The 56,649-nt window shown below is 71.8% G+C and carries 51 protein-coding genes, 1 tRNA gene and 1 pseudogene (1 of these 53 only partly in view); 22 read left to right on the top strand and 31 right to left on the bottom strand.

Going from position 1 to position 56,649, the window contains the following annotated elements; translation table 11 throughout:
- Positions 1–144: 144 nt before the first annotated feature.
- Positions 145–1,290, bottom strand: a complete 1,146-nt coding sequence (locus ACFUUZ_RS19375; protein ID WP_378698019.1) for an acyl-CoA dehydrogenase family protein — start codon at positions 1,288–1,290, stop codon at positions 145–147.
- A 151-nt stretch (positions 1,291–1,441) separates the two neighbouring features.
- On the opposite strand from ACFUUZ_RS19375, the gene ACFUUZ_RS19380 reads away from it, so the two are divergent.
- Positions 1,442–2,872, top strand: coding sequence for an SDR family NAD(P)-dependent oxidoreductase (locus ACFUUZ_RS19380; protein ID WP_378698140.1), 1,431 nt, complete (start codon positions 1,442–1,444; stop codon positions 2,870–2,872).
- Positions 2,873–3,209: 337 nt separating this feature from the next.
- Here the strand turns inward: ACFUUZ_RS19380 and ACFUUZ_RS19385 are convergent, their stop codons facing one another.
- Positions 3,210–3,371, bottom strand: coding sequence for a hypothetical protein (locus tag ACFUUZ_RS19385; protein ID WP_378698021.1), 162 nt, complete (start codon positions 3,369–3,371; stop codon positions 3,210–3,212).
- Between the two features lie 125 nt (positions 3,372–3,496).
- On the opposite strand from ACFUUZ_RS19385, the gene ACFUUZ_RS19390 reads away from it, so the two are divergent.
- Entirely contained in the window at positions 3,497–3,943 is a 447-nt protein-coding gene (locus ACFUUZ_RS19390) for an NUDIX domain-containing protein (RefSeq protein ID WP_378698023.1), read from the top strand.
- 50 nt (positions 3,944–3,993) lie between these two features.
- On the opposite strand, the gene ACFUUZ_RS19395 is transcribed toward ACFUUZ_RS19390, so the two are convergent.
- The 3 genes from ACFUUZ_RS19395 to ACFUUZ_RS19405 all read right to left on the bottom strand — a co-directional run bounded on the left by ACFUUZ_RS19395 (position 3,994) and on the right by ACFUUZ_RS19405 (position 6,467).
- Complete coding sequence (locus ACFUUZ_RS19395) at positions 3,994–4,647, bottom strand: hypothetical protein (protein ID WP_378698025.1); 654 nt, start codon at positions 4,645–4,647, stop codon at positions 3,994–3,996.
- Between the two features lie 153 nt (positions 4,648–4,800).
- The gene (locus ACFUUZ_RS19400; RefSeq protein ID WP_378698027.1) at positions 4,801–5,787 is read right to left on the bottom strand and encodes a radical SAM protein; all 987 of its coding nucleotides are present in this window, start codon (positions 5,785–5,787) and stop codon (positions 4,801–4,803) included.
- Entirely contained in the window at positions 5,784–6,467 is a 684-nt protein-coding gene (locus ACFUUZ_RS19405; protein ID WP_378698029.1) for a hypothetical protein, read from the bottom strand. The genes ACFUUZ_RS19400 and ACFUUZ_RS19405 overlap by 4 nt, the downstream gene beginning before the upstream one ends.
- Before the next feature lie 218 nt (positions 6,468–6,685).
- Here ACFUUZ_RS19405 and ACFUUZ_RS19410 point away from each other — a divergent pair, with 218 nt between their 5' ends.
- From ACFUUZ_RS19410 to ACFUUZ_RS19420, 3 genes are read left to right on the top strand one after another with little or no spacing between them, the layout of a single operon-like run.
- Entirely contained in the window at positions 6,686–7,417 is a 732-nt protein-coding gene (locus tag ACFUUZ_RS19410; RefSeq protein ID WP_378698031.1) for a helix-turn-helix domain-containing protein, read from the top strand.
- Positions 7,360–8,031, top strand: coding sequence for a hypothetical protein (locus tag ACFUUZ_RS19415; protein WP_378698033.1), 672 nt, complete (start codon positions 7,360–7,362; stop codon positions 8,029–8,031). The genes ACFUUZ_RS19410 and ACFUUZ_RS19415 overlap by 58 nt, the downstream gene beginning before the upstream one ends.
- Positions 8,028–8,912 carry a phosphotransferase enzyme family protein gene (locus tag ACFUUZ_RS19420; protein ID WP_378698035.1) on the top strand — a complete coding sequence of 295 codons (885 nt, stop codon included), beginning with the start codon at positions 8,028–8,030 and terminating at the stop codon, positions 8,910–8,912. Before ACFUUZ_RS19415 ends, ACFUUZ_RS19420 begins: the two co-directional genes overlap by 4 nt.
- 25 nt (positions 8,913–8,937) lie before the next feature.
- On the opposite strand, the gene ACFUUZ_RS19425 is transcribed toward ACFUUZ_RS19420, so the two are convergent.
- Entirely contained in the window at positions 8,938–10,500 is a 1,563-nt protein-coding gene (locus ACFUUZ_RS19425) for an alkyl/aryl-sulfatase (protein WP_378698142.1), read from the bottom strand.
- Positions 10,501–10,781: 281 nt separating this feature from the next.
- The gene (locus tag ACFUUZ_RS19430; RefSeq protein ID WP_378698037.1) at positions 10,782–11,156 is read right to left on the bottom strand and encodes an SHOCT domain-containing protein; all 375 of its coding nucleotides are present in this window, start codon (positions 11,154–11,156) and stop codon (positions 10,782–10,784) included.
- Positions 11,157–11,306: 150 nt separating this feature from the next.
- Here ACFUUZ_RS19430 and ACFUUZ_RS19435 point away from each other — a divergent pair, with 150 nt between their 5' ends.
- From ACFUUZ_RS19435 to ACFUUZ_RS19445, 3 genes are all read left to right on the top strand, one after another.
- Positions 11,307–12,263, top strand: a complete 957-nt coding sequence (locus tag ACFUUZ_RS19435; protein ID WP_378698039.1) for a DUF389 domain-containing protein — start codon at positions 11,307–11,309, stop codon at positions 12,261–12,263.
- Between the two features lie 51 nt (positions 12,264–12,314).
- A complete protein-coding gene (locus ACFUUZ_RS19440) occupies positions 12,315–12,686 on the top strand; it encodes a DUF2784 domain-containing protein (RefSeq protein WP_378698041.1) in 372 nt (123 codons plus the stop codon).
- Positions 12,687–12,775: 89 nt separating this feature from the next.
- Positions 12,776–13,513, top strand: coding sequence for a sulfite exporter TauE/SafE family protein (locus tag ACFUUZ_RS19445; RefSeq protein WP_378698043.1), 738 nt, complete (start codon positions 12,776–12,778; stop codon positions 13,511–13,513).
- Positions 13,514–13,553: 40 nt separating this feature from the next.
- Here the strand turns inward: ACFUUZ_RS19445 and ACFUUZ_RS19450 are convergent, their stop codons facing one another.
- Positions 13,554–14,303: a thioesterase II family protein gene (locus tag ACFUUZ_RS19450; protein ID WP_378698045.1), complete on the bottom strand. Its 750-nt coding sequence runs from the start codon at positions 14,301–14,303 to the stop codon at positions 13,554–13,556.
- 195 nt (positions 14,304–14,498) lie between these two features.
- On the opposite strand from ACFUUZ_RS19450, the gene ACFUUZ_RS19455 reads away from it, so the two are divergent.
- From ACFUUZ_RS19455 to ACFUUZ_RS19480, 6 genes are all read left to right on the top strand, one after another.
- On the top strand, positions 14,499–15,266 hold the full coding sequence (locus tag ACFUUZ_RS19455) for an SDR family NAD(P)-dependent oxidoreductase (protein WP_378698047.1): 768 nt from the start codon (positions 14,499–14,501) through the stop codon (positions 15,264–15,266).
- Positions 15,267–15,397: 131 nt separating this feature from the next.
- The gene (locus ACFUUZ_RS19460) at positions 15,398–16,744 is read left to right on the top strand and encodes a CoA transferase (protein WP_378698144.1); all 1,347 of its coding nucleotides are present in this window, start codon (positions 15,398–15,400) and stop codon (positions 16,742–16,744) included.
- Positions 16,745–16,802: 58 nt separating this feature from the next.
- The gene (locus ACFUUZ_RS19465) at positions 16,803–17,828 is read left to right on the top strand and encodes a nucleoside hydrolase (RefSeq protein ID WP_378698049.1); all 1,026 of its coding nucleotides are present in this window, start codon (positions 16,803–16,805) and stop codon (positions 17,826–17,828) included.
- A complete protein-coding gene (locus ACFUUZ_RS19470; RefSeq protein ID WP_378698052.1) occupies positions 17,825–18,706 on the top strand; it encodes an amidohydrolase family protein in 882 nt (293 codons plus the stop codon). The genes ACFUUZ_RS19465 and ACFUUZ_RS19470 overlap by 4 nt, the downstream gene beginning before the upstream one ends.
- 4 nt (positions 18,707–18,710) lie before the next feature.
- Positions 18,711–19,397, top strand: coding sequence for a hypothetical protein (locus tag ACFUUZ_RS19475; protein ID WP_378698054.1), 687 nt, complete (start codon positions 18,711–18,713; stop codon positions 19,395–19,397).
- A gap of 262 nt (positions 19,398–19,659) precedes the next feature.
- Positions 19,660–20,070, top strand: a complete 411-nt coding sequence (locus tag ACFUUZ_RS19480) for a winged helix-turn-helix transcriptional regulator (RefSeq protein WP_378698057.1) — start codon at positions 19,660–19,662, stop codon at positions 20,068–20,070.
- Between the two features lie 127 nt (positions 20,071–20,197).
- On the opposite strand, the gene meaB is transcribed toward ACFUUZ_RS19480, so the two are convergent.
- From meaB to ACFUUZ_RS19495, 3 genes are read right to left on the bottom strand one after another with little or no spacing between them, the layout of a single operon-like run.
- Positions 20,198–21,193 carry a methylmalonyl Co-A mutase-associated GTPase MeaB gene (gene meaB / locus ACFUUZ_RS19485; protein ID WP_378698059.1) on the bottom strand — a complete coding sequence of 332 codons (996 nt, stop codon included), beginning with the start codon at positions 21,191–21,193 and terminating at the stop codon, positions 20,198–20,200.
- Positions 21,190–23,454, bottom strand: coding sequence for a methylmalonyl-CoA mutase (gene scpA / locus ACFUUZ_RS19490; RefSeq protein WP_378698061.1), 2,265 nt, complete (start codon positions 23,452–23,454; stop codon positions 21,190–21,192). The genes meaB and scpA overlap by 4 nt, the downstream gene beginning before the upstream one ends.
- Positions 23,451–25,304, bottom strand: coding sequence for a methylmalonyl-CoA mutase family protein (locus ACFUUZ_RS19495; RefSeq protein WP_378698063.1), 1,854 nt, complete (start codon positions 25,302–25,304; stop codon positions 23,451–23,453). Before ACFUUZ_RS19495 ends, scpA begins: the two co-directional genes overlap by 4 nt.
- A gap of 182 nt (positions 25,305–25,486) precedes the next feature.
- Here ACFUUZ_RS19495 and ACFUUZ_RS19500 point away from each other — a divergent pair, with 182 nt between their 5' ends.
- Positions 25,487–26,215, top strand: a complete 729-nt coding sequence (locus ACFUUZ_RS19500; protein ID WP_378698065.1) for a TVP38/TMEM64 family protein — start codon at positions 25,487–25,489, stop codon at positions 26,213–26,215.
- Here ACFUUZ_RS19500 and ACFUUZ_RS19505 read toward each other — a convergent pair.
- Both ACFUUZ_RS19505 and ACFUUZ_RS19510 read right to left on the bottom strand, forming a co-directional pair.
- On the bottom strand, positions 26,160–26,969 hold the full coding sequence (locus ACFUUZ_RS19505; RefSeq protein ID WP_378698067.1) for an ABC transporter permease: 810 nt from the start codon (positions 26,967–26,969) through the stop codon (positions 26,160–26,162). The two genes, ACFUUZ_RS19500 and ACFUUZ_RS19505, sit on opposite strands and share 56 nt — an antisense overlap.
- Positions 26,966–27,886 (bottom strand): ATP-binding cassette domain-containing protein, encoded by a 921-nt coding sequence (locus tag ACFUUZ_RS19510; protein WP_378698069.1) that lies wholly within the window; start codon positions 27,884–27,886, stop codon positions 26,966–26,968. The genes ACFUUZ_RS19505 and ACFUUZ_RS19510 overlap by 4 nt, the downstream gene beginning before the upstream one ends.
- Positions 27,887–27,977: 91 nt before the next feature.
- On the opposite strand from ACFUUZ_RS19510, the gene ACFUUZ_RS19515 reads away from it, so the two are divergent.
- Positions 27,978–28,652, top strand: a complete 675-nt coding sequence (locus ACFUUZ_RS19515) for a TetR/AcrR family transcriptional regulator (protein WP_378698071.1) — start codon at positions 27,978–27,980, stop codon at positions 28,650–28,652.
- Positions 28,653–28,675: 23 nt separating this feature from the next.
- On the opposite strand, the gene ACFUUZ_RS19520 is transcribed toward ACFUUZ_RS19515, so the two are convergent.
- The 5 genes from ACFUUZ_RS19520 to ACFUUZ_RS19540 form a co-directional block, all read right to left on the bottom strand.
- A complete protein-coding gene (locus tag ACFUUZ_RS19520; RefSeq protein ID WP_378698073.1) occupies positions 28,676–30,064 on the bottom strand; it encodes a PLP-dependent cysteine synthase family protein in 1,389 nt (462 codons plus the stop codon).
- A 186-nt stretch (positions 30,065–30,250) separates the two neighbouring features.
- Entirely contained in the window at positions 30,251–31,210 is a 960-nt protein-coding gene (locus ACFUUZ_RS19525) for a S1C family serine protease (RefSeq protein ID WP_378698075.1), read from the bottom strand.
- Positions 31,211–31,419: 209 nt separating this feature from the next.
- Positions 31,420–32,346: a CorA family divalent cation transporter gene (locus ACFUUZ_RS19530; protein ID WP_378698077.1), complete on the bottom strand. Its 927-nt coding sequence runs from the start codon at positions 32,344–32,346 to the stop codon at positions 31,420–31,422.
- A gap of 289 nt (positions 32,347–32,635) precedes the next feature.
- Positions 32,636–33,919, bottom strand: coding sequence for an SPFH domain-containing protein (locus tag ACFUUZ_RS19535; protein ID WP_378698079.1), 1,284 nt, complete (start codon positions 33,917–33,919; stop codon positions 32,636–32,638).
- Entirely contained in the window at positions 33,919–34,350 is a 432-nt protein-coding gene (locus tag ACFUUZ_RS19540; RefSeq protein ID WP_378698081.1) for an NfeD family protein, read from the bottom strand. Before ACFUUZ_RS19540 ends, ACFUUZ_RS19535 begins: the two co-directional genes overlap by 1 nt.
- Positions 34,351–34,439: 89 nt before the next feature.
- Between ACFUUZ_RS19540 and ACFUUZ_RS19545 the strand changes: the two genes are divergently transcribed.
- Together ACFUUZ_RS19545 and ACFUUZ_RS19550 are read left to right on the top strand one after the other, a co-directional pair.
- On the top strand, positions 34,440–35,267 hold the full coding sequence (locus ACFUUZ_RS19545) for a DUF3097 domain-containing protein (protein ID WP_378698083.1): 828 nt from the start codon (positions 34,440–34,442) through the stop codon (positions 35,265–35,267).
- Positions 35,268–35,344: 77 nt separating this feature from the next.
- Positions 35,345–36,157, top strand: coding sequence for a hypothetical protein (locus tag ACFUUZ_RS19550; protein WP_378698086.1), 813 nt, complete (start codon positions 35,345–35,347; stop codon positions 36,155–36,157).
- Positions 36,158–36,164: 7 nt separating this feature from the next.
- Here ACFUUZ_RS19550 and ACFUUZ_RS19555 read toward each other — a convergent pair whose 3' ends face one another.
- On the bottom strand, positions 36,165–36,788 hold the full coding sequence (locus ACFUUZ_RS19555) for a trimeric intracellular cation channel family protein (protein WP_378698088.1): 624 nt from the start codon (positions 36,786–36,788) through the stop codon (positions 36,165–36,167).
- 67 nt (positions 36,789–36,855) lie between these two features.
- Between ACFUUZ_RS19555 and ACFUUZ_RS19560 the strand changes: the two genes are divergently transcribed.
- Positions 36,856–36,932, top strand: a tRNA-Met gene (locus tag ACFUUZ_RS19560).
- A gap of 40 nt (positions 36,933–36,972) precedes the next feature.
- On the opposite strand, the gene ACFUUZ_RS19565 is transcribed toward ACFUUZ_RS19560, so the two are convergent.
- From ACFUUZ_RS19565 to ACFUUZ_RS19605, 9 genes are all read right to left on the bottom strand, one after another.
- Positions 36,973–37,620 (bottom strand): hypothetical protein, encoded by a 648-nt coding sequence (locus tag ACFUUZ_RS19565; protein ID WP_378698091.1) that lies wholly within the window; start codon positions 37,618–37,620, stop codon positions 36,973–36,975.
- Positions 37,621–37,667: 47 nt separating this feature from the next.
- On the bottom strand, positions 37,668–38,726 hold the full coding sequence (locus tag ACFUUZ_RS19570; protein ID WP_378698093.1) for a ferrochelatase: 1,059 nt from the start codon (positions 38,724–38,726) through the stop codon (positions 37,668–37,670).
- A 20-nt stretch (positions 38,727–38,746) separates the two neighbouring features.
- Complete coding sequence (inhA, locus tag ACFUUZ_RS19575) at positions 38,747–39,577, bottom strand: NADH-dependent enoyl-ACP reductase InhA (RefSeq protein WP_378698095.1); 831 nt, start codon at positions 39,575–39,577, stop codon at positions 38,747–38,749.
- Between the two features lie 47 nt (positions 39,578–39,624).
- Positions 39,625–40,341, bottom strand: a complete 717-nt coding sequence (gene fabG1, locus ACFUUZ_RS19580; protein ID WP_067649735.1) for a 3-oxoacyl-ACP reductase FabG1 — start codon at positions 40,339–40,341, stop codon at positions 39,625–39,627.
- A gap of 108 nt (positions 40,342–40,449) precedes the next feature.
- Entirely contained in the window at positions 40,450–41,451 is a 1,002-nt protein-coding gene (locus tag ACFUUZ_RS19585) for a VWA domain-containing protein (RefSeq protein WP_378698097.1), read from the bottom strand.
- Positions 41,448–42,404 carry a DUF58 domain-containing protein gene (locus tag ACFUUZ_RS19590; protein WP_378698099.1) on the bottom strand — a complete coding sequence of 319 codons (957 nt, stop codon included), beginning with the start codon at positions 42,402–42,404 and terminating at the stop codon, positions 41,448–41,450. The genes ACFUUZ_RS19585 and ACFUUZ_RS19590 overlap by 4 nt, the downstream gene beginning before the upstream one ends.
- Before the next feature lie 26 nt (positions 42,405–42,430).
- A complete protein-coding gene (locus ACFUUZ_RS19595) occupies positions 42,431–43,612 on the bottom strand; it encodes an AAA family ATPase (RefSeq protein ID WP_378698101.1) in 1,182 nt (393 codons plus the stop codon).
- A 98-nt stretch (positions 43,613–43,710) separates the two neighbouring features.
- Positions 43,711–45,117, bottom strand: coding sequence for an NlpC/P60 family protein (locus ACFUUZ_RS19600; protein ID WP_378698104.1), 1,407 nt, complete (start codon positions 45,115–45,117; stop codon positions 43,711–43,713).
- Positions 45,118–45,452: 335 nt separating this feature from the next.
- Positions 45,453–45,974: a DUF6676 family protein gene (locus ACFUUZ_RS19605; RefSeq protein WP_378698106.1), complete on the bottom strand. Its 522-nt coding sequence runs from the start codon at positions 45,972–45,974 to the stop codon at positions 45,453–45,455.
- Positions 45,975–46,289: 315 nt separating this feature from the next.
- Between ACFUUZ_RS19605 and ACFUUZ_RS19610 the strand changes: the two genes are divergently transcribed.
- From ACFUUZ_RS19610 to ACFUUZ_RS19620, 3 genes are all read left to right on the top strand, one after another.
- Positions 46,290–49,112 (top strand): aconitate hydratase, encoded by a 2,823-nt coding sequence (locus ACFUUZ_RS19610; RefSeq protein WP_378698108.1) that lies wholly within the window; start codon positions 46,290–46,292, stop codon positions 49,110–49,112.
- 75 nt (positions 49,113–49,187) lie between these two features.
- Positions 49,188–49,754, top strand: coding sequence for a TetR/AcrR family transcriptional regulator (locus tag ACFUUZ_RS19615; RefSeq protein WP_378698110.1), 567 nt, complete (start codon positions 49,188–49,190; stop codon positions 49,752–49,754).
- 473 nt (positions 49,755–50,227) lie between these two features.
- Complete coding sequence (locus ACFUUZ_RS19620; RefSeq protein ID WP_378698112.1) at positions 50,228–51,157, top strand: hypothetical protein; 930 nt, start codon at positions 50,228–50,230, stop codon at positions 51,155–51,157.
- Positions 51,158–51,239: 82 nt separating this feature from the next.
- On the opposite strand, the pseudogene ACFUUZ_RS19625 reads toward ACFUUZ_RS19620, so the two are convergent.
- The 3 genes and pseudogenes from ACFUUZ_RS19625 to ACFUUZ_RS19635 all read right to left on the bottom strand — a co-directional run.
- Positions 51,240–51,443: pseudogene (locus ACFUUZ_RS19625) on the bottom strand (helix-turn-helix domain-containing protein); the annotation flags it as partial.
- 190 nt (positions 51,444–51,633) lie between these two features.
- A complete protein-coding gene (locus tag ACFUUZ_RS19630) occupies positions 51,634–53,265 on the bottom strand; it encodes an ABC-F family ATP-binding cassette domain-containing protein (protein WP_378698114.1) in 1,632 nt (543 codons plus the stop codon).
- Positions 53,266–53,457: 192 nt separating this feature from the next.
- Positions 53,458–56,649, bottom strand: partial view of an MMPL family transporter gene (locus ACFUUZ_RS19635; protein WP_378698116.1) — the 3' portion only. Its footprint extends 951 nt past the window's final position; only the last 3,192 of its 4,143 coding nucleotides appear in the window; the start codon falls outside the window, past its right edge; the stop codon is at positions 53,458–53,460.

A 56,649-nucleotide genomic window follows, 5' to 3' on the forward strand; every position in this document is an offset into this window, starting at 1 on the left:
ACCCCGGCGCGCTGCGCCTGCTGGGGGGTGGAGCCGGCCGCGTCCGGCCGCACCCCGAACTTGTCGATCGCGCACGCCTGGATCTGCGCGCGCCGCTCGCCCGGCTCGCGCCGGCGGCGGCGCGGCGCCTCCTCGGTGCCGGTCTCAGAGCGAGCGGGCAACGAGATCCTTCATCACCTCGTTGCTGCCCGCGAGGATGCGCAGCACGCGGGCGCCGGTGTAGAGCTGGGAAATCGGATACTCCGTCATGTAGCCGTAGCCGCCGAACAATTGCAGGCAGCGGTCGACCACGATACCGAGCTGATCGGTGAGCCAGTACTTCGACATGGCAGCGGTCGGGATATCGAGTTCCCCGGCCAGGTGCTTGGCGATGCAGTCGTCCAGGAAGATCCGGCTCACCTTCGCCAGCGTCGCGCACTCGGCGAGCTCGAACTTGGTGTTCTGCAGCGCGAAGAGCGGCTTGCCGAAGGCTTCGCGGCCCTTGGTGTACTCGACGGTGAGCTGCACCGCCTGCTCCATCATGGCGACCGCGATGATCGCGGTGACCAGCCGCTCCTGCGCCAGCAGCTGCATCATCTGGTAGAAGCCCTGGCCCTCGGCCTCGCCGAGCAGGTTGGCGGCGGGCACCCGCAGGCCGTCGAAGAAGAGCTCCGCGGTGTCCTGCGACTTGCCGCCCATCTTGTCCAGGATGCGGCCCCGCTTGAAGCCGGGGGTGTCGTCGCTCACCTCGGCGAAGATCAGCGAGACGCCGGCCGCGCCCTTGGTGGGGTCGGTCTTGGCGGCGATGATGATGCCGTCGCAGAGCCAGCCGTTGGTGATGAAGATCTTCGAGCCGGTGATCACGTACTCGTCGCCCTCGCGCACCGCGCGGGTCTTGATGTTCTGCAGGTCGGAGCCGGTGCCCGGCTCGGTCATGCCGATGGAGAGCACCATCTCGCCGCTGGCGGCCTTCGGCAGCACCCGCTGCTTGAGCTCCTCGGAGCCGAAGTGGTGCAGGTAGGGGGCGATGATCGAGGTGTGCACCGGCATGCCGAGCGAGCCGTCGCCCGCCCGCGTCTGCTCCTCGATGAGCGCCGCTTCGTGCGCGAAGGTGCCCCCGCCGCCGCCGTACTCGGTGGGGATGCCGGTGCAGAGCAGCCCCAGCTCACCGGCGCGGTTGTACAGCGCGCGGTCCGGGTGGCCCTGCTTCACGAACTTCTCCGTGTGCGGCACGACCTCCTTCTCGAAGAACGTCCGGGCCAGCTCCCGGACCGCCTCGACCTCGTCGTCACTCCACACGGCGCGTGCCATCTCTTCTCCTCGCTCGGGGTGGTTGCCCACCAGATTCCAGCACTATTGGCGCTCTGTCAACAAGGGGCGTGGGGTGGGCAGGGCCACGTCGCGGCGTTTGGGAGAATGGGCAGGTCGTTGTCCCGCTCGAAGAAAGACGCCGCCCGCCGCGATGGCCGAAACCACGATCGATCCCACCGACCTCGCGACCTGTCTCCGCGTTCTGGAACAGGCCGGTCGGCTGGACAAGAACCACCCGGACTCGCTGGTCGTGCAGCGGGCCGTCGGTCACATGTTCAAGAAGCTCAAGCAGGCGCGGCGGGACGCTGTTCGCGAAGCCGTCGCCTCCGCCGACAAGGCCGTCGTCGCCGCCACCGCGACCGGGTCGCCGAATCGGATCGATGACGAGACCGCGGGGATTCGGCTGACCTCCACCGCCGCCGGGGCCAGCGCGGGCACCCTGCTGCGGCCGCGGCCCTGCTACATCTGCAAGCAGCGGTACACGCGGGTGGACGCCTTCTACCACCAGCTCTGCCCGGAGTGCGCTGCTCGCAGCCATGCCAAGCGGGACGCGGGGACCGATCTGAGCGGGCGGCGGGCGCTGCTCACCGGCGGGCGCGCCAAGATCGGGATGTACATCGCGCTGCGGCTGCTGCGCGACGGTGCGCACACGACCATCACCACGCGGTTTCCGAACGATGCCGTGCGGCGGTTCAGCGCCATGGAGGACAGTGCGGACTGGCTGCACCGGCTGCGGATCGTCGGGATCGATCTGCGTGATCCGGGGCAGGTAATCGCGCTGGCCGATGATGTGGCGGCGCAGGGACCGCTCGACATTCTGATCAACAACGCCGCGCAGACCGTGCGGCGCACCACCGGCGCCTACAGCGCGCTGGTCGAGGCCGAAGCGGCGCCGCTGCCCTCCGGGCCGCGCCCCGATGTGATGACGCTGAGTTCCGGCGTGCAGCAGCACCCGACCGCGCTCACCGCCGCGCTCGCGCCCGAATTGACCGCCGCTGATGTCGCCGAGCTCGCGCTGGTGGCGGGGTCGGCTACGCCCGAGCGGATCGCGCGGGGAGTTGCCATTGACGCAGGTGGGCTGGTTCCCGACATCACGCACACCAACAGCTGGGTGCAGACGGTCGCCGAAGTGGAGACCACCGAACTGCTCGAGGTCCAGCTCTGCAATTCGGTCGCGCCGTTCATTTTGGTTTCCCGGCTGCGCCCGGCCATGGCAGCGGCCGCTGCGCGGCGGAAGTACGTGGTGAACGTGTCGGCCATGGAGGGCCAGTTCAGCCGCGGGTACAAGGGGCCGGGGCATCCGCATACGAATATGGCGAAAGCGGCGCTGAACATGCTGACGCGCACCAGCGCTCGGGAGATGTTCGAGACCGACCGGATTCTGATGACCGCGGTCGATACCGGGTGGATTACCGACGAAAGGCCGCATCACACCAAGATCCGGCTCGCCGAGGAGGGGTTTCACGCGCCGCTCGACCTGGTCGATGGGGCTGCCCGGGTCTACGACCCGATCGTGCGTGGAGAATCGGGGGACGATCTCTTCGGCTGCTTCCTCAAGGACTACGAACCGTCTCCCTGGTGAAGCGAAAATTCCGCCCGAATTACAGATTGGTTCTCGACTCCCGGACACGGGGTACCGGAACATAGCCGTATTGCGGTTCGAAACTCGGCGGACCACGACCAGGCTCGCTGCCCTGATCAGGGCTCGAGGAAAAGCCTCTCGTTCGGCAGACGATCGGTATGGGGAGCGCCGCAGTCACTCACCCGGACAGTGTCGGCGAGGCGGTGATGTTGCAGGTCGCAGATGAACACCAGTGCCGCTGTGAGGCAGGCGACGAATCGAAACTCGAAGCCACCGATAGTGAGTACCAACCACACATCCGGCTCGTCGGGTCGAGCAGTGGACTCCTGACGCGCATTCACCAAGCGAATGCGGAGGTGGTGTCGGTCAGCTCCGGCCACGCTTCGCGCATCGCCGCCGCCGTGTGTAGCAGCAATTCCTCGGAAGCCTTCTCGATGGGTGACCACGGCGGTGGGTAGCAGTGCTTGGTCGCGTCAGGGCGGCAGGGCAGATTCTTCATGTGTCTCCCAATCAGGGGTGGTTCCGGTGGTATGCGCCGGACGCATACGAGGGCGATGGCAGCAGGCTTACGGTGTGCTCGCGTCGCCCACGCTGGGCGCGGATACGACGGATAGGGGCTGAACGATGGCGGTGGCCGGTGTGGAGCGGCACAAGGTGATCGGGGACGTGCATCTTCTGCTCACCGACGATGAGGGGCGCGTGCTGTTCGGTCGGCGCGCGAACACCGGGTACGAGGACGAGGCGTATCACGTACCGTCCGGCCATCTGGAGACCGGTGAGTCAGTGGTGGATGCCCTGGCACGGGAGGCGGAAGAGGAGATCGGAGTGACGGTGGATACGTCGGTCGCCGAGTTCGCTCACGTTATGCACAATTCGTCCTCGGGTGGACGGGTGGCGTTCTTCTTCCGTGTGCGGTTGGTTGAGCAGCAGCCGTTCAACCGGGAGCCGAACAAGTGCGACGAGTTGGCGTGGTTCGCGCTCGACGCGTTGCCTGAGCGGATGATCCCGTACTGCCGGGAAGCGTTGCAGCACATCGCTGCCGAGCGCCACTTCTCGGTCTACGGCTGGTAGCAGCCCCAAAGGGCGCCGCCGCTGTTGACGGCGCCCGCAGATCGTCTCGCTCAGATGATCTTCCACTCCGTGAGGAAGTCGATCAGCTCGCGGAACCGGTCGCCGGACATGCGCTTGGCGCGGGCGATCTCGGGCGTCTCCTTGGCCGAGCCGTACTGCCACCAGGCCTGTCCGGTCCTGTTGTCCATGACCAGGAATCGATCGGTCATGGCTGGCCCGCGCACGACGAGCGAAACGGTTCCGGGTTCGGCGACGACAGCGTGGATGGCGCTGTGGTGCAGGGTGTAGCTCAGTCCGGGCTGTTCCTGGCGGACCATCACGGCGTCGAGGCCGGCCGGGTCGAGCCCATCGTGCAGATCGGCGGGCCGGTAGATGCGGTGGCGGTATTCGCCGCGCAGAATGTGGCTGGAGTAGGTCCAGCGGTGGTTGTGCGGGCGGTCGTGGTAGCCGGGGCCGAAGATGTGGAGCCGGACGCGGATACCGGTGTCGGGGTCGTCGAAGAGGACGAGTTTGTCGAGGATGTCGTAGTGCTCGCAGAGCGCCATCAGGCGCGGGGTCTCGCGGATCGCGGTCAGTCCGCGTCGGACGAGGTAGGTGCCGGTGGTGAAGTGGGCGAAGATCTTGCGGGTGGCGGCGTCGACGGCTTCGATGTCGTCCCAGTCGAGGTGGCGCAGCGAGTCGAGCAGGTTTTCGTAAGTGATCACGGGGTCTCCTATTCGGGTTTGGCGCTGGACTTCCAGAGGCGGCAGACGGGGACGATGTCGGGGTACTGCGAGCAGGAGCTGGCGCCCATGACGATTTCCTCGGCGGGGCAGCCGCCGAAGCAGGCCGAGGATGTGCAACCACCGCACGCGCTGTCAACCAAGGGAAGGGTGAACAGGTCGAACTCGTTGGTTCCGGTTTCGCGGTTGAGGACGACCTGGTTGCCGTTCATGCGGGCGAAGTAGCTGTCGGTAGGAGCAGACGTAGGCGCGGCCGTCGGGGAAGATGCTGATTCGGTCGAGGGTGCGGCCGATACAGCCCTGGTAGCCCTCGGCGGCGTAGCGGTCCATGCCGTCGCGGTGAGCGTAGGTCGGCTGGAACCACACCCGGGTTCGGTGTTCAGGGGCGACGGTCTCGAGGCGGTTGCAGAAGCTGACCCACTCCGGTGGGGTCATCGCCATGTCGGGATTGCCGTGGCCGGTGCCGATGGTGCTGAAGACGTGGAACTTGACCAGCGAGGCCCCGATCTCGTCGGCGATGGTGAGCAAGTTCAGCACGTCGGCTTCGTTGGCCTTGTTGACCGTGCAGATGATGCGGGTGTCGAAACCGCGGGCGCAGAGCTCGGCGGTGGTGTCCATCGCGATGTCGAAGGTGCCAGGCCCGCGCACGGCGTCGTGTGTGACTGGGCTTCCCCCGTCGAGGCTGACCTGGACGTAGGCGAAGTCCGGTGGTTCGAGTTTCGCGAACTTCTTGCGGGCGGGCTGCTGGGCGTTGGTCGTGGTGATGACGTGGCCGTAGCCGATCCCGGCCGCAGCCTTGATGGAGTCGACGTAGAAGGGGTGCAGGGTGGGTTCGCCGCCCAGGACGGTCAGCTTGTCCCCGCCCATCCTGCGCCACACGGTGAGGGTGTCGATGATCTGCTGGGGAGTCATCTTGAGTGCCCGGTCGAGGCGTTCGCCCATGTAGCAGTGCTCGCAGCGCAGCTGGCAGGCCTCGGTGATGTAGAGGTAGACGTTGCGGAACCGGCCGTAAGCGACGCGGTCGACGCGGTCGGGTTGGGGTAGTGAGGCGCCCCGCGGCATGCGTGCGTGGCCGTAGCTGTCGGGTTTCGTGGTCGGGGTGGGCAGCGGCACAGTGGTCATGCGATGTGGCTCCTGCTGATCAGCATCGGCTCGACGCACGCAGCCAGAACGGTGGGCTCCTGATCAGCACCGACGGTGGTTACGAGGTGTCCGGTGCGGTTGAATGCCTTGCGGATCGCGGCGGTGGCGTCGCGGTGTCGGCGGCTGCGGGCAGCGAACAGCGACGGTGCGTCGCTGCGCCGGGGATGCAGCAGCCCACCGCAGCGCGCGCAGGTCCACGGTCGCGAGGCGACTGGGTCCGCGGGCATGCGAGGGTCCGCGATCGGGTCCTGTTCGCAGTGGTGGCAGACGCGCCGCCGCCTGGCCCGGCGGGTCCGCGCCCGTTCGGCGAGTTCCAGCTCGACCGGCTCGAGCGCACATTCCGGCGCGATGTCAGCGAGGACGGTGACCAGCATCCATACCTGCTCCGGGGTGCCCGGGAAGTTGTCGAGCAGGACGGTGTCGACCAGATCGTTGTCCGCGGCGCGTTCGAGGAAACCGCGCAGCGCCGGTTCGACGATGCTGTCGCGGAGCCAGCCGAGCCGGTCGGCAGCGGATGTCGTGGCCGCGAGATCTGCGATCGGCACATGCTCGCGCAGGCGGAAGATGCGGCGCCGCGGATCGGCTCCGAGGCGCAGGGTGAGGGTGGTCTTGCCGACGGCCGGCGGCCCGAGGACCGGCACAACTATCGCTAAAGTCATTTCGCCCCTTCTACATTCGTTACCTGGACACCGATGACCATCGGCGCTCGAGGGGGCTATCGGAGAACAGCGGAATGCATCCGAGCTATGCGCGAGACACATACCGGGTGCTTCCCGCGGTGCTAGCGTCGAATGAATCTGAGGGGGCTCACGTCGTTGGAGCGGGGGAGATGACGCGGATGAGCGGGGATCGGTGTTGCGTCGAGTGCGGTGGCCGGTTGAGCCGCTACAACTCGGCGCAGTGGTGCGCGGCCTGCGCACCGGTAACCGTCGATGAACCCGTGGACATGCCCGCGCAGTTCTGGTGGAGCGAACATATGCTCGCCGCGCTGTCGACCTGGCACCTGGGCCGCGTCATCTACGCCTACCGAACCCACCCGTTCCACGGTCCGCAGCCGCTGTCGCAGAAGCGGGTCGCGACCTGGCTCGATGTCACCCAAGCTCAGCTCAGCCGGATCGAAACCGGCCCCGCCCCCGAGATCATGACCAAGCTGATGCGCTGGGCACAGATCCTGCGCATTCCCGCCGAACTGCTGTGGTTCAAGCTGCCGAGCACGTCTACCCTCGGCGAAGTGAACCGCAACGATTTCCTGCGGACCGCCACCGCTGTCACCGCCACGGCAGCCGCATCGCCACACGGCCTGCTGCAACTCCTCAACGACACCACCCCCGTCGATCTGCCCACTCGCGTCGGAAGCGCTGAGATCGAGCAGCTGCGCGCCGCCTCGGCATTGTTCGCGAGTTGGGATGCCCGCTACGGCGGCGGGCTGGTGCGCGAAGTGGTCGCGACCCAGCTCCGCGTCGCGGTGTCCTACCTCCGCGCCGGGTGCGCACCGAAGTACCGCAATGACCTCTCGCCGCCGTCGGGTCCCTTGCGCATACCGCAGGATTCATGGCCTTCGACGCTTGCGTGCACCGCGACGCCACCGACATGTTCGCGTTGGCAATGAAATGCGCGGAGGAGGCCGACGCGTGGCAGCTCCGCGCGAAGGTCCTCTCCTCCTCCGCTCGTCAAGCGATCTGGAGCGGCAAGCCGAAAGAGGGCCTTCGCTTCGTCCAGCAGGCGTTTCTCTACTCCGATCGGCTCACCGCCACCGAGAGGGCAATGCTCTACACCACCGAGGCACGAGCCCAGGCCAAGATCAGCGCAGTCGAAGAGGTCATCAAGGCGGTCGGGCATGCCGATGAACAGTTCAGCCGAGCCGACCCCGCTGAGAATCCCAGCTGGATGAACTACTACGACGCTGCCCAGCATGCCGGCGACACCGGCCATGCTCTTTTCGACCTCGCGATCCACGGCCGATTCGGCGGCGAGGCCCGCCGACGGTTGCAGACCGCCGTCGAGGGGCACGCCGGTGACGCCGAGCGGTCCCGGACGATCTCGATGATCAAGCTAGCGTCGTTGACGATGGTGACGGGCGACCTCGATGAAGCTGCCGGCATCGGGTCCACCGCCGTACAACGGGCGTCATCGCTGCGGTCGATGCGTGCCGCCGAGGATGTCCACGAGTTGCGGACCTTCGCCCGCCGCACGAGGGTGGATCTCGCGGAGGGCGCCGAATGAAGCACGAGGACCTCGAAGCAGTTGCTAGAGCCGCATGCTCGGCTGTGGGATTGATTACCTCCGACCTCGAGCCGATCAAAGTCGCGGAGAACGCAATCTATCGGCTGCCGTCCTCCGCGATCGTGGTCCGTCTCGCGAACCCCGGCCAGGAAGCCGCTGCGGAACGCGAACTCCTGATCGCCGGCTGGTTGCACCGATCCGGAGTTCCGGCTGTTGAACCGGCAAATCTCGCAACTACCTTCGTCATCCAGCGCAATCACCCGGTGAGCTTCTGGAAAGAGCTACCCGAACACCGCGGGGCAACCGCGCCCGAGATCGCTCGCGCGCTGCGCGCACTGCACCGGCTCGAGCCGGCGGAGTTCTTGCCCGCGATAGACCCCTTCGTCCGGCTCGATCAGCGAATCGACGCCGCGTCCGCGACGAGTCCCGCGGACCGTCGGTGGCTTCGCGACCACCTCGCGGAGCTGCGGGAACGGTGGGCCGATCGAACAGACGGCATGCCGTGGGGGCCGATTCACGGCGACGCGTGGGAGGGCAATGTCGTCACGACCATCGACGGACCCACGTTGTTCCTCGATCTGGAACGCACCTCGATAGGCCCCCCGGAGTGGGACCTGACTTCCACCGCCATCAAACGCAGCTCATTCGGTTGGATTACCCGGAAGCAGTACGTCGGCTTCGCGGAGGCGTACGGCCGCGATGTCGAGACCTGGTCCGGCTTCCCGCTGCTCCGAGATATTCGGGAGATGCGCATGACCTGCATGGCGGTGCAGGCTGCGGGACGGGACAGCAGGCGGGCAGCCCAGGCTCAGCTGCGCGTGGACTCCCTGCGCGGCCGTCGCGGTCCGCGTCCGTGGAGCGGCTGGGAAGCAATGCCCTGAACGCGACCCGCCGGGCCGGCCGCTTTCACGGGGTGACGATGGGGAACCGGGGGTCGGGGGTGTCGAGCAGTCCGGCGAGGGTGGTGAGCAGCTGCGGGTCGCCGTCGACCTCGACTCCGTCGAGCCCGAAGCCGCCGAGCGCGGCGAGTAGCTGGGGCTTGGTGAGCGTGAGGGTGACATCGGCTTTGCCGGGCAGCGGCGTCTCGGGAGCGTCGGTGCGCTGGGTGAGGGCGCCGCGGGAGAGCGTGAGCCGGACGGTGCGGTCCAGGTCGGTGAGGCGCCAGTCCATGGTGAATTCGGTGTCGGCGGCGCGCAGCCCGTCGATGCGGACGGCCATGGCGTCGATGATCATGTCGATCGGCAGGGCGAGCATCATCTGCGGGTCGGCGGTGTCGATGTCCAGCTCGGTGATGCCCGAGCGGAGTTCGCGGGCGCCGACGAGGAAGAAGTTGCGCCAGGTGCCGTTCTCGGAGCCGTGGCCGAGCCGGTCGTAGACCTCGGCCAGTGCTTCGCGGGCGCCGTCGTGGCGGGGCTCGGCGAAGACCGCGTGGTTGAGCAGGGTCGCGGCGAAGCGGAGGTCGCCGTGCTCGGCGTACTCGCGGCCCTTGGCCACCAGCGCGTCCACCCCGCCGTAGTCGGCGGCGTAGCGGCGCGCGGTCTCGACCGGCGGGTGCTCCCACAGGTGCGCGGGGTTGCCGTCGTACCAGCCCATGTAGCGCTGGTAGATCGCCTTGACGTTGTGCGAGAGCGAGCCGTAGTAGCCGCGGTTGGCCCAGAGCCGCTCCAGGGCGGGCGGGAGGCGCAGCTCCTCGGCGATCTCCGGGCCGCTCAGGCCGCGGTTGAGCAACCGAAGGGTCTGGTCGTGCAGGTAGGCGTACATGTCGCGCTGGCCGGTGAGCCAGCCGATCCAGTTCGGCGCGCCCCAGGTGGGCCAGTGGTGCGAGGCGAAGGCGACGTCGGCCCGCTCGCCGAAGAGCGCGACGGCGTCGTCGAGGTAGCGGGCCCAGATCCGGCTGTCGCGCACCAGCGCGCCGCGCAGCGTGAGGACGTTGTGCATGTTGTGGGTGGCGTTCTCGGCCATGCACAGCGCGCGCCGCTGCGGGAACAGGAAGTTCATCTCGGCCGGGGCCTCGGTGCCCGGGGTGAGCTGGAAGACGATCTGCACCCCGTCGATCGTCTCCGTCTGGCCGGTGGCGGTGATGTCCACCGTCGGCGGGATCAGCGTGACGGTGCCGGTGGAGGTGGTCATGCCGAGCCCGCAGCCGACCTGCCCGGCCGGGCCGCGCTCGAGCCCGGTGCCGTACATGAAGACCGCGCGGCGGGTCATGGCGTTCCCGGCGTAGACGTTCTCGCTGACGGCGTGTTCCAGGAACCCGGCGGGGGCCAGCACCGGCACCTGCGCGGCGCCGTCGGGCAGCACGCCGCGGGCACCGCCGAAGTGGTCGACGTGCGAGTGGGTGTAGATCAGCCCGGTCACCGGCCGGTCGCCGCGGTGGGCGCGGTAGAGCTCGAGCGCGGCCGCGGCTGTCTCGGCGGAGATGAGCGGGTCGATGACGATCACCCCGCGCTCGCCCTCGACCAGGGTCATGTTCGACAGGTCCAGGTTGCGGACCTGGTAGATACCGTCGCACACCTCGAACAGCCCCTGCAGGTTGCAGAGCTGCCCCTGCCGCCACAGGCTCGGGTGCACGGTGTCCGGGCAGGCGCCGGTGAGGAAGTCGTAGGCGGTGCCGTCCCAGACCGGGCGGCCGTCGGCGGCGGTGATCACCGCGGGGTTCAGCGCGCCCAGGTAGCCGCGGGTGGCGTTGTCGAAATCGGTGGTGTCCTCGAAGTCCAACTGCTCGGTCACGGCTACCTCCACGATCGGTGTCAGGCCAGGGCTTTGGTCTTGAGCTGCTGGAACTCCTCGGCGCTGATGGTGCCCTCGTCGAGCAGCCGCTTGGCATCGGCGATCTGGGCGGCCGAACTGGTGCCCGCGGTCTCGCGGATGTAGGCGGTCTGGGCGTCGTGCGCCTGGCGGGCCGCCTCGGCCGAGCGCTCGGCCATGCCGCGGCCGTGCACGATCAGGTACACCAGCGAGGTCAGCAGCGGCAGGATGAACAGGAAGACCACCCACACCGCCTTCACCCAGCCGGAGTTCTCCCGATTCCGGAACAGGTCACCGATGATGAAGAACAGCAGCAGCAGATAGGCCACGAAGGCGAAGCTCACCAGAACCAGCCACAGGGCTTCCCACACCGACATCTCCGGGCTCCCTCCGACACCGCGCGGGCGGCGGTGACCGGGCCGACGCTATCCGCGGGCCGGGGCGCGGGTATCACCCGAATCGGGTGATATCGAGCGGCGGCCACCGGGTTTACGGTGTGGCCCTGCCGCCCGGAAGGACACCCTGCCATGCAGCATCTCGTGCCCGCCGGACAGCGCCGCTCGACCGAGGAGCTGCTCGACCGGCTGGATCTGTCGGTCGGCGATCGGCAGGCGAAGCGCTCGGCCTTCTGGATCATGCTCACGCTCTCCGGGGTCATCGCGGTCTCCGGGGTCGCCGGGGACTCCACCGCGACCGTGATCGGCGCGATGATCGTGGCGCCGCTGTCGGTGCCGATCCTCGGTGTCGGGCTCGGTATCGCCACCGGCAGCGGGGCGCTGATCCGGCGCAGCCTGATCCTGGTGAGCGTGGGCGCCGTGCTGGTGGTGGCGCTCGGGTTCCTCGTCGCGCAGGTGCTGCCGAATCCGGTGGACGTACTCGCCAACTCCCAGGTGCTCGGCCGCACCTCGCCCAAGCTGATGGACCTCACCGCCGCGCTGGCCACCGGACTCGTCGCCGCCGTCGCGATCACCCGCCGCGATGTCGGCGACGTGCTGCCGGGGGTGGCGATCGCGATCTCACTGGTGCCCCCGCTCGGCGTGGTCGGGGTGTGCCTCGGCTCCGACGCGCCCGGGCTCGCGCTGGGGGCGTTCGTGCTGTTCGTCTCGAACGTGCTCGCCCTGGTCGTCACCAGCACCGTGGTGCTGGTGCTGGCCGGATACGCGGAACGAACCGGAGCCCGGCGCGGGCGCGCCTACCTCGTGCTGGCCGCGGCGCTGCTCGTGGTCGCGATCCCGCTGGTGATCAACTCGCTGTCCACGCTGTGGGCGGGCCAGATCGCCGACGCGGCCGACGCGTGGCTCGACGGCATCCGCGGCGCCCAGGTCACCGATGTCACCGTGCACGGCCACACCGCCACCGTCTCCGTCCTCGGGCCCGAGCAGCTGCCCGACACCGCCGAACTGCGCCGCGCCGTCGCCGAATTGGTGCCGTGGGATCCGCAGGTGGTCATCGTGCACACGGTGGGCTCGCGGACCACGCCGTGACCCGGTAGAAATGCTCATGGCAGACGGGACGGCCGCGCGTAGGCTCGTTTCATGCTGTTTCGCCTGCTCGCCGATAGCACGATGGTCGTGCACTACGCCTTCGTGGGGTACGTGGTGGCCGGTGGATTCCTCGCGTGGCGGTGGCCGCGGACCATCTGGCTGCACATCGCGGCGGTCGCCTGGGGGTTCGGCGGGATTCTCATCGGCTACGACTGTCCGCTGACCGCACTGGAGAGCTGGGCCAGGGAGCGCGGTGGCGAGGCGCCGCTGCCGGACAGCGGATTCATCGCGCACTACCTGACCGGGGTGCTGTATCCGGAGAGCGCGTTGACGCTGGTACAGGTCGGGGTCGCGGCCCTGGTGCTGGGTTCGTGGGCGGGCTTCGTGCTGCGCAGGCGGATGCCGCCGATGGTCGCCGCGTGATGTAGTCCACAAGCGAGGACCGGGCGGTCCGGGACGCGCATCGCCCGTCGATAGGCTCCGGGCATGATCGTGCGGCCGGGGCGAACCCGGTGAGTCTGCTCACCATCGGGCTGGTGGTGGTCGCCGGGTTCTTCGCGGGGCTGATCGGCTACGTCACCGGTATCGCCTCGCTGGTCTCCTACCCCGCGCTGCTCGCCGCCGGGCTGCCTCCGGTCGCGGCCAATGTCACCAATACCGTCGCCATGGTGGCGGTCGGGGTCGGCTCGACCGCCAACTCCGGCTCGGCGCTGCAGGAGGATCGCCGCACGCTGGTGAAGTACGCGATCTGCTCGGCGATCGGCGGCGCGATCGGGGCCGGGCTGCTGCTCTTCACCCCGGCGGCCACCTTTGAGATCACCGTCCCGTTCCTGATCGCGGCGGCCTCGCTGAGCCTGCTGCTGCAACCCAAGCTGCGCGAGCTGGCCGGTGACCGGACGTTCCCGCGCGCGTACCCGGTCGGCATCGTGCTCATCGCGATCTACGGCGGCTACTTCGGCGCGGGCGCCGGGGTGATGATCCTGGCGCTGGTGCTGATCGCCACCGCCTCCGACATCTGGCGGGCGAGCATCATGAAGAGCTACCTGCTCGGGATCGCGAATCTGGTGGCCGCGCTGGGTTTCGCGCTGTTCGGGCCGGTGCACTGGGTGGCGGCGCCCGCCATGGCGATCGGCGCGTTCGCGGGCGGGTGGTGCGGCCCGGCGGTGGTGAAGGTGCTGCCCGCGCGGCCGCTGCGCTGGTTGATCGCGCTGTGCGGGTTCGGGTTGGCGATCTGGCTCATCCCCCGGTGACGATCACCGGGCACGGAGCCCCGGCGCCAGGCGGTACCGGTCAGCGCAGCCGGGACGAGACCGCGGCCGCCACCTCGGCCACCGCGGCGTCCAGGTAGAAGTGCCCGCCGGGGAAGACGATCCGCTCGAACGGCCCCGCGGTGTGCTCGCGCCAGCCGTCGGCCTGCTCCGGGGTGGTGGTCGGGTCGGCGTCGGAGACCAGGGCGATCACCGGGCAGCGCAGCGGCTCGCCCGGCTGGTAGCGGTAGGTCTCGACGGCGCGGTAGTCGGCGCGCACCGCGGGCAGTACCAGCTCGGCCAGGCCGGGGTCGTCCCGCAGCACCGCGACCGAGGCCGGGTCGTCGGCGAGCCGCTCCAGGTCGGCGATGAGCGCGGAGTCCGGGGCCGCGTGCAGCGCGCCGGGTTCCACGAAGGTCGGGTCGGGTCGGCCGGAAACGAACAGCACCGTCGGCCCGCGCCCGGCGCTGCTCAGCCTGCGCGCGGTCTCGAAGGCGACGGTGGCGCCCATGCTGTGCCCGAACAGCGCGACGCCGGGCTCGATCGGCAGTCGGATCAGGTCCTCGGCGACGGCGTCGGCCATCGCGGCGATACTCTCGACCTGCGGCTCGCCGAAGCGGTCCTGCCTGCCGGGGTACTGCACCGCGGCCACCGTGGTGCCCGGCGCGAGGCTGCCCGCCAGTTCCCGGTAGGCGGACGCCGAGCCGCCGCCCGGTGGGAAGCACACCAGGCTCCTGGCGGCCGCGGGCTCGGCCCGCAGGATCCGCAGCCACGCGGTCGCTTCGAGGGTCACGGGGCGAAGCTACACGAGCGCTCCGACATCCCGGCCGTCGTCGGAACGCGGTGCACCGAACCGGTTCGCGGCGACCGTCCGGTGCGGCGACGCCGACCGCGGGCGCCCCGGCCGCGCGGGCCGGTTTCGGCGCGCCCGCGGGGCCCATGCTGTACACCTGTGCGGAAGACTGTCCACACAGAACGGGGAACGACTATGACCGATCGGGTGAGCATCGTGATCGGCGGCGCGTCCGGCATCGGGCTGGCCACCGTGCGCAGGCTGCACGCCGACGGCGAGACCGTGGTGATCGCCGACCGGAACGAGGAGGACGCGCGGAAGTACGCCGCCGAACTCGGCGTCGAGGCGCTGCCGGTCGAGGTCACCGACGAGGCGAGCGTGCGAACGCTGATCACGACGGTCGCCGAGCGGCACGGCGGGATCGACACCGTGGTGGACTGCGCGGGCATCTCCCGGCCCGGCCCGCTCACCGACCTGGCCGCCGAGGACTGGCGCGCCACCGTCGACGTCTGCCTGACCGGCGCCTTCCTCGTGGTCAAGCACGCGGCGCCCGCGCTGCGGCCGGGCGGCTCGATCGTGCTCATCGCCTCGCTGAACGCCACCCAGCCGGGAGTCGCCATGGGCGCGTACTGCGCGGCCAAGGCGGGCGTCGCCATGCTCACCGAGGTGGCGGCGCTGGAGCTCGGGCCGCGCGGCATCCGGGTCAACGCCATCTCCCCCGGTTTCGTGCCGACCCCGCTCACCGAGGGCGCGGCGCTGGTGCCGGGGCTTGTCGAGGATTTCGTGGCCAACACCCCGCTCGGCCGGGCCGGAACCACCGAGGACATCGCGGCGGCGGTCGCCTTCGTGGCATCGCCCGCGGCGGGCTGGATGACCGGCTCGAACATCGCGCTGGACGGCGGCGCGCACACGCAGCGCTACCCCGACGTGCTCAAGCACATCGCGGCGCTCGCCGAGGGCTGAGATGAACCTTTCCCGCCCACCGGTGTTCGCGGTCGAGACACGGCCCACTCCACCGCGACACGGCGTCGCTCACTGTGGAACGATGACCCCTCGTGAGTCACGAGCACGTCGCAGAGGGGGGTTCCGTGCCGGTGAACACGCACGACCCGCTGGTCCATGCCTACGAGACCGGGATCGGGATCACCCCCTCCGGCGCCGCCGCCGCTGTCGAGGCGGGTAATCACCTCGCCGCGACGCTGCCGGTCTGGACCCTGGCCGCGGGCTCGCTGACCGCCGTGACCGCCGCCGCCAACCGCCTGCGCGCGGTGCGCGGCCTGCCCACCGCGCCGATCAAGCTCGACCCGGCGCGGGTGAGCACCGCCTTCGCCTCGGACCACGTGCTCCGGCTGACCGGGGAGCCGGTGAGCGCCTTCGGCGACCTCTCCGGCTTCTTCCCGACTTTCGACGGCTGGATCCGCACGCACGCGAACTACCCGCACCACCGGGCCGCGCTGCTCTCCGCGCTCGGGCTGCCCGCCGACGCGAGCACCGACCTCGCCGTCACCCACCTGGCGATGAACCGGGCGAGCGACCTGGAGGACCGGGCCGCCGAGCACGGCGCCATCGTGGTCCGGGTGCGCACCGAGGAGGAGTGGGCGCAGAGCGAGCCGGGCCGCGCCGCCGCCGCGGGGCCGCTGGTCGCCATGGACCGGCGCACCGATATCGGCGGCGACCGGGTCGGGCTCGGCACCGACCCGGTGCGCCCGCTGCACGGGCTGCGGGTCCTCGACCTGACCCGGGTGATCTCCGGCCCGGTCGCGACCAGGGCGCTGGCGCTGCTCGGCGCCGACGTGCTGCGCATCGACCCGCCGCAGCTGCCGGAGATCCCGCTGGTCTTCGCCGACACCTGCCAGGGCAAGCGCTCCGCGCTGCTCGACCTGCGCACCGACCTGGACCGCTTCCACGAGCTGCTGGCCGAGGCGGACGTGCTGGTCACCGGGTACCGGCCCGGCGCACTGGAATTCGCCGGCATCGACCCATCGGTGCGGCCCGGGCTGATCCACGCCAGGGTGAGCGCGTGGGGCGAGAACGGGCCCTGGGGCGAGCGGCGCGGCTTCGACTCCATCGTGCAGGCGGCGACCGGGATCGCCGTGCTCGAGGGCGCCGAGGTGGCGCCGGGCACGCTGCCCGCCCAGGCGCTCGACCACGCCACCGGCTACCTGCTCGCCGCGGGCATCCTGGACGCGCTCGCGCTGCGCACCGTCGACGGCTCCGGCCGGGACGTGCGCGCCGCGCTGGCCCGCACCGCCTCCTGGCTGCTCACCGCGCCGGACCGGACGCCGCGGCACCCGGCCGCAACTCCGGCCGCGCCGGAGCACACCATCACCGGCGGCGGGGCGACCACCGCGCGGCCCGCCTTCGTCGAGTACCCCGAGTACCCGTGGCCCGCGCCGAAGTACGGGTCGTCGCCGCTGGAGTGGGCGGTCGCGCTGCGCTGAGCCGCCGTCCGCGCGACGACCGCGAAAGCGGCCACGACCGCCCGGCTAGGCTCGCCACGTGCGGATTCTGCTCGACGTCGACACCGGGATCGACGACTCACTGGCGCTGCTCTACCTGCTGGCCTCGCCGGAGTCCGAGATCGTCGGGATCGCGTCCACCGCGGGCAATGTGGCGGCGGCCAGGGTCGCCGCCAACAACCTGGCCTGGCTGGACGTGTGCCGGGCGCCGGAGATCGAGGTCGCGCTGGGCGCCGCCGACCCGCTGGCGATCCCGCTGCGCACCACCGAGGACACGCACGGCCCGCACGGCGTCGGCTACGCCGAACTCCCGCCGACCACCCGCGCGCTCTCCCCGCGCAGCGCCGCCGAGCTCTGGGTGGACACCGTGCGCGCGAATCCCGGCGAGATCACCGGCCTCTGCACCGGCCCGCTCACCAACCTGGCACTCGCGCTGCGCGCCGAACCCGCGCTCCCCCGGCTGCTGCGCCGCCTGGTGATCATGGGCGGCGCCTTCAACCACCCCGGGAACACCACCCCGACCGCCGAGTGGAACATCCACGTCGACCCCGAGGCCGCCGCCGAGGTCTTCGACGCCTTCGCCGGGGCACCGGAGCGTCCGCTGGTGTGCGGGCTCGACATCACCGAAACCATCGAGATGCGGCCCGGGCACCTCGCCCGGCTCGCCGAGCGGGCGGGCAGCACACCGGTCGAGACGGTCGGGCCGGACGACCCGATCGCGTTCCGCAGCGTCACCTCGAATCCCATCGTGCGCCACCTGACCGATGCCGTCCGGTTCTACTTCGACTTCCACCGCTCCTACGACCTCGGCTACCTCGCGCACATGCACGACCCGTTCGCCGCCGCCGTCACCCTCGACCCCGCGCTCGCCGTCACCCGGCCCGCCACCGTCGCGGTCGAGCTCACCGGCGCGCTCACCCGCGGCACGACGGTCGCCGACTGGGCGGGGATGTGGGGCCGGGAGCCCAATGCCGACATCGTGGTCGGCACCGATCCGGAGCGCTTCTTCACCCGGCTCATCGAGCGGGTCGGCGACTTCGCCAAGGCTGTCCAGGAGGAATCGTGACCGAAGCCGATCAGCTCGCCGCCCTGCGGAGCCGTCTCGGCATTCCCGGCATCGTCGATGTGCACACGCACTTCATGCCGCACAACGTCATGCGCAAGGTGTGGGCGTACTTCGACCAGGTCGGGCCGCTGACCGGGCGGGAGTGGCCGATCACCTACCGGGCGGGCGAGGACGAGCGGCTCGCCACCCTGCGCTCGTTCGGCGTGCGCGCCTTCACCTCGCTGGTGTACCCGCACAAGCCGGAGATGGCGGCCTGGCTCAACGCCTGGACCGCCGAGTTCGCCGCGGTGACCCCCGATTGCCTGCACACCGCGACCTGCTACCCCGAGCCCGAGGCGAAAACCTACGTAGCCGAGGCTGTCGAAGCCGGGGCACGGGTCTTCAAGGTGCATGTCCAGGTCGGCGCCTTCGCCCCCGACGACCCGCTCCTCGACCCGGTCTGGGGCATCCTCTCCGACGCCCGCGTGCCCGTCGTGATCCACTGCGGCTCCGGCCCCGCCCCCGGCGAGTTCACCGGCCCGGACCGGATCGCCGACGTCCTCCGCCGGTTCCCCCGCCTGCCGCTGATCATCGCCCACATGGGCACCCCGGAGTACACCGAGTTCCTCGATCTCGCCTCGCGATACGAGGACGTCCGACTGGACACCACCATGGTCTGGACCGACTTCAGCGAGGCGAACGCCCCGTTCCCGCGCTCCGAGTACGGGCGGGTCCGCGACCTCGGCGATCGGATCCTGTTCGGCAGCGACTTCCCGAACATCCCCTATCCGTACTCGCACGCCGCCGAGGTGCTGGAGCGATTGGAACTCGGGGACGAGTGGGTGCGGAACGTGCTGCACGACAACGGTGCCCGGCTCTTCGATCTCGATGGCCGGTGACGACGTGCCGATCGACTACAGCGAAGCGCTCGAACTCGTGCGGGCACGCTTCGAGCCGGTCTGCGCCGTCGGCGCTCCCGCGACGGTCGCCTACAAGGCGGACGGCAGAATCGGTTTCCTGCCCTCGGTCGAAGTGGCCATGGACGACACCATCCGAATCCGGCCGAACCCGAACCCCACGGTCGTCCCCGATCGGTGGGATGAGCGGATCAGGGCGACCTTCGAGGCGGTCATCGCGGAGGGGCTCCGCCGCGACTCCGTGCGGGGAGCCTCCGACGACCAGATCGACCGATTCGCCGCCGAGCAGGGAGTGGGCGAAGTTCCGGCGGCGGTCCGGGCCGTTCTCCGACTGGTCGGCGACCGGCCGGGGCGGTGGTTCGCGGGGACGGCGTTCGGCGTGCACGACGTGGACTCTTCGGCGAAACGGCATGCGGTCGCGCTGCTGGCCGATGTCGAGCACCTGCTGCGGGACCCCGAGGACATGCTGGTGCTGTCCGCGCACCAGGGCTACGTGTACCAGTTCATCTACGGAAACGACCTCACCCGGGACGACCCGCCGGTCTGGGAGATAGAAGAGGGCGCGGGGATCAACGGCGGCCGGAAACGGGTGTCGCAGTGGTTCGATGCGACGCGTCCCGGTGTGTGTGGGGGTATCTCCAGCACAGGGAGGCGAGGAGGATCGCGGGGCTGAAGGTCGGGCCCCTCGCGCCGGGCATCGAATTGCGCTGACGGGCAACGGCAGTCGAGGCGAACGACCCGGGCTGTGCCAGACTGGAAGGTCGGCGCCGACCGCGCCTACACACCGCCGGTTCGGTGGAACCGCCGCATTGCGGCTCCACCGTCCCGGCCTGCCGCGACCGTGGCGGGCTCGGCCTCCCCTCCCCGCCGAGCTCTTTCCCCGGCCGCACAACGATCATGACCGGGACGACCGGCGACCGACGGAAGGCACTTCCGTGACGGCAACGCACACCGAGGTAACCGAAGAGCTGGGCCGCACCGAGGCGCAGGGACCGTGTGGCGGGGATCACTGCGGCATCAAGGAGGTACTGGAGCGGCTCGGCGACAAGTGGAGTCTGCTGGTGCTGGTCGAGCTGCACTCCGGGCCGCGGCGGTTCAACGAGTTGCAGCGCGCGATCCCCGGCATCTCGCAGCGCATGCTCACCGTGAGCACCCGGAACCTGCTGCGCGACGGCATGATCACCCGCACGGTCTTCCCCACGACGCCGCCGCAGGTGGAGTACGCGCTCGCCCCGCTCGGCGACAGCCTCGCGGTGCACATCCGCGGCATCGCCGATTGGGCGCGCTCGAACAACGCCTACATCGAGCAGTGCCGCGCGGAATTCGACGCGGAGAGCTGCCCTTGACAGCGGTACGGCCTCGGGGTGAACACCATTCGGACAGCTACTGGTGGAGGTACATCCCACGACGCCGCGGCACGAGCAGTGCTGCATCGAGTTCGATGCGGAGAACTGGGGCGTAGCTGCGTACCGGCTACGCCCCGTCGAAGGCCCGGACGAGCTGCTCGGCGGCGAGCGCGGCGGTCAGCGTCCCCTCGCGGACCTGCTTCTCGACGTCGCCCCGCACCGCCTTGACCGACGGATTCTCGGCCAGCCGGCGCAGCAGCTGGTCGTGCACCATGGTCCAGGTCCAGTCGACCTGCTGACGCCGCCGCTTTTCGGCGAACTCCCCCGCGTCGGTGAGCACCCGGCGGTGGTCGAGAACCGTGTCCCAGAACTTGTCGAGGCCAAGCCCTTCCAGTCCGCTCATGGTGAGCACCGGCGGCTTCCAGAGCGCGTCGTGCGGGTGGATCAGACGTAGTGCCCCGGAGAGTTCGCGGGCGGCGGCCTTGGCCTCGATTTCGTGCTTGCCGTCGGCCTTGTTCACCGCGACCAGGTCGGCGAGTTCGAGCACGCCCTTCTTGATGCCCTGCAGCTGGTCACCGGTGCGGGCCAGGGTGAGGAAGCAGAAGACGTCGACCATGTTGGCGACGGTCACCTCGGACTGGCCGACGCCGACGGTCTCGACCAGGATCACGTCGTACCCGGCGGCCTCCAACAGCACGATGGTCTCGCGGGTCGCCTTGGCGACGCCGCCGAGCGTGCCCGCGGTGGGCGACGGCCGGATGAAGGCGTCGGCCTCTAGGGAGAGCCGCGCCATGCGGGTCTTGTCGCCGAGGATGGAGCCGCCGGTCCGGGTCGACGACGGGTCGACGGCCAATACCGCGACCTTGTGGCCCTTGCGGATGAGGTCCATGCCGAGCGCGTCGATGAAGGTCGACTTGCCGACGCCGGGCACACCGGTGATGCCGACCCGGTTGGAGGCCGCGACCTCACCCTCGGGGGTCAGCCGGAGCAGCAGCTCCTGCGCCCTGTCCCGGTGGTCGGAGCGGGTGGATTCGACCAGGGTGATGGCGCGCGCCAGCGCGGCCCGCTCACCGGAGCGGACCGCGCTGGCCAGTGCGTCGACATCGATGACGCGCTTGCTCATTCCGCGGCGCCACCGCCGAGTTCGTGGCCGAGCGCGGCGGCGAGCTTGCGCAGCAGGTCGATCGCGGCATCCGCGATGACGGTGCCGGGCGGGAAGATCGCGGCGGCGCCGGCCTCGTAGAGCTCGTCGAAGTCACCGGGCGGGATGACGCCGCCGACGATGACCATGATGTCGGGGCGGCCGACATCGGCCAGTGCCTGCCGCAGCGCGGGCACCAGCGTGAGGTGGCCTGCCGCCAGCGAGGAGACCCCGACCACGTGCACGTCGTTGTCGGCCGCCTGGCGCGCCACCTCTTCCGGGGTCTGGAAGAGCGGGCCCACGTCGACGTCGAAGCCGAGGTCGGCGAAGGCGGTGGCGATCACCTTCTGGCCGCGGTCGTGCCCGTCCTGGCCCATCTTGGCGACGAGGATGCGCGGGCGGCGGCCCTCGGCCTCCGCGAACTCCTCGACCAGCTCGATCGCGCTGCTGATGTTGGTGACCTTTCCGGCTTCGTCGCGGTACACCCCGGAGAGCGTGCGGATCTCGGCCTGGTGCCTGCCGTACACCTTCTCCAGCGCGTCGGAGATCTCGCCGACGGTGGCCTTGGCGCGCGCGGCGTCGATCGCCAGCGCCAGCAGGTTGTTCTCCATACCGCCCTCGGACGAGGCGGCGGCGCGGGTGAGTTCGGCAAGGGCCCGCTCGACGGCGTCGGAATCACGCTCGGCGCGCAGCGAGCGCAGCTTCTCCAGCTGCTCGGCGCGCACCCGGGAGTTCTCCACCTTGAGGACCTCGACCTGCTGGTCCTCTTCGACCTGGTACTTGTTCACGCCGATCACCGGCTGCTGGCCGGTGTCGATGCGGGCCTGGGTGCGGGCGGCGGCCTCCTCGATGCGCAGCTTCGGGATGCCCTCGCCGATGGCCTGGGCCATGCCGCCGTGCGCCTCCACCTCGGCGATGTGCGCGCGGGCGCGGTTCGCGAGCTGGTGGGTGAGCCACTCGACGTAGTACGAGCCGCCCCACGGGTCGATCGGGCGGGTGGTGTTGGACTCCTGCTGGATCAGCAGCTGGGTGTTGCGGGCGATCCGGGCGGAGAAGTCGGTGGGCAGCGCCAGCGCCTCGTCGAGCGCGTTGGTGTGCAGCGACTGGGTGTGGCCCTGGGTGGCGGCCATGGCCTCGATGCAGGTGCGCGCGACGTTGTTGTAGGCGTCCTGCGCGGTGAGCGACCAGCCGGAGGTCTGCGAGTGGGTGCGCAGGGACAGCGATTTCGCGCTCTTCGGCTCGAACTTGGCGACCAGCTCGCTCCAGAGCAGCCGCCCGGCGCGCAGCTTGGCGACCTCCATGAAGAAGTTCATGCCGATGGCCCAGAAGAAGGAGAGCCGGGGTGCGAACTTGTCGACCTCCATGCCCGCGGCGATGCCGGCCCGGATGTACTCCACGCCGTCGGCGAGGGTGTAGGCGAGCTCCAGGTCGGCGGTGGCCCCGGCCTCCTGGATGTGGTAGCCGGAGATGGAGATCGAGTTGAACTTCGGCATCTTCGCGCTGGTGTAGGCGAAGATGTCGGAGATGATCCGCATCGAGGGCTTGGGCGGGTAGATGTAGGTGTTGCGGACCATGAACTCCTTCAGAATGTCGTTCTGAATGGTTCCGGCCAGCTGCTCGGGGGCGACGCCCTGCTCCTCGGCGGCGACCACGTAGAGCGCCAGGATCGGCAGCACCGCGCCGTTCATGGTCATCGAGACCGAGACCTGGTCCAGCGGGATGTGGTCGAAGAGCTGCCGCATGTCCAGGATGGAGTCGATCGCCACGCCCGCCATGCCGACGTCGCCCTGCACCCGCGGGTGGTCGGAGTCGTAGCCGCGGTGCGTGGCCAGGTCGAAGGCGACCGAGAGCCCCTTCTGGCCCGCCTGCAGGTTGCGGCGGTAGAAGGCGTTGGAGTCGGCGGCGGTGGAGAAGCCGGCGTACTGCCGGATGGTCCACGGCTGGTTCACGTACATGGTCGGGTACGGGCCGCGCAGGAAGGGCTGCACGCCCGGCACGCTGTCCAGCGGGTACCCCTCGGCGGCGACGGCGTCCCGGTCGGCCTTGGTGAAGACCGGCGGCACGTCGATGCCCTCGGGGGTGGCCCAGGTCAGCTGCTCGGGCGCGTAGTTGGTGGCGGCCGCGGCCTCGGCCACGAACTGCGAGACCGCGTCCGGGCCGACGGCGGCCGGTTCCGGGGCGTGCTCGTGCAGCGGCACGTCGGCGAAGCTGCCGATCACGTGCTCGATCTCACCGGTCGTCATGCTCCCACCTTCTCCAGCAGGCCGGACAGCGCCGCCACCGCATCGATCTTCGCGGCCAGGTAGCCGTCGGGTTGATCCGCCACCCCGGCAACGGCTTTCGCCGCACCGGCCAGCAGCACCGTCTCGACACCGGCCGACTTGAGCGCCCGCACCGCGTCGCCCGCCTGCTCGGCGTAGCGCGTGTCCGAGCCGCAGAGCACCGCGATCGGCGCGCCGGACTCCTGCGCGGCCGCGGCGATGCCGTCGACCTCGAGCGGGCCCGGGTTCACCGACTCGATCCCGCCGGAGGCCAGCAGGTTCGCGATGAAGGTCACCCGAACGTTGTGCTCGGCGACCTTGCCCAGCGGCACCAGCAGCGCCTGCGGCCTGGCGCCGTTGGCGGCCAGGTACACGTCCGAGCGGTCGCGCAGCGCCTCGAAGGCGGCGCCGTAGCGGGCCACCCGGCCCGGCTCGCGGGCCTGCTCGGAGAGCGCGGCCTCGGCCAGGTTCGGGAATTCGTTCACGCCGGTGACGGCGAAGCGGCGGTGCGCGACATCGGCGTCGCGGGCGGCCCTGGTCGCGCCGATCCGCTCGGCGAGCAGCCCGCTCGCCAGCGCCGCCCGGTACCCGCCCGCGGCCTCGATCTCGCGCATGAACTCCCAGGCGGCCTCGGCCAGCTGCGCGGTGTGGTCCTCGATGTACCAGGAGCCCGCGCCCGGATCGTGCACGTGGCCCAGGTGCGACTCCTCGAGCAGCAGCAGCTGGGTGTTGCGCGCCATCCGGTCGGCGAAGTTCTGCGAGACGCCGAGTTCGCCCGCGGGCAGCGCGGAATCGAAGGGCAGGACCGTCACGGTGTCGGCGCCGCCGACGCCGGCGCCGAAGGCGGCGAGCGTGGTGCGCAGCAGGTTCACCCAGGGGTCGCGCTTGGCCATCATGGCCGCGGAGGTGACCGCGTGCTGCGGGGCGCCGCCGAAGGCGGGGGCGCCGCAGACGTGCGCGACCCTGGCCCAGAGCGTGCGCCCGGCGCGGAACTTGGCGATGGTGGCGAACTGGTCGTCGGTGGCGGCGAGCCGGAACTCCAGCTGCCCCAGCGCCTCCGCGATGTCGGTGCCCGCGGCGGTGAGCGCGCGCAGGTACTCCAGCCCGGCGGCGACAGCGGCGCCGAGCTCCTGCGCCTCCGAGGCGCCCGCGTCGTGGAAGGCGGTGCCGTCCACGGTGATCGCGCGCACGGTCTCGGTGCGGGCGGCGGCGGTGCGGGCCAGCGCGACGGCGTCGTCCAGCGTGACCCCGGCGATCCCGGCGAACTCGTCGGTGAGCGGGGAGGCGGCCAGCGCGACCCGGATTGCCGCGCGGTCGGCCGCCCGGTACCCGTCCAGCGCCGCGAAGATCGCCTCGGCGGCGGCAGCGACCTCGGTGCCCGCGTCCAGGGTGATCGGGGCGAGGTCGAAGAGCAGGCCGTTCAGCGCGGCGCCGAGCTCGGCCACCGGCACGCCGCGCTCGCCGACGCCGAGCCAGAGCGCGGAGAGCCCGTTCTCCAGCCCGGCCAGGATCCGGCGGTTGGCCGCGGCGGGGTCGGTGTCGGTGACGCGGCCCGAGACGAACCAGCCGCGGTGCACGTCGCGGTGGGCGTCGGCGCCGCGGACGAACGGAAACGTCCCCGGCAGTGGCGGTTCCGGACGCTCGTCGCGCCGGGTGTAGAGCGGGGCGACCGCGAGACCGTCGTAGGTGGTCTCGGTCAGCAGCGTCTCCGGCTCGTCCGGCAGCTCGGCGGCGTCGACCTTGCGCGCCTTCGCCAGCACCCCCGCCACACCCTTGCGCCACGCGGCGTACTCCGGCACCGGCTCGGTGGCCGGATCTGAAGCAATCGGCATCGCTGCTCTTTTCTCTCCCCTCGCCGGAACGGCACCGCGCGTGCACCGCCCCGAACCGTGTGTTCGCCCAGGTCAGCGCGCACTCCGGTTAACGAGGATTCGTCTGTCGTCGATTCGATGCTAGCGGCCCGCTTCCCGCCGCCGATCGAGGCCCGCCACTACCAACCGGTAACCTCGCCGGGGTGATCCGGCTCATCCGCTCCCCCCGCGCCCTGGCGCTGCTCGCCGCGGTGCTCGTGGTGTGCGCGGCGGCGGTGCTCGCGCCGCTGCCCGGCCCGGCCAGGGTGCAGGAGTGGGCGGACTCGGTGGGGCCGGTCTTCCCGCTGGTCTTCTTCGTGGTCTACGCGCTGGTCACCGTCGCGCCGGTGCCGCGGACGGTGCTCACGGTGAGCTGCGGGGTGCTCTTCGGGGTCGGGCTCGGCCTCACCGTCGCGCTGGCCGCCACCACGGTGAGCGCCGCGCTCGCGCTGCTGCTGGTGCGCAGGCTGGACGGGCGCCGGGTGGCGGCGCGACTCACCCACCCCGCGGTGCGCGCGGTGGACGAGCGGCTGCGCAGGCGCGGCTGGCTGGCGGTGTGGTCGCTGCGGATGATCTCGTTCGCGCCGTTCTCGGTGGTGAACTACTGCTGCGCGCTCTCCTCGATCCGCTTCACCCCGTACCTGGTGGCGACGGTGCTCGGCTCGCTGCCCGGCACCGCCGCGACCGTGATCCTGGCGGACGCGCTGGTCAGCGGCACCTCACCGGAGATGATCGCGGTCTCGGTGGCGTGTCTGCTGATGGGGGTCGCCGGGCTGGTGCTGGACACCCGCTGGCAGCCCGCCGAACCCGACGTGGCGGCGGCAGAGAGCGACCCGGTCAGCGCGGGCTCGCTCCCGAGTACCGCCGCACCGCTACCGGAACCGCGAGGCTGAGCAGCGCGGCGATCCAGAGCACGCTCGCCGCGACCGGGTGCCGCAGCGGCCAACTCGCGTCGGCGGCCGGGGCCGCGTCGGCGAGCAGCAGCCGCAGCGCCGCCACCACCGCGCTCACCGGGTTCCACTCCGCGATCGCCGCGAGCACCGAAGGCATGGTGGCGGTCGGCACGAAGATGTTGGAGAACATGATGGCGCCGAAGATGAGCGGCGCCGTCTGCTGCAGCACCTGCTCGTCCCGGATCGTGGCGCCGAGCGCGACGCCGAGCCAGGCCAGCGCGAACCGGAACCCGACGAGCAGCAGAACCGCGAGCGCGACCTCTCCCGGCCCCGCCGTGATCCGCCAGCCGGAGAGGAACCCGACGCCGCCCATGACGCCGAGCGCGGCGACCCCGATCAGCGTCTCCGCCGCCGCGATCCCGGCCGGGGCGGCGACCGGCGCGAGCGGCAGGGCGCGGATCCGGTCGGTGAGCCCGCTGCGCAGGTCGGCGGCGGCGGTGACGGCCGTCGCCACCACCCCGGTGGCGGCGACCAGCACCAGGATGCCTGGCGTCAGGTAGGAGCGGTAGGCGACGACGTCCTGCCCGCCCGCGAGCGCGCCGCCGAAGACGAAGCCGAAGAGCAGCATCATGCCCGCGGGGGCGGCCAGGGTGATGGCCGGGAGCGCGGGGTTGTTGCGGTGGTTCGTGAGGACGCGCAGGACCAGCACCCGGATCGCGGTGCCCGCCGGGGTGGTGCGTTCGGGGGCGGTCACGCGGACCGCCGCGCGGTGAGCGCCAGGAAGGCGTCGTCCAGGGTGCCGGTGCGGGTGCCGATGTCGCGCACCTCGACCCCGGCGGCGTCCAGGGCGCGGACCACGGTGGGCAGGGCGGGGGCGTCGGCGCCGAAGGTGTAGGCCGAATCGCTGTCCTGCACCGGGTTTCCGCCGAGCCGCGCCATGACCGCCGCGGCGCCCGCCCGCTGGCCGTCCGGGACGGCGACCTCCATCCGGACGCCGACGGTCCGCACGATCTCCGCGGGTGTGCCCGCGGCGACGATGCGCCCGGCGTCCAGGATGGTGACGGCGTCGGCCAGCCGCTCGGCCTCGTCCAGGTACTGGGTGGTGAGCAGCACGGTGGTGCCCGCGGCGACCGCCTCGGCGAGGTAGCGGTGGATGTCGTCGCGGCTGTGCGGGTCGAGCCCGGTGGTCGGCTCGTCCAGGAAGAGCACCGCGGGGCGGACCACGGTGCCCGCCAGGATGTCGAGGCGGCGGCGCATGCCACCGGAGTAGGTGCGCACCAAGCGGTCCGCGGCCGCGGCGAGGTCGAAGCGGGTGAGCAGGTCGTCGGCGCGGCGGCGGGCCGCGGGTAGCGCGAGGCCGTTGAGCCGGGCGACCATCACCAGGTTCTGCCGTCCGGTGGCCATCGGATCGACGGCGTGGAACTGCCCGACCAGCCCGATCCGCCGCCGGACCGCCCGCGCCGCGGTCACCGTGTCGTAGCCGAGCACCCTGGCGCGGCCGCCGGAGGGGCGCAGCAGGGTGGCGAGCATGCGCACGGTGGTGGTCTTGCCGGAGCCGTTCGGCCCGAGCAGCGCGTGCACGGTGCCCTCCGGCACCCGCAGATCGATGCCGTCGACGACGGCGCGGGCCCCGTACTGCTTACGGAGCGCTTCGGTTTCGATGACGGACACCACGACCCCTCGATTGGGAACAACGTTCGCAGTTCACGCTACCCGACCGCGTACAGGGTTCGCAATTATCGGCTCGAGGCATTCTGGTCCGATGTCTTCCGCGAACTCACCGTGGCTGCGGGCCGAGCAGGTGCGGCCGGGGCCGAGGCCCGCGCACACCCTGGACGACATCGCCGCCGCCTGCGTGCGGATCGCCGACGAGTCCGGGCTGGCGGCGGTGGCCATGCGCCGGGTGGCGGAGCGGCTCGGCACCGCGGCCGCCTCGCTGTACCGCTACGTCGACGGCAAGGACGACCTGTTCGCGCTCATGGTCGACCACGTGGCGGCCGAGTACGAGCTGGCGCCGCTCACCGGCGATGTGCGCGCGGACGTTCTGGCGGTCGCCGAGGAGGCGAGGGCGCTGCACCGCAGGCATCCGTGGGTGCAGCGGGTGAGCCCGTCGGCGCTCGGCCCGAACTCGCTGCGCTACCTCGACCACCTGGTCGGCGCGCTCGGCCCGGCCGGGCTGGACCGGACCACCGTCATGGTCGGGATCGCGCAGCTCACCGGGTGGATCAGCACCTTCGCGGCGCAGGAGAGCGCGGGCGCGGTCGCGGCCGGGCAGGATCCGGCCGCGCTGCCGGCCATGGTGGCCCGGGGCGATTATCCGCACCTCACCGCGCTCTTCGCGGGCGCGCCCGCGCCCGGAAGCGGGTTCGACGCCGATGCGGCGTTCCGGGCCGGGATCGACGCGCTGCTCTTCGGGATCGCGGGGCAGGGCCGGTAGGGACGGCCCGGGACCGCGGGCGCCTAGAGTTCGCGCAACCGCGCCAGTTCGGCCGTGCCGAGCAGCGCCACGGCCCTACCCTCGTGCACCAGCAGCACCGGGCCGTCGCCCGCGCGCTCCAGCGCCGCGGCGGCGGGTTCGGTGCTGCCGAGCAGCGGCAGCGGCGCCTCCAGGTGCGCGGCAACGGGTTCCGCGTCGTCGAGACCCGCGAGCGCGACGGCCCGCAGGCTGCCCTGCACCTCGGCGGCGACCGGGTCGCCCGGCGTGGTCCGGTGCAGCACCACCGGCAGCACCGGGTGCGCGCCGAGCAGTGCCCGCGCCTCCCCCACCGTCGCCTTGGCGCCGATCACCGGCGCCGCCCCGGACACGTCGGCCCGGTCCGCCACCGACGGCTCGGCGAGCGGCCGCACCAGCGGGAACCCGAAGCGGCCGAGCCAGTCGTCGTCGTAGTACTTGGACAGGTAGGCCCGCCCGGAGTCCGGCGCGATCACCACCACCACGTCCTCGGGGCCGAGGTCGCGGGCGACCCGCAGCGCGGCCGCGACGGCGGTGCCGGAGGAGCCGCCGAGCAGCAGCCCCTCCTCGCGGGCGAGCCGGTGCAGCAGCGAGATCGCCTCGACGTCGCCGACGCTCTCGATGCGGGCGACGACCTCCGGGTGGTAGGACTCCGGCCAGAGGTCCTCCTCGGTGTCGGGGTGCAGGAAGTGCCCCACCGACTCCACGTACCAGGCGCGGCCGTCGCCGCCGCCGTAGACCGAGGTGGCCGGGTCGGCGCCGATCACCGTCACCCGCCCCGCGGAGATCTCGCGCAGGTACTCGCCCGCGCCGGTGATGGTGCCGCCGGTGCCGACCCCGGCGACGTAGTGCGTGACCCGGCCCCCGGTCTGCGCCCAGATCTCCGGGCCGGTGGTGGCGCGGTGCGCCTCCGGGTTGGCCGGGTTGTCGTACTGGCCCGCGAACCAGGCGCCGGGGGTCTGCTCGGCGAGCTTCAGCGCGATGCTGCGGACGTGCTCGGGATGCCCGACCGGGCGGCCGCCCGCGGTCACGTGCACCTCGGCGCCGTAGGCGCGCAGCAGCGCCACCTTCTCCCGACTGGTCTTGTCGGGGACGACCACGATGGTCGGGTAGCCGCGCGCGGCCGCGATGGCGACCAGCCCGATGCCGGTATTGCCCGAGGTCGCCTCGACCACGGTGCCGCCAGGGCGGAGCGCGCCGGATGCCTCGGCGGCGTCGATCATGCCGAGCGCGGCCCGGTCCTTCACGCTGCCGCCGGGGTTCAGGTACTCGAGCTTGACGTAGACGCCGGCGGTGCAGCCTTCGGTGACCCGGTTCAGCCGGACCAGCGGGGTGCCGCCGATGGCGGCGTCGACCGACTCGTACACCCCGGCTCCGCGCCCCGCGACCGCGGTCACGCGCGGGTCCGCTCGGTCCCGCCGAGCCTGCCCGGCCACAGGTCCTCGTTACGAGCCATCGTTCCGCCTTCCCGCGTCGGACGGCGACCCCAGGCGCGCACGGAGTTCGATCCGCCGGGATCGCGATGGGGACCAGCTTGGCACCGGCCACCGAGGCCGGAAACCTTTCGGGTCAACCCGATCCGATCAGCCGGGCAGCCACTCCGGCGGGGTCGCCTCGACGGTCATCGGCGCCTGCGCGCGCAGCAGCGTCACCGGGAGCGGAGCCTCGATCGCCTCGGCGAAGAGCAGCCGCTGCAGGTCCCGCGCCCCGGTCAGCGCCGCCTCGCCCGCGCGCAGCAGCAGGTCGCCGCGCTGGATGCCTGCCCGGTCGGCCGGACCGCCGCGGATCACCGCGGTGACCCTGGCCCCGACCGCCTGCCCGGCCACCGGCCGCAGCTCCGGCGGCACCGGGGCGGCGGCGACCACGAGGCCAAGGTAGGCGCGGCGGACCCGGCCCTCGGCCAGCAGGGTGCCGAGCACCCGCCGCGCGACCGCGCCGATCGGCACCGCGAGCCCGCCGATGCCCGCGACCCCGGTGAGCACCCCGACCACCCGGCCCGCGGAGTCGGCGAGCGGCCCGCCCGCGGCGTGCGGTTCGCAGCGCACGTCGGTGTGCAGCACCTGCTCCACCAGCCGCCCGGCCCGCCGGGAGAGCACCGGGATCGCGCGGTCGACGGCGCCGACCACGCCCGCGCTCACCGCGCCGCCGGGCCCGGCCGGGTCGGCCAGCGCCACCACCAGCCTGCCGAGCGTGAGGGTGTCGGCGTCGCCGAGCCGGGCGGGGGCGGGGCCGCCGCCGCGGGCCCGCAGCACCGCGAGGTCGCTGAGCGGGTCGCTGCCGGTCACGTCGGCGACGGTGACGGTGCCGTCGGCGAACCGCACGTCGGCGTGCTCGGCCGGGCCGATCAGGTGCGCGCTGGTGAGCAGGTGGCCGTCGTCGGTGCAGACCACCGCCGACCCCGCCGAGCGCCGGGTGGCGACACCGGCGACGGCGGGCAGCACGGTGTCGGCGACGGCGCCGACCGCGCGCGAGTAGGCGTCCGGCACCGGCTCCCCCGCGTCCGCCGGCTCCGGTAGTTCATCGGGTCCGAATTCCTGCGCCACCGCGCACCACCCCCGTCGGCCGACCGATCACATCCCGTCCAGGATGCACCGATTCCCGCGCCGCCACGCCGGAAACTCCCGCCGCGCGGCGTGTTCGCGGCCGCCGCCGCACCCGCGCACCGCCACCGGCTCCGTGCCCCACCGCACAACCTCGCCGCGCATTACCGCGACCGCCATCCCCGACCAGCGCACCCGCCTGAGCGGCTCGATCAGCGGCTGCGGCGCGCCACGACGGCGAGCGCGACGGCGACCGCGAGCATGGTCAGCGGCACCGTCGCGAGCACCACGTGCTCCCAGGAGAGCTCCGGCATCCAGCCCGCGTCGATGCCGTAGAGCGCGGCGATCAGGATGGGCGGCAGCAGCACCGCGGAGAGCACCGCCGACGCCTTGACGATCCGGGTGTGCTCGGCATCGAGCCTGGTGCGCAGCGACTGCTGCAGGTAGCCGACCCGGTCGTGCTCGAACCCGGCCTTCTGCGCGACCCCGTCGACATCGTCGAGCAGGTCGTCCAGCAGCGGCCGCAGCGCCGCGCCGCGCCCGGTGGCCTCGGCGCGCAGGTGCCTGCAGGCGCGGGCCAGCCGCACCTGGGCGCGGCGGGCCCGGGAGAGCGTGTCCTCGGCGGCGCCGATCCTGGTCATCAGCTCGCGGACCGCGGTCGGGGCGATCTCCCGGCCGTAGTGCACCCCGCCGGGGCCGTCGATGTCGTCGCGCAGCGCGTCGACCAGGGCGCCGCCGTGGTCGACGACCTGCTCGGCGGCGTCGTTCATGGCCCAGAGCAGCGTGTACATGACGCCGTGCGGGGAGGCGGTCAGCTCGGCGCGCCTGCGCATCTCGACGATGGCGGCGTCGAACGGCGGGAAGTGCTCGCGCGGCTGCAGCGTCACCAGGAACTCGCCGCCGAGCGCGAAGACCACGCTGCCGTGCTCGACCCGGCCCGCGCGCAGGTAGTCCAGTGGGACCGGGACGTAGAGGAACTCCTCGGTGGCCCAGATCCGCTCGCCCGCCTCGGCGAAGTCGACGCCGAGGCGTTCGCGGAGCACGGCGGCGGTGTCGTGGTCGCCCGCGGGCAGCGGGATCCAGTGCTTCTGCAGCACCTCGGTGTCGAAGCGGGCGGGTGAGACGGCGGAGACGGCCACGGCGCCTACCCTCCGGGTGCGATCGTGGCCGCCGCGCGGAGGACGGTGGCGCGCGGGCACTGCTCGGCGGTCGGGTGGATCTCGGTCATGGCACGGCCCTTCCGGTCGTGAGCGAGGATTCCCGGAGCGCACCCGACTTCCGCGCACGTGCTCCGGGGTGGACGCGCGACGTGCGCCGCCGACCATTAGAGAACCCACTGTGCCCGTTCGTCAATCGCGCAGCCGGATGTTCCCCCGCACGTCACCGGCGGGAAATTTGCGGGCGGCGGGAAACCGCTCGGTCCGTGCGCTACTGGAAGGTGCCCGGCGGCTGCCACGGCTTGCCGTGCGGGTCGTCCGCGCGGTGCGCGGGCGGCCGCTGCTGCTGCTGCTCGGCGGGCTGCTGCGGCGGCGGCGGCGCGTCCAGCGCCTCCGGCTCGGGGATCACCGGCTGGTGCGGCGATCCCTGGTGCCGGGTGGTACCGGTCGGCGGGGAGGTGTCCACCGGGGTGCGCGCGGTCTCCTCGGCGGCGCGCACCGCCTGCGCGATGGCCGGGTCCGGCGCGGTGTCGAACCAGTCCGCCACCTCGTCGTCGCCGTCCTCGGGGCGGCTCTGCGCGGTGTCGCCCGCGGGCGGCTCGTAGCGGAAGACGCCGTCCTCGCCCTTGCTGCCGAAGTTGCGCGCGAAGCCCTCCAGCGCCTTGCCGAAATCGCTCGGCACCAGCCACACCTTGTTCGCGTCGCCCTTGGCGACCAGCGGCAGCGTCTGCATGTACTGGTAGGCGAGCAGCTCCGGGGTCGGCTTGCCGGACTTGATCGCGGCGAACACCTTCTCGATCGCCTTCGCCTGGCCCTGCGCCTGCAGGTAGGCGGCGGCGCGCTCGCCCTGGGCGCGCAGGATGCGGCTCTGCCGCTCGCCCTCGGCGGTCAGGATGGCGGACTGCTTGCCGCCCTCGGCGGCCAGGATCTGCGCCTGCTTCTGCCCCTCGGCGGTCTTGATCTGGGATTCCCGCGTGCCCTCAGCGGTGAGGATCATCGCCCGCTTCTCGCGATCCGCCTTCATCTGCTTCTCCATCGACTCCTGGATCGACGGCGGCGGGTCGATGGCCTTGAGCTCCACCCGCGCGACCCGGAGGCCCCAGCGGCCGGTGGCCTCGTCGAGCACCCCGCGGAGCTGGCTGTTGATCTCGTCGCGGGAGGTCAGCGTCTCCTCCAGGGTCATGCCGCCGACCACGTTGCGCAGCGTGGTGACGGTGAGCTGCTCGACCGCGGCGATGTAGTTGCTGATCTCGTAGACCGCCGCCTGCGGACTGGTGACCTGGAAGTACACCACCGAGTCGATCTGCAGCGTCAGGTTGTCCTGGGTGATCACCGGCTGCGGCGGGAAGGAGACCACCCGCTCGCGCAGATCCACCTTGGCGCGCACCCGGTCGGCGAACGGGACCAGGAAGGTCAGCTGGCCGGAGACGGTGCGCGAGTAGCGGCCGAGCCGCTCGATGACCGCGGCCTCGGCCTGCGGCACCAGCGCGATCGACTTGAACACCACCACGACGACCAGCAGGACGAGAACGGCGGCGACGATCAGTACAGCCATCACGGCCCCTTCCAGACGACGGCCGTCGCGCCGTCGATCTTCATCACGTACACGCTCGTACCCTCTTCGTAGGTTTCGTCCGGGTTCAGCGGGCGCGCGGTCCACACCTCGCCGTCGATCTTGACCTGTCCGGCGTGCTCGGCCACCCGCTGCCACACCAGCGCCGTCTTGCCGGGCAGCGCGTCCACATTGGTGGCGATCGGCGGCGGCGTGCCGAACCTGCGCCGCAGCACCGGGCGCACGCCGACGAAGAGCACCAGCGTGATCGCGGCGAAGATCAGCGCGTCGGCGACCAGCGAGGTGTCGAACGCCGCGCTCACCCCCGCGGTGCCGAGCGCGGCCAGCCCCAGCGTGAGCAGGGTCAGCTCCCCGGTGAAGATCTCGGCCGCCGCGAGCAGGATTCCCGCGACCAGCCAGACGATTGCGGCCACGCCCCAACTCTAGCCGCCGGGACCGACGTTCCGGGCGGTAGCGCGCGGCGCGGCCGGAACGGCCGCACCGGCGGGTAGTTTCGAGAACCGTGAGCGGGCGCGACATCTACGGCGGCGACATCTTCTCCGGACACGCGAGGAAGCAGCGGCGCGCGGTGCCCGAGGTCACCGCCGAGCGCGATCTGGTGGTGGAGGACGCGGCGAGCGGATTCTGCGGCGCCGTGGTCGGTTTCGACCGCAGCTACGACGGCGAGTTCGTGAAGCTGGAGGACCGGCGCGGCGCGGTCCGGCTGTTCGCGCTGCGCGAGGCGGCGTTCCTGCTCGACGGCGAGCCGGTCACGCTGGTGCGCCCCGCCGCGGCGGCGCCCGCGGCGCCCACCCGCTCGGCCTCCGGCTCCACCCGGGTGGACGGGCTGCGCGCCAGGGTGGCGCGGGGCAGCCGGATCTGGGTCGAGGGCGTGCACGACGCGGCGCTGGTGGAGCGGGTCTGGGGGCACGACCTGCGGGTCGAGGGCGTGGTGGTGGAGCACCTGGCGGGGCTGGACAACCTGGGCGCCCGGCTCGCCGAGTTCGAGCCGGGTCCCGGCCGGAAGGTCGGGGTGCTCGTCGACCACCTGGTCACCGGCTCCAAGGAGGACCGGCTGACCCAGGGGCTCGGGCCGTACGTGCTGGTCACCGGGCACCCGTACGTCGATGTCTGGCAGGCGGTCAAGCCCGCCGCGCTCGGTATCCCGGCGTGGCCGTCCGTGCCGCGCGGCGAGGACTGGAAGACCGGCATCTGCACCCGGTTGCGGTGGGGTTCGCCACAGGACGGCTGGCGCCGCGTCCAGGCCGGGGTGCACAGCTTCCGCGACCTGGAATCGCCGCTGATCGGCGCGGTCGAGCGGTTGATCGACTTCGTCACCGACCCGGAGTGAGCGCGGGGGTTCCGGTTGCGCGGGCGACGCCGTCGACGTCGCCCGCCGCTCGCGGACAGCCTCTATGCTCGAATGTCATGTGCTCCCCGAGTGCCACGCTGACGGTGTGGGCCGGCTCCTGGCTGGCCGGCTGCAGCGCGCCCGACGACGTCCTGGAGGCGCTGCAGGCCTGGTCGCCGACGCACACCATCGCGGCGGGCGACCCGGTGACCGGCGGCCGGACCGACCTGCCCTGGTCCGCGCACGGCAACGCGGGAGCCGGGATCATGGCGCTGCTCAAGGTGATCCGGGAGGCGATGGCCGAGCCGGGTGCGCGCATGCGGCTGGTCCTCCCGGTCCCCGGTGACCTGCGCGGACTGCCGCCGGGGACGGCCTTCGCCGCGGACGCGGTGGAGGCCGAGGAGGGGCTGCTGATCGGGGTGCCCGGCGGTGACGGCACCGGGCTGATCCCGCACTGGACCGACGAGGGCACGCTGCAGTGGACCGTGTACAGCGCGCCGGTGCAGCCGGAGTACGGCCAGGACATGTCGCTCGGCGAGGCGGAGTACGCCATGCGCGAGGCGGTGCGGGACGCCGCCGACGCGCTGCAGCAGCTGCACACCACCGCCATGGGCGGCGGCGCCGGCGACCCGCGCGAGCTGATCGAGGCCGAGCTCGCCGACTACTCCAGGCACGGCTACCCGGATTCGATTCCGCTGCGCGCCAAGCGGATTCTGGACACCGCCGACCACGTCGCCGCCATTCTCACGGTGGCGCAGCGGGAACCGGCGTCCCGGCCCACCTCGGCGGGCTCGATGGGCGCCCAGGAGACGCTGCTGCGCCCGCTCTGGGACGCCATCCGCGCCGCCCGGCTGGTCGCCGTGCACGCCGCGGCCGCCCGCTCCGCCTGATCCGGGCTCAGCCCGGCAGCCGGGGCCGGGGCGCTGTCGGGAGCCGCCAGCCGAAGAGCAGGCCGAGCAGGCGCAGGCCGGTCGCGGCCACCGCGCCGATGACCAGCCACACCGACTGGGCGACATCGGTGTAGGTGCCGCCGAGCGCGACGATCGCCGCGCCGAGCACGGCGGGGACGGCGTAGAGGTCCGACGGCTGCAGCAGCAGCGGGATCTCGCGGACCAGCACGTCCCGCAGGATGCCGCCGCCCACCGCGGTGAGCAGCCCGACCAGCGCGGCCGCCGACGCGCTGCCGTGCAGGTCGAGCGCGATCGACGCGCCGGTCGCGGCGAACAGCCCCATCCCGATGGCATCGAGCACCAGGACGGTCCGCCGCAGCGCGGTGAAGGCGGGGTGGAAGAAGAACACCGCCAGCGCGGCGGCCGAGGCGATGCCGATCGGCACCCAGTCCTGCACCGCGGTCGGCGGTACCCGCCCGAGCAGCACGTCGCGCAGGATGCCGCCGCCGACGCCGGTCAGCACGCCGACCGTGACGATGCCCCACAGGTCGAGGTCCTTGCGCACCCCGACCAGGGCGCCAGAGGCGGCGAAGACGGCGATGCCCGCGCCGTTCAGGATTTCCGGCAGCATGCCAGCATCGTGCCGTATGCAGGCGATTTCGCTTCTCGGCGGGCGGTGTGTAACGTAGGGGATGCGACGCGGGGTGGAGCAGCTCGGTAGCTCGCTGGGCTCATAACCCAGAGGCCGCAGGTTCAAATCCTGTCCCCGCTACCACGGTGGCCCCGGAGGATATCCTCCGGGGCCACAACTCTTTTCACGCGCTCTCCGCGATCCGCACCTCGAGATCGAGCCGCCCCGGCCCGTACGTGACGGAGACGCAGATGCCCGTCGCGACATCGAGCCGGATCGTGGCAGGGCCCTCGTCGACGACCCAGTTCTCGTCCTCGAAGTGGCCGCGCAGCAGCGGGCAGCAGGGGCAGCGGGGGTCGTAGTCGGCGAGTGGGAGCGCGGTCGCCTGCCAGGCCGGGCGGCCGGCGTGCTCGACCTCGGCGAGGTCGGTGAGCTCGACGGGGCCGGCGAACTCGGCCGGGTCGAGCATGGCGACCCAGTGGTAGTTCTCGAAGTAGGTGCCGTGGCCGAAATCGATGTCGAAGTCGGCGGGCCGGTTGGCGACCAGGCCGTCCGCGTCGAACTCGGGGACGATGTCGGCGGGCCATACGCCGGGCACCGGCTCCCACGGGCCGTCGCCTTTCTGCTGCATCGAGCCGTCGAAGGGGCGGGCGGCCCGGTGTTCGTGGCACACGGTGCCGTCGGCGTGCTCGATCCGCACGGTGTCCGGGCGCACGACGCGGGCGCGGCGGAACGGCTCGGAGTCCACGGTCCGCCAGGTGAAGCCGGCGCTGCGCCAGCGCCAGGGTGACGACTGCGCCAGCCGTCGGAACTGCGTCTCGGTGGGGGCCATCGGCCCACGCTCCCACACGCCCCGCGGCCTGCGCCGCTCCTTTTCGGTCAGGAAGCGGCGGGGCGGCGCGGGGGTGCGCAGCAGCCGACGGCGCAGGGGGCGCCGTCGGGGGTGGAGCCGAAGCCGGGAACGGCGCCGAGCTTGCGGGCGGGGGCGGCGTCGAGGTGCTCGGCGATCAGCTCGCGGACGAGCTGCGCGAAGCGCGGGTCGGCGCCGGGGGTGCCCGCGCGGGCGAAGGCCATGCCGAGCTCGCGGGCGCGCTCCTCGGCCTCGTTGTCCAGGTCCCAGATGACCTCGAGGTGGTCGGAGACGAAGCCGACCGGGCAGACCACGACGGCGTCGATTCCCTTGCCGCTCAGCGCGTCCAGGTGGTCGACGATGTCCGGCTCCAGCCACGGGATCTGCGGCGGGCCGGAGCGGGACTGCCACACCACGTCGAAGTCGCCGAACCCGACCGCCTCGGCGCAGAGCCGGGCCGCCTCGGCGACCTGGCGGGAGTACAGCTGCCCGCCGAGCGCGGGCGGCCCTGCGGTGCCGTCCGCGGAGACCGGCACCGAGTGCGCGGTGAAGACCAGCCGCGCCCGGTCCCGCCGGTCGGCGGGCAGCTCGGCGAGCGCGGCGCGGACGGCGTCCGCGAACGCCTCGATCAGCAGCGGGTGGTCGAAGTACTGCCGCAGCTTCACCAGCCGCGGCGCGGCATCGCCGACCGCGGCGCGGGCCCGCGCGATGTCCTCGTGGTACTGCAGGCAGCCGGAGTACCCGCCCCACGCCGAGGTCGGGAAGACCAGCGCCGAGCGCACCCCGTCGGCCGCCATCCGCGCGACGGTGTCCTCGATCATGGGGTGCCAGTTCCGGTTGCCGAAGTACACCGGCAGCTCCAGCCCGGCGGCCGCGAGCTCCGCCTCCACCGCGGCGATGATCGCCAGGTTGAGGTCGTTGATCGGCGACCGGCCGCCGAAGTGGTGGTAGTGCTCGGCGACCGCGAGCAGCCGCTCGTGCGGGACGTTGCGGCCCCTGGTCACGTTCTCCAGGAACGGCATCACGTCCTCGGGGCGCTCCGGGCCGCCGAACGACAGCAGCAGTAGCGCGTCGGCCTGTGCGGCCACGGGAGCCTCCTCGGGGTGGGTCAGTTGAAGCTCTCCGGGAACCAGGTGTTGTGGCTGGCACCGCCGTCCACGTACACGATGGAGCCGGTGGTGGCGGGCAGCCAGTCGGAGAGCAGCGCCACGATGGACTTGCCCACCGCGGTCGGGTCGTCCACGTTCCAGCCGATCGGCGAGGCGCCGTCCCAGTACTCGTTGAGCTGGTTCAGCTTGGCCGCGTCGTCGGTCGCGGTGCCCGCGATGGCCTTGGCGGCCAGCGTCTTGATCGGGCCCGCGGCGACCAGGTTGGAGCGGGCCCGCTTGGCCTCGCCGACCTCGCGCGCCACGTACCGGTTCACCGACTCCAGCGCCGCCTTGGCCACGCCCATCCAGTTGTAGTACGGCATGGCGGTGCGCGGGTCGAAGTCCATGCCGACCAGCGAGGCGCCCTCGTTCAGCACTGGGAGCACCGCGCGGGCCAGCGAGGCATAGCTCCACGCGGAGATCTCGAAGGCCTTGGCCGCGTCCGGGCCGGGGCCCTCCAGGAACGGCTTGGCCTCCGGGCCCATCAGGGTGCGCGGGGCGAAGGCGATGGAGTGCAGCACGCCGTCCAGCCCCTGCGGGGCCAGCTCGCTGACCTTGCCCGCCAGCGCGTTCAGGTCGTCCTCGTTGGTGATGTCGAGGCCGATCGCGGGCGGGACCTCCTTGGGCAGCCGCTTGGCGATCCGGTCGATCAGCCGCAGCCGCTCCGGGATCCCGGTGATCAGCACCGTGGCGTCCTGCTCCTGCGCGATGGCGGCGGCGCGGAACGCGATGGACGCGTCGGTGATGATCCCGGTGATCAGGATGGTCTTGCCTTCGAGCAGTCCGCCCATGGGTTCTCGGTTCTCCTGAGGTTCGTGAAGGTGTCGGAAAGCGGGTGTCAGTGACCCATGCCCATGCCGCCGTCGACCGGGATGATCGCACCGGAGACGTAGGCCGAGTCCTCGGACGCCAGGAAGCTCACCACATTGGCGACGTCCTCCGGCTTGCCGAGCCGCTGCAGCGGGATGAACTTCTTCGCGGTGTCGCGCAGGTCGTCGCCGAGCTCGGCGGTCATGTCGGTCTCGATGAAGCCGGGCGCGACGACGTTCGCGGTGATGCTGCGCGAGCCGAGTTCGCGGGTGATCGAGCGGGCCATGCCGACCACGCCCGCCTTGGAGGCGGCGTAGTTGATCTGGCCGGGGCCGCCGCCGAGGCCGACGACCGAGCCGAGGAAGATCATCCGGCCCCAGCGCGCCCGCAGCATGGCGCGGTTCGCCCGCTTGGCCACCCGGAAGGCGCCGGTGAGGTTGGCGTCGAGCACCCGGGTGAACTGCTCCTCGTCCATCCGCATGAGCAGCGTGTCGTCGGTGATGCCTGCATTGGCGACCAGTACCTCGACCGGACCCTGGTGCTGCTCCACCTCGGTGAACGCGGCATCCACCGACGCGCTGTCGGTGACATCGCACTTCACCCCGAACAGCCCGTCGGGCACCCCCGAACCACGATGCGTCACCGCGACCTTGTGACCGTCGGCGAGCAGACGCTGGGCGACCGCGAGCCCGATGCCGCGGTTTCCTCCGGTCACCAGGACCGAGCGGGATGTGGTGTTCGACATGCCGATCAACCTACCCGCTCGAATCCCGCCCCCACGACGAGGCCACCAGGTTTGTCGGACCGCCATCCGCGCACGCCCGCCGTCGTGTGAGACGCCACAACGACGGACCTACGGCAGCCGCTGGCGGCGCAGCAGCCCGGTGACCACACCCGCGGCGACCAGCAGCATGCCGAGCAGCAGCCACGGGCGGCTGGCGTCGCCCCTGGTGAGCTCGTAGCCGATCTGCTCCTCCAGGGTGTCGTAGACCGAGGTCAGCTCCTGCAGCGAGGATGCCGTGTAGAACTCGCCGCCGGAGAGGCGGGCGATCTCGCGCATGGCGTCGTCGTCCACCTCGACGCGGACGTCGTCGGTGCCGCCCTCGGGGCGCGGGATGTGCACGACGCCCCACTTGGTGCCGAAGGAGATGGTCGAGATCGGCACGTTCTTGGTCTTGGCCAACCGGGCCGCGACGAACTCGTGCCGCGGGTCGTCCTGGTCGTTGAAGTCGGGAACGGTCTGCTTGCCGTCCGACATGAGCACGATCCGCGCGGGCGGCGGCTCCTGCGCCCCGCCGAGCACCGAGGCCAGCGTGTCGATGGCTTGCAGCGCGGTGAGGATGCCCTCGCCGGTGGCGGTGCGCTCGGCGAGCTTCACATTGTCGATGGAGGCCTTGACCGCCTCGTGGTTCGTGGTCGGCGAGACCATCACCGACGCGGTGCCCGCGAAGCTGACGAAGCCGATGTTCAGCCCCTCCGGCAGCCCGTCGACGAAGTCCTTGCCCGCCTTCTGCGCCACCTGCAGGCGGTTCGGCGCGACGTCGGTGGCCTCCATGGAGAGCGAGACGTCCATGACGATCATGACGGTGGCGCGGTTCCGCGGCACCTTCTGCACGCTGGTCGGCCCCGCCGCGGCGATGGTCAAAAAGATCAACCCGACCAGCATGAGCGCGATCGGCGCGTGCCGGAACGGGCTCGGCCGCGCGGGCGCCACCTTCTCCAGCAGCTCCATGTTGCCGAAGCGCAGCATCTGCTTGTGCCTGCCGCGCTGCACCAGCACGTAGCCGAGCACGATGAGCGCGACGATCGCGAGGAATCCGAGCCAGATCGGTGCGTTGAAGTGGGAAATGCTCACTGCCGAGGCACCCCGCCGGTCGGGGCGCCGAAGCTCTGGCGCCGGGTGGACACGAACCGGACCACGTCGGCGATCCAGTCCCGGTCGGTACGCAGGGCGAGCACCGGCGCGCCGCAGCTGCGCAGCGCCTGCTCCACCTGGATGCGGTGCTGCTCCGCGGCGGCCGCGTAGTCGGCCCGCAGGGTGTCGGTGACGGTGAATTCGCGGGTGCGCCCGGTCTCCGGGTCGTGCAGCACCACGTCGCCGACGTCGGGCAGGGTCAGGTCGCGCGGGTCGAGCACCTCGACGGCGAGCAGGTCGTGCCGCGCCGAGATGGCGCGCAGCGAGCGCTGCCAGTCGATGTCGCCGAGGAAGTCGCTGATGATCACCGCGAGGCCGCGCTTGCGCTGCGGCCTGCGCAGCGACTCGATGCCCGCCTTCAGGTCGCCGCGCACGCCGTCGGCGGCGTGCGGGGTGGTGGCGATGCCGCGCAGCAGCGACTGGGCGTGCACCCGGCCACTGCGCGCGGGGATCCGCACCAGCCGGTCACCGGTGGCGACGACCGCGCCGATCCGGTTGCCGCCCCCGCTGGTCAGGTGCGTGACGGCGGCCGCGGCGGCGATGGCGAGATCGCGCTTCTGGCACAGCGCGGTGCCGAAGTCGAGGCTGGCCGAGAGGTCGACCACGATCCAGGTCTCCAGCTCGCGGTCGGCGATCATCTGCCGGACGTGCGGGTTCGTGGTGCGGGCGGTGACCGACCAGTCCATCTGCCTGACGTCGTCGCCGGGCTGGTAGATCCTGGCCTCCCCCGGCTCCGAGCCGGGGCCGGGGATGAGCCCGAGGTGGTCGCCGTGCAGCACGCCGTCCAGCCTGCGCCGCACGGTCAGCTCGAGCGTCTTCAGCGCCGCCGACAGCTTCGGGTCGGTGAGCTCACCGGCCCGGAACGACGGCGGGGCATGGGTCGGATTCGGCACGCGGGCAACCGGTTCGGAGGCCGCCGTCACTGCGGCTGACTGTTGCCGGCGGCCTGCGGGACCGGCGCGCCCTGCGGATGCTGCTGCGGCGGCACGCCCTGCTGCTGCGGGTACGGCTGCTGCTGGCCGGGGGCGGGCGGGGCGCCCGCCCCGTTGCTCCCGGTGACGGCTTGCGGGGCCACCTGCGGCAGCCCGACGGTCTGCAGCACCCGGCGGATCACGTCCTCCGGCGAGACCTCGTCGGCGAGCGCGTCGTAGGAGAGCACGAGGCGGTGCCGCAGCACGTCCGGGATCACCTCGACCACGTCCTGCGGAACCACGTAGTCGCGGCCGCGGATGAGCGCCACCGCGCGGGCGGCGGCGATGATGCCGAGGCTGGCGCGCGGCGAGGCGCCGTAGGCGATCCAGCTCGCGACGTCCTGCATGCCGAACTCCAGCGGCTTGCGGGTCGCGGCGATCACCCGGACCACGTAGTCGACCAGCGCGTGGTGCACGAAGGTGTTGGCGGCGAGCTTCTGCAGCCGGATCAGCCCCTCGGGGTCGAGGATCCGGTTCGCGGTGGGCGGGGTGACGCCCATCCGGTAGATGATCTCGCGCTCCTCCTCGACCGTGGGGTAGTCCACCACGACCTTGAAGAGGAAGCGGTCGCGCTGCGCCTCGGGCAACGGGTAGACGCCCTCGCTCTCGATCGGGTTCTGGGTCGCCATGACCAGGAACGGATCGGGCATCGGGTAGGTCTTGCCGCCGATCGAGACGTGCCGCTCGGCCATCACCTCGAGCAGCGCCGACTGCACCTTGGCCGGGGCGCGGTTGATCTCGTCGGCGAGCACGAAGTTCGCGACCACCGGGCCGAGCTCGGTGTCGAACTCCTCGCGGCCCTGGCGGTAGATCCTGGTGCCGACGAGGTCGGTGGGGACCAGGTCCGGGGTGAACTGCACCCGGGAGAAGGAGCCGCCGACCACGGTGGCGAAGGTCTCGACGGCGAGCGTCTTGGCGATGCCCGGCACACCCTCCAGCAGCACGTGGCCGCGCGCGAGCACGCCGACCAGCAGCCGCTCCACGAGCCGGTCCTGGCCCACGATGACCCGCTTGACCTCGTAGATCGCCTTCTCGAGGAGCTGCACGTCGCGGTCGAGGGTGCTCCCGGGGGCAGGCGATTCCTTCGCCAGATCCGCCCCGCTCACACCATCCGTCGAAGTCACCAACATCCCCGCTTTCGCCTCGGTCCTGTGCGTGCTGCCACAACTATTCCAGGTAATGGGCCGCCCCGCCGCAACCGGTGCGCTTTCGGCGCGCGCGAGGCTCCTCAGCCGGTGACGATCCGGACCGCGTACGGCATGATCCCGCTCGTGCGGACCGGCGACACCTTCACGACGTCGCCGGACTGCGGCGCTTCGATCATGGTGCCGTCACCGAGGTAGAGCGCGACGTGCTGACTCCCGCCCGCGCCCCAGAACAGCATGTCGCCGCGGCGGCGCTGCTCGACCGGGACCCGGGTACCCGCGTTGTACTGGTAGCCACTGTAGTGCGGCAGCGCCACCCCGATGCCCGCGAAGGCGTAGAGCATCAGCCCGGAGCAGTCGAAGCCGACCTTCTTGTAGTCGCCGTGCTGGTCGGCGACGCCGCCGTCCTTGATCCCGAGAGTCGGGCCGTCCTCGTCGCCGCCGCCCCAGGCGTAGGTGACGCCGAGCTGGGACATGGCGCGGTCCACCACGGTCTCGACCGCGGCCGAGCCGTGCACCGACGGGGAGGACGGCTTCGGCTTCTTGGGCTTGGACGGCTTGGACGGCGTCGCCTCCAGCTGGGTGTGCGGCCTGCTGCCCTGGTTGAGCGTGGCGGCGCGGTCGCGCGCGGCCTGGTCGACGGCGGCGCGGGCGGCGGCCGCCGCGGCCGCGGCGAGGATCGCCGCCTCCTCCGCGCGGCGCTGCCGGTCCCAGTCGATCCAGACGGCGCGCTGGTCCTGCAGCCCGGAGACGGCGCTGCGCGCCGCGTCGAGCCTGCCCTGGGCGGCGTCGCGGGCCTGCTGGAGCACGTTCCGCTGCACGGTCTGGCGGTCCAGCTCGGCGGTCGCCGCGGTCACCGCGTTCTGCGCCGCGTCCTTCTTCACCTCGGCGTCGGCGGCGGCCGCGTCGGCGATCGACTTCGCCTCCCTGGCCTCGGCGTTACGGTTGCCCTGGTCGAGCTGGGCGCGCCGCAGCCCGTCCAACACCGACTGCTGCCGCTTGGAGACCAGGTCGAGCACCTGGGCCCGGTCCAGCGCGGCGTCCGGGGTGGCGGCGGAGAGGTAGCTGACCATCGCCCCGGCGCCGGGGCGGGTGTAGGCCTCGGTGGCGAAGTCGTCGAAGTCGCCGCGGGCCCGCTCCACCTGCTCGCCCGCCGCGGTGAGCGATTGCACGGTCTCGGTCACGTGCGCGGCGGCGGCGTCCGCGGCGTCCCTGGCGTTCTGCAGGTCGACCAGCGCCTTGTTGACCTCCTCGCGGGTGCGGGCGACGGCGTCGTCCAGCACCTGCAGCTGCTGGTCGGCGGCGGCGACCTCGTTCACCAGCCCGCTCACCTCGGTGACGCCGGAGTCGACCTGCGCGCCCGCCCTGGCGATGTCCTGGTCGCTGGGGTTCGGCGGCGGCGGTGGCACCGCGAGTGCCTGCCCGGTACCGACCAGCAACACCGCGGCGATCAGCAATCCGACAGCGACCCGTAGTCGACGTCGTTGCATCGGTTTGCCACTAGTACGCATCGGGACCTCCCGCGGGAACACCACCACTCAGCAGCAACAGCAGACCCGCCGGGAACGGGGGTCGGTTTCATGCCCTTCCACCACTATTTCCCCAGGCGCATCATGTTGAACCGTACGTCGCAGGAGTTACCGAAGGAACTTTTCCGAGCGAACTACAGCCGCGTAATTCGGTCGTTGCTACTTATTTGCCATATGCCCGTCAAGAAGTTCCGGCCAAAACGAACCGGACGTTCTGAAAGTTAGCTACAGCCGCGACCGGAGGCCGCGAAAAAGCCGCCACCGGGAGCGGTGACGGCTCGGCGCGACGGAACGGGTCAGCGCGGCCCGGAGTGCTCCGACCCCCGCCTGCGCGCCTTGAGCCAGGCCAGCCCGCCGACCAGCAGCACGGTGATCGCGATGAGCACGCCGGTCAGCACGGACCAGGAGATCCCCTCGGGCTCCTGCAGCCGCTGGGTGAAGACCCCGACCGCCGCCGCGGTGTCGCCACCCTTGTACTTGGCGGTGTCCTCGGCCCACTCCAGCCGGACCCGGCTGATGCTGTCGCTGTCGGTGCCGATCCAGTCGTCGCTGAAGACCGCGACGGTGCCGTGCTCGAACTTCGACACCTCGGTCGCCAGGTCGCGCAGCTGCGAATCGTGCCAGGGGTTGCCCGGCACCACCACCACGCTCAGCTCGATGCCGTCGGCCCGCGCCTGCGCCACCAGGTCGGCCAGCTCCTGCTGGTCGGTGCCGCTCGGTGCGGCGACGTGGTCGCCTGCCAGGTCAGCGCGGATGGCGTCGAGGTCGGTGCCCTCGGGCAGGCCGGTGGCCATGGGGCCGAAAACCGAGTTGGTCACGACGGTCGTATCCATCCGATCTCGCGTCGCCTCGACAGCGGAGGCTCTGGTTCCTACAGTGACAGCGGTTTCGCGCGGTGCGGGCATCCGCCCGGCACACGTCCGAGAGCACAGTACGCGACCGGGCCGTCCCGGCTTTCCCTGCGGCACGCCGGGCGGGCCCCCGACGTTCACAGGACAAGCGTACTGTTAAGGTCGTAGCCGCGAGGCAAACGGCATCCCGAGCCCTTCGGGAACGCCGCGGGGCCCTCGAAAGACTCGGTCACCGGCACAGCCCCGCCGGCGACCGCACCCTCACAGACGAGTGGAGCTGACGTGACGACGAGTAACGATACTTTCGGCGCCAAGGGCACCCTCGAGGTCGGAAGCAACTCCTACGAGATCTTCCGGCTCTCGGCCGTGCCGGGCACCGAGAAACTCCCCTACGCCCTCAAGGTTCTCGCCGAGAACCTGCTGCGCACCGAGGACGGCGCGAACATCACCGCCGACCACATCAACGCCATCGCGAACTGGGATCCCTCGGCCGACCCGAGCATCGAGATCCAGTTCACCCCGGCCCGGGTGATCATGCAGGACTTCACCGGCGTGCCCTGCGTGGTCGACCTGGCCACCATGCGCGAGGCCGTCACCACGCTCGGCGGCGACCCGAACAAGGTGAACCCGCTCTCCCCCGCCGACATGGTCATCGACCACTCGGTGATCCTGGATGTCTTCGGCCGCGCCGACGCGCTGGAGCGCAACGTCGACCTGGAGTACCAGCGCAACGGCGAGCGCTACCAGTTCCTGCGCTGGGGCCAGGGCGCCTTCGACGACTTCAAGGTCGTCCCGCCCGGCATGGGCATCGTGCACCAGGTGAACATCGAGTACCTGGCCCCGACCGTCATGGTCCGCAACGGCCAGGCCTACCCGGACACCTGCGTGGGCACCGACTCGCACACCACCATGGTCAACGGCCTCGGCGTGCTGGGCTGGGGCGTCGGCGGCATCGAGGCCGAGGCCGCCATGCTCGGCCAGCCGGTCTCCATGCTGATCCCGCGGGTGGTCGGCTTCAAGCTGACCGGCGAGATCCAGCCCGGCGTGACCGCCACCGACGTGGTCCTCACCGTCACCGACATGCTGCGCAAGCACGGCGTGGTCGGCAAGTTCGTGGAGTTCTACGGCGCGGGCGTGGCCGAGGTGCCGCTGGCCAACCGCGCCACCCTGGGCAATATGAGCCCGGAGTTCGGCTCCACCGCCGCGATCTTCCCGATCGACGGCGAGACCATCAACTACCTGCGCCTCACCGGCCGCAGCGACGAGCAGCTCGCGCTCGTCGAGGCGTACGCCAAGGAGCAGGGGATGTGGCACGACCCGGAGCGCGAGCCCGCCTACTCCGAGTACCTCGAGCTGGACCTGAACACCGTCGTGCCGTCGATCGCCGGGCCGAAGCGCCCGCAGGACCGCATCCTGCTCAGCGAGTCCAAGGTGGCCTTCCGCAAGGACATCCACAACTACACCAGCGACGCCGAGGGCGCGGTCGCGGCCGACACCCCGCACACCCAGCTGGACGAGGCGGTCGAGGAGTCCTTCCCGGCCAGCGACCCGGCGGTGCTCTCCTTCGCCGACGACGGCGCGGTCGACGTCACCCCGTCCGCGGCGAACAACGCCGAGGGCCGCCCGACCAAGCCGGTCACCGTGCGCTCGGCCGAGCGCGGCGACTTCGTGCTCGACCACGGCGCCGTCGTGGTCGCGGGCATCACCTCCTGCACCAACACCTCCAACCCGTCGGTCATGCTCGGCGCCGCCCTGCTGGCCCGCAACGCGGTGGAGAAGGGGCTGGCCAGCAAGCCGTGGGTGAAGACCAACATGGCGCCCGGCTCGCAGGTCGTCTCGGACTACTACGAGAAGGCGGGGCTCTGGCCCTACCTGGAGAAGCTCGGCTTCTACCTGGGCGGCTACGGCTGCACCACCTGCATCGGCAACACCGGCCCGCTGCCGGAGGAGATCTCCAAGGCGGTCAACGACAACGACCTCTCGGTCACCGCGGTGCTCTCCGGCAACCGCAACTTCGAGGGCCGCATCTCCCCCGACGTGAAGATGAACTACCTGGCCTCGCCGCCGCTGGTCATCGCCTACGCGCTCGCGGGCACCATGGACTTCGACTTCGAGACCGACCCGCTGGGCCAGGACACCGAGGGCAACGACGTCTTCCTGAAGGACATCTGGCCCTCGGCCCAGGAGATCGACGACACCATCAAGTCGACGATCAGCCAGGACATGTTCCGCAAGTCCTACGCCACCATCTTCGACGGCGACGAGCGCTGGCAGAACCTGGCCACCCCGGAGGGCGACACCTTCGCCTGGGACCCGGACTCCACCTACGTCCGCAAGGCGCCGTACTTCGACGGCATGGAGCTGGAGCCCGCCCCGGTCACCGACATCACGGGCGCCCGCGTGCTCGCGCTGCTCGGCGACTCGGTGACCACCGACCACATCAGCCCGGCCGGGCCGATCAAGCCGGGCACCCCGGCCGCGCAGTACCTGGACGAGCACGGCGTGGAGCGCAAGGACTACAACTCGCTCGGCTCGCGGCGCGGCAACCACGAGGTGATGATCCGCGGCACCTTCGCCAACATCCGGCTGCGCAACCAGCTGCTGGACGACGTCTCGGGCGGCTACACCCGCGACTTCACCCAGGACGGCGGCCCGCAGGCCTTCATCTACGACGCCGCGCAGAACTACCAGGCGGCGGGGATTCCGCTGGTCGTGCTCGGCGGCAAGGAGTACGGCTCCGGCTCGTCCCGCGACTGGGCGGCCAAGGGCACCAGGCTGCTCGGCGTGAAGGCCGTCATCACCGAGTCCTTCGAGCGCATCCACCGCTCGAACCTGATCGGCATGGGCGTGATCCCGCTGCAGTTCCCGGCGGGCGAGTCGGCCAAGTCGCTCGGGCTGACCGGCACCGAGGTCTTCGACATCGAGGGCATCACCGCGCTCAACGAGGGCAAGACCCCGAAGACGCTGAAGGTGACCGCCACCAAGGAGGACGGCGAGAAGATCACCTTCGACGCCGTGGTCCGGATCGACACCCCCGGTGAGGCGGACTACTACCGCAACGGCGGCATCCTGCAGTACGTGCTGCGCAATATGATCCGCGGCTGATCGCAGGTTCCGTCACGGAAGGTCCGTGCACCGCGCCGCGGTGCGCGGACCGCTCCGTTTCCCCCGAGGAGCCTTATGCCCAAGGTCAGCGATGACCACCTCGCCGCGCGCCGCAGCCAGATCCTGGACGGCGCGAGGCGCTGCTTCGCCGAGTACGGCTACGACGGCGCCACCGTGCGCCGCCTGGAGGACGAGATCGGGCTCTCCCGCGGCGCGATCTTCCACCACTTCCGGGACAAGGACGCGCTCTTCCTCGCGCTCGCCCAGGAGGACGCCGAGCGGATGGCCGACGTCGCCGCCAACCAGGGCATCGTCCAGGTCATGCGGGACATGCTCGCGCACCCGGAGGAGTTCAACTGGCTCGGCACCCGGCTGGAGATCGCGCGCAGGCTGCGCACCGACCCGGAGTTCAGGGCGGGCTGGAGCCAGCGCTCGGCCGAGCTCACCGCGGCCACCCTGGCCCGGCTGGAGCGCCGCAAGGCGGCGGGCGCGCTGCGCGACGACGTGCCGACCGACGTCCTGCTCGGCTACCTGGACCTGGTGCTGGACGGGCTGATCGCCCGGATCGCCTCCGGGCACACCAACGAGAACCTGACCGCGGTGCTCGACCTGGTGGAGGCCTCGGTCCGCCGCCGGGACTGACCCGGCTCGGTCCGGCGCCCGGACCGATCGGCGCAGCGCCGGGCGCGCGCTGCGGGGCTGCTCTCGGCGATTCGCCGCCGGGAGCGGGCCCGGTCGCGTCGGCGGGGAGCGCGCGGTCCCCCGCTCAGCATCCTTGACGGACCGGGCGCGGGCGCGCTGCCCAACACCGACAAAACCCTCCCCGCCGGGGTAGCGCACGTTATGCTTCGAGCAGGCTCATTCGCCACTCCGCAAACTCGGGGCAGCAGATGAAGCGCGGCTCGGCGGGCACGGTGACAGCGACGGCGCGAGTGGCTCGACGGGCAGGATTTCGCCGGGTCGACCCGACCGTGAGCAGCAGCACCGAGCAGGACGGAGCATCCATGATCGACAGCGCCTGCCGCGGCCGCACCGACCCCCTCGATCTCCAGCACATCTCTGGCAATTCTTCGGCGACCGTCCGGCAATCGATGAAGCGCCGGGGCTGAGCGCCGGTGACAGCACACGGCTCCAGCTCGGTCCTCGTCGTCGCCGACACCGACGACCGGCACGCGGCGGCGCTGGCCGCGACCGTGCGAGAACAGCACGGCCTGAACGCCATCCGGCTCGACCCGCGCGAATTCCCCGCCCGCACCGGCAGTTTCCGGGTGGATCGCGGCGGCACCGCGCGCTCGCTCTCCCGGATCGTCGGGCTGGATTCGGTGCGCTCGGTCTGGTGGCGGCGGACGACGGGGCAGACCCTCCCGCGCTCCGGCGGCGCGGAGGCGCAGTCGGAGAGCGACGGCTTCCTGCAGGGGCTGCTCTGGTCCATCCCGGCCTACTGGGTCAACGACCCCGGCGCCGACCGCACCGCCTCGCGCCGCATCGTGCAGCTGGAGACCGCCCGCCGAGCGGGGTTCGCGGTACCGGAGACGCTGATCACCAACGACCCGGACGAGGCGCGCAGCTTCGTCGGCTCGCGCCGGGGCGCGGTGGTGCGCAAGCGCGGCAACGCGGGCGGGCGCGCCCGCACCCAGCTCTGCACCGACGCCGACCTCGGCGATATCGAGGCCATCCGGAACACCCCCACCGCGTTCCAGGACTACATCGCCGCCGAGTGCGACCTGCGCGTGGTCTGGGTGGACGGAGTCGAGTGGGCGGTACGGCTGGTGCCGGGCCACGCCGAGAGCGGCGCGGCGGCGGCCCCGCTCCAGCCGGAGCGGCTGCCCGCCTCGGTGGGCAAGGCGCTGACCACGCTCATGGGCGCGCTCGGGCTGAGCTTCGGGGTGCTCGACCTGCGGATCGGCCTCGACGGCGAGTACTACTTCCTCGAGGTCGATCCGCAGGGCCGCTTCGCGCACCTCGCCGCCAGGGCCGAGCTCCCCATCTTCCGCAGCCTGGCCAACCTGCTGGTGCTCGGCGACGGCGCGGTGGCCGACCTCTGAACCGGGCGCTCGACCGAACCACCGTGCGCCGCAATCGTTCCCGGGCACAGCCGAGCCGCCCGGACGATGCCGGGCAGCGGAGCTAGGACGCCGCCTTGCGCCGGTTCGCGCCGCCGCGGCTGCGCAGCTGCACGTCCGATTCCACGAGCACATTGTGGATGAAGCCGTACGAGCGGCCGGTGGACTGGGCCAGCGATCGGATGCTGGCGCCGGCTTCGTACTGCTTCTTGAGCTGGGACTGCAGCCGATCGCGGGACTTCCCGGTGACCCGGGTGCCCTTCGCGAGCGGCGGCTCACCGGCGACCTTCGCGCCGGCCGATCTGGTAGAGGCTGTCCTGGGCGCGGCAGTCTTGCCGGTTCCGGGCCGATCCTTGCGTGTGGGCCTGTCGCTCATGGCTTCCTCCGAGTCGCCGAGCAGCGCTCATTCCAGGCTAGACAAGGCACCGGCCGCGATCAACGGCTCCTTGTGATGAAAGTCACGCGAGCTGAATCAATTCCAGATATTCGGCCGACCAGTGGTCCTCGGTGCCGTCCGGCAGCAGGATCACCCGCTCCGGATTCAGCGCCTCCGCCGCGCCGGGATCGTGCGTCACCAGCACCACCGCGCCCGCGTAGGTGCGCAGCGCGTCCAGCACCTGCTCGCGGGAGACCGGGTCAAGGTTGTTCGTCGGCTCGTCCAGGAGCAGCACGTTCGCCGCCGAGGAGACCAGCCCGGCCAGCGCCAGCCTGGTCTTCTCGCCGCCGGAGAGCGTGCCCGCGGGCTGCTCCAGCTGCGGGCCGGTGAACATGAAGGCGCCCAGCAGGCCGCGCAGCTCCTGCTCGCCCGCGTCCGGGGCGGCGTGCCTGATGTTCTCCCAGACCGTCGCGCGGTCGTCCAGGGTGTCGTGCTCCTGAGCGAAGTAGCCGACCTTGAGGCCGTGCCCCGGGTCCAGCTGCCCGGCACTCGGCTGCTCGACCCCGGCCAGCAGCCGCAGCAGCGTGGTCTTGCCCGCGCCGTTCAGCCCGAGCACCACCACCCGGCTGCCGCGGTCGATGGCCAGGTCCACGCCGGTGAAGATCTCCAGCGAGCCGTACATCTTGGTCAGGTTCGAGGCCATGAGCGGGGTCTTGCCGCAGGTGGCGGGCTCCGGGAACTTGATCCTCGCCACCTTGTCGGCCACCCGCACGTCGTCCAGCTCGGCGAGCAGGCGGTCGGCGCGCTTCGCCATCTGCTGCGCGGCAGTGGCTTTCGTCGCCTTGGCGCCGAGCTTGGCGGCCTGCGCCTTGAGCGCGGAGGCCTTCTTCTCGGCGTTGGCGCGCTCGCGGCGGCGGCGCTGTTCGTCGGTGGCGCGGGCGTCCAGGTACTTCTGCCAGCCCATGTTGTAGATGTCGGCCTCGCCGCGCACCGCGTCCAGGAACCAGACCTTGTTCACCACGTCGGCGAGCAGGTCCACGTCGTGGCTGATCACGATGAGCCCGCCGTCGTGGTTCTGCAGGAACCCGCGCAGCCAGGTGATCGAGTCGGCGTCGAGGTGGTTGGTCGGCTCGTCGAGCAGCAGCACGGTGTCCGAGCGGCCGCCGCTGCCGTCCGAGGCGGCGAAGAGGATCCTGGCCAGCTCGATGCGGCGGCGCTGGCCGCCGGAGAGGGTGCGCAGCGCCTGGCCGAGCACCCGGTCCGGTAGGCCGAGGCTGCTGCAGATCCGGGCGGCCTCGCTCTCCGCCACGTAGCCGCCGAGCGCGGAGAACCGCTCCTCCAGCCGGCCGTACTTGCGCACCGCGCGCTCCCGCTCGGCGTCGTCGGCGACCTCGGCCATCAGCGCCTGCTGCTTCTCCATCTGCCGGATCAGCGCGTCCAGGCCGCGGGCGGAGAGCACCCGGTCCCTGGCCAGGACGTCCAGGTCGCCCTCGCGCGGGTCCTGCGGGAGGTAGCCGACGTCGCCGGAGCGGATCACCGTGCCCGCGTACGGCTCGCCCTCGCCCGCCAGGATGCGCAGGGTGGTGGTCTTCCCCGCGCCGTTGCGGCCGACCAGGCCGATCCGGTCGCCGTTCTGCACCCGCAGCGCCGAGCCGGGCGCGGTGAGCAGGGTGCGGACTCCGGCCCGGACCTCCAGGTCGGTCGCGGTGATCACAGGACAATCTCCTCGCTTGTTCGGGGCGGGCGGCGGGCCGATCGGAGCGCCGCTCTCGCAGTGTGCGCGGCCCACACGCCCGGGAACCACCGATTTTACCGGTCGCCGTAAGGTGCCTTGTCACGACTACCGCGGGTGCCCGGGTGTCGACGGGCTCGTCGGCGCCGACGAAGCGAGAGGCGGATGCCCGTGCTAGGGCGTTTCGTCCGGCGTGGTGGGGATGTTCCCGGTCGTGGTCTGCTTCGCCGCGGCGGTCTTGCGGGGTGCGCGCTTGGCCGGTGGCTTCGGTGCCCCGTCGGCAGGAGCCGCCGTCTTGCGCGCGGCGGTGCGCTTCGCAGGCGCCCCTCCGGTCGTCTTGCGCGCGGCAGTCCGCTTCGCCGGGGCGGACGTCGGCTCGGCCGCGCCCGGCTCGACAGGCGCGATTGTCGGCTCGGCCGCGTCCGGCGCGGCAGGCGGAGTCGCCTGCTCGGCCGAGGCGGGCTCGGTATACGCTGCCGCCCGCTCTGCTGAGGCAGGCTCACTATGCGCAGCCGCTTGCTCGGCTGTGGCGGCCTCGGCAAGCGCGGTCGCCCGCTCAGCAGCGGCAGGCTCGGCAGGCACAGCCGCCTGCTTGGTTGCGCCGGGCTCGGCAGGCGGAGTCGCCTGATCTGCGGTCGCCGTAATCGGCGCGGTAGCCGCCTTGCGCGCGGTGGTGCGCTTGGCCGGAGTCTTTCGGGCGGTCGTCTCCGCGACGGGGACCGCTCCCTCGACCGGGGCCGCATTCGCTGTCACCGCCACCTTGCGGGCGGTGGCCTTGCGCGGAGCCGTCTTCTTGGCGGGCGCCGCCTTGTCGTCGCCGACCACCGGGTCCGCCTGCGCGGTGGGGGCGGCCTCCCCTGCCTGCGGTGCAGTCGTCTTCCGCGCAGCGGTTCTGCGGGGAGCGGTCTTCTTCGCGGGCGCGGCTTCGGCACCGCCGGGTGCCGGATCCCCGTGCTCGGCGGGAGTCGCTGCCTCGACCTGGGGAGCGACCGCTTTTCGTGCGGTGGTCCTGCGCGGAGCGGCCTTCCTCGCGGGTGCCGCTTCCGCACCTGCCGGGTCCGCCTGCGCAGCGGAAACCGGCGCCTCGGGTTGCGGAGCGACCGCCTTCCGCGCGGTGGACTTGCGGGGCGCGGCCTTCTTCGCGGGCACCGACTCCGGAGCGGGATCGGCGCTTCCGATCGGCGCCGCGGCCGTCTTCCGCGTGGTGGACTTGCGCGGAGCGGTCTTCTTGGCGGGCACCACCTCGTCGCCCGCGGCCGCAGGGACCGCCTTCTTGGCAGGCGTCTTCCGTGCGGGGGTGCGCTTGGCAGGCGCGGCGATCTCGGGCTGCGCGACCGGGCTTTCGGCGCTCGCCTCGGGCGAGGTGGGCGCCTTCTCGACGGGGGTCTCCGGAGCCGCGACGGCCGTGCGTGCCGTCCGCTTGCGCGCGGTCGTCGCAGCGGCGGGCACGGTCTGCGACGCCGCCTTCCGCCCCGGCCTCTTCCGCGCCCCGACGGCCGTCTCAGCCGCCTCCCCACCCTCGACCGCTGCTGCCGCCGGTGATACGTCGGCGAAGTCCCCGGTACCCGTCTCGGTGGAAGCACCGGCAGCCGTCTCGGCCGAAGCACCAGCCGAAGCACCAGCCGAAGCACCGGTCGACGCCTCGGTCGACGAACCAGTCGGCAACTCGGTCGACGCACCGGTCAACGACTCGGTCGACACACCAGACGACGCCTCGGTCGACGCAGCGGTCAGCGACTCGGTCGACACACCAGACGACGCACCGGTCGACGACTCGGGTTCGGACGTTGCCGCCGCGTCCTCGGTCTGCTCGATGCGCGGGGCGGACGGCGATGACTCGACGTCGGCGACCAGGGGACGTTCGACCGACACGCGGGGCGACTCGTCCGGCGTCGGATCGGCGGACACCGGCGCGGTGACATCGTCCTTCGCGGGCGCGACGGGCTCGGCGACCACGGCGGGCGCGGGGGCACGCCGATCCGCACCCTCGCGAGCGACCGCCCGCGACGACCGCTCGACAGCGGCGACCCCCCGCTTCCCGGAACGCCCGGAGCGGAACGCCGCCGAGTCCCGCGGCGGCGGCACCACGACCGGCGCGACGGCGGCACCACTCGGCTTCTCGTCGATCAACCACCGCGCGGGCGCGGCGGCGGCCGGAACGGGCTCCGCGGGGCCGTCGTCCAACCCGATCCGCGCGTGCACCCGGCGCAGGAACCTCGGCGCGTACCAGACGCGATCCCCGAGCAACTTCATCCCGGCCGGCAGCAGGAACCCGCGCACCAGGGTGGCGTCGACCAGCACCGCGAGCGGCAGCCCGATGCCGAACGCCTTCATGAAGGTGATGTCGGAGGCGAGGAAGCCGAGCAGCACCAGGGAGATGAGCACGGCGGCGGCGGTGACGATCCGCCCGATCCGCTCCAGCCCGAGCGCCACCGCGGCCTCGCTGTCGCCGGTGCGGCGGTACTCCTCGCCGATCCGGCTGAGCAGGAACACCTGGTAGTCCATGGCGAGCCCGAAGGCGATGCCGAAGAGCATGACCGGGACGGTGGGCGGCAGGTCGCCGGTGACGGTGAAGTCGAGCAGCCCGGAGAGGTGCCCGTCCTGGAAGATCCAGACCAGGGCGCCGAAGGTGGCGGTGAGGCTGAGCGCGCTCAGGATCAGCGCCAGCACCGGGAGCACCACGCTGCCGGTGAGCAGGAACAGCGCCACGAACATGAGCAGCACCACGAAGCCGAGCGCGAACGGCAGCGCGGCGGTGATCGAACCCAGCGCGTCGTCGTTGGTGGCGGCGAGGCCGCCGATCAGCACCGGGGAGGGTGCGGGCACGTCGCGGACCGCGTCCACCAGGCGGTCGAGCGCGACCGGGTCGCCGGTGGCCGGGACGACGGCCAGGTAGGCGGCGCCGTCGGCGCCGAAACCGGAGTGCAGCGCGCCGGGCGCGGCGAACTGCATCCCGTTCGCGTAGCTGCCGGTGACGGTGTCGACGCGGCGCACGTCGGGCAGGTCGGAGAGCGCGGCGGCGTAACCGCCGACCCCATCGGCGGACTCGGGCAGCACCGCGACCAGCCCGTTCTGCTCGGTGATGCCGAACTCGGCGGCGACGGTCTCGGCGATCTGCCGCGACGACATGCTCTCCGGCAGCGCCCGCTCGTCCGGGAAGCCCAGGTTGACGTGCAGGAACGGCGCCCCGAGCAGGAGCAGCAGCGCGGTGACGGCGAGCCCGATGGGTAGCGGGCGGCGCATGACCAGGGTGGCGAGCCGGTGCCAGAAGCCGTCGGTGGCGGCGCCGGTGGCGCGCTTGCGCGGCCGCAGCCTGCCGCTGTCGATCCGGTGGCCGAGCAGCAGCAGGAGCGCGGGCAGCACGGT

The sequence above is a fragment of the Nocardia sp. NPDC057353 genome (assembly GCF_042667085.1).
In the GTDB taxonomy this organism is placed as follows: Bacteria; Actinomycetota; Actinomycetes; order Mycobacteriales; family Mycobacteriaceae; genus Nocardia.

Excerpts from the sequence above, each read along its gene's own strand:
- ACFUUZ_RS19385 (WP_378698021.1), bottom strand. The coding sequence starts at position 3,371 with ATGAAGAATCTGCCCTGCCGCCCTGACGCGACCAAGCACTGCTACCCA.
- ACFUUZ_RS19600 (WP_378698104.1), bottom strand. The coding sequence starts at position 45,117 with ATGCAACGACGTCGACTACGGGTCGCTGTCGGATTGCTGATCGCCGCG.
- meaB (WP_378698059.1), bottom strand. The coding sequence starts at position 21,193 with ATGAGCAAGCGCGTCATCGATGTCGACGCACTGGCCAGCGCGGTCCGC.
- ACFUUZ_RS19535 (WP_378698079.1), bottom strand. The coding sequence starts at position 33,919 with ATGGCTGTACTGATCGTCGCCGCCGTTCTCGTCCTGCTGGTCGTCGTG.
- ACFUUZ_RS19380 (WP_378698140.1), top strand. The coding sequence starts at position 1,442 with ATGGCCGAAACCACGATCGATCCCACCGACCTCGCGACCTGTCTCCGC.
- ACFUUZ_RS19615 (WP_378698110.1), top strand. The coding sequence starts at position 49,188 with ATGCCCAAGGTCAGCGATGACCACCTCGCCGCGCGCCGCAGCCAGATC.
- ACFUUZ_RS19435 (WP_378698039.1), top strand. The coding sequence starts at position 11,307 with ATGCAGCATCTCGTGCCCGCCGGACAGCGCCGCTCGACCGAGGAGCTG.
- fabG1 (WP_067649735.1), bottom strand. The coding sequence starts at position 40,341 with ATGTCGAACACCACATCCCGCTCGGTCCTGGTGACCGGAGGAAACCGC.
- ACFUUZ_RS19390 (WP_378698023.1), top strand. The coding sequence starts at position 3,497 with ATGGCGGTGGCCGGTGTGGAGCGGCACAAGGTGATCGGGGACGTGCAT.
- ACFUUZ_RS19375 (WP_378698019.1), bottom strand. The coding sequence starts at position 1,290 with ATGGCACGCGCCGTGTGGAGTGACGACGAGGTCGAGGCGGTCCGGGAG.
- ACFUUZ_RS19405 (WP_378698029.1), bottom strand. The coding sequence starts at position 6,467 with ATGACTTTAGCGATAGTTGTGCCGGTCCTCGGGCCGCCGGCCGTCGGC.
- ACFUUZ_RS19555 (WP_378698088.1), bottom strand. The coding sequence starts at position 36,788 with ATGCTGCCGGAAATCCTGAACGGCGCGGGCATCGCCGTCTTCGCCGCC.
- ACFUUZ_RS19565 (WP_378698091.1), bottom strand. The coding sequence starts at position 37,620 with ATGGCCCCCACCGAGACGCAGTTCCGACGGCTGGCGCAGTCGTCACCC.
- ACFUUZ_RS19455 (WP_378698047.1), top strand. The coding sequence starts at position 14,499 with ATGACCGATCGGGTGAGCATCGTGATCGGCGGCGCGTCCGGCATCGGG.
- ACFUUZ_RS19425 (WP_378698142.1), bottom strand. The coding sequence starts at position 10,500 with ATGACCCTGGTCGAGGGCGAGCGCGGGGTGATCGTCATCGACCCGCTC.
- inhA (WP_378698095.1), bottom strand. The coding sequence starts at position 39,577 with ATGGGCGGACTGCTCGAAGGCAAGACCATCCTGATCACCGGGATCATC.
- ACFUUZ_RS19550 (WP_378698086.1), top strand. The coding sequence starts at position 35,345 with ATGTGCTCCCCGAGTGCCACGCTGACGGTGTGGGCCGGCTCCTGGCTG.
- ACFUUZ_RS19420 (WP_378698035.1), top strand. The coding sequence starts at position 8,028 with ATGAAGCACGAGGACCTCGAAGCAGTTGCTAGAGCCGCATGCTCGGCT.
- ACFUUZ_RS19440 (WP_378698041.1), top strand. The coding sequence starts at position 12,315 with ATGCTGTTTCGCCTGCTCGCCGATAGCACGATGGTCGTGCACTACGCC.
- scpA (WP_378698061.1), bottom strand. The coding sequence starts at position 23,454 with ATGACGACCGGTGAGATCGAGCACGTGATCGGCAGCTTCGCCGACGTG.
- ACFUUZ_RS19495 (WP_378698063.1), bottom strand. The coding sequence starts at position 25,304 with ATGCCGATTGCTTCAGATCCGGCCACCGAGCCGGTGCCGGAGTACGCC.
- ACFUUZ_RS19415 (WP_378698033.1), top strand. The coding sequence starts at position 7,360 with ATGGCCTTCGACGCTTGCGTGCACCGCGACGCCACCGACATGTTCGCG.
- ACFUUZ_RS19515 (WP_378698071.1), top strand. The coding sequence starts at position 27,978 with ATGTCTTCCGCGAACTCACCGTGGCTGCGGGCCGAGCAGGTGCGGCCG.
- ACFUUZ_RS19400 (WP_378698027.1), bottom strand. The coding sequence starts at position 5,787 with ATGACCACTGTGCCGCTGCCCACCCCGACCACGAAACCCGACAGCTAC.
- ACFUUZ_RS19595 (WP_378698101.1), bottom strand. The coding sequence starts at position 43,612 with ATGTTGGTGACTTCGACGGATGGTGTGAGCGGGGCGGATCTGGCGAAG.
- ACFUUZ_RS19430 (WP_378698037.1), bottom strand. The coding sequence starts at position 11,156 with ATGTCGGTGTGGGAAGCCCTGTGGCTGGTTCTGGTGAGCTTCGCCTTC.